At 37.8% G+C, this 56,547-nt stretch carries 63 protein-coding genes (1 of these 63 only partly in view); 29 read left to right on the plus strand and 34 right to left on the minus strand.

The features are described from left to right. Positions 1-171: 171 nt before the first annotated feature. The 3 genes from BM143_RS23255 to BM143_RS23265 all read right to left on the minus strand — a co-directional run bounded on the left by BM143_RS23255 (position 172) and on the right by BM143_RS23265 (position 2,258). The gene (locus tag BM143_RS23255) at positions 172-612 is read right to left on the minus strand and encodes a carboxymuconolactone decarboxylase family protein (RefSeq protein WP_090027718.1); all 441 of its coding nucleotides are present in this window, start codon (positions 610-612) and stop codon (positions 172-174) included. Positions 613-657: 45 nt separating this feature from the next. Further along, the gene (locus BM143_RS23260) at positions 658-1,104 is read right to left on the minus strand and encodes a DoxX family protein (protein WP_167375339.1); all 447 of its coding nucleotides are present in this window, start codon (positions 1,102-1,104) and stop codon (positions 658-660) included. A gap of 191 nt (positions 1,105-1,295) precedes the next feature. Then, positions 1,296-2,258, minus strand: a complete 963-nt coding sequence (locus BM143_RS23265; RefSeq protein WP_090027721.1) for a beta-1,6-N-acetylglucosaminyltransferase — start codon at positions 2,256-2,258, stop codon at positions 1,296-1,298. Positions 2,259-2,725: 467 nt separating this feature from the next. On the opposite strand from BM143_RS23265, the gene BM143_RS24110 reads away from it, so the two are divergent. The 3 genes from BM143_RS24110 to BM143_RS24315 all read left to right on the plus strand — a co-directional run bounded on the left by BM143_RS24110 (position 2,726) and on the right by BM143_RS24315 (position 6,137). Continuing rightward, positions 2,726-3,010: a bacteriocin-like protein gene (locus tag BM143_RS24110; protein WP_167375340.1), complete on the plus strand. Its 285-nt coding sequence runs from the start codon at positions 2,726-2,728 to the stop codon at positions 3,008-3,010. Positions 3,011-3,524: 514 nt separating this feature from the next. After that, on the plus strand, positions 3,525-5,756 hold the full coding sequence (locus BM143_RS23275) for a TonB-dependent receptor plug domain-containing protein (RefSeq protein WP_090027725.1): 2,232 nt from the start codon (positions 3,525-3,527) through the stop codon (positions 5,754-5,756). Positions 5,757-5,972: 216 nt separating this feature from the next. Next, positions 5,973-6,137 (plus strand): T9SS type A sorting domain-containing protein, encoded by a 165-nt coding sequence (locus tag BM143_RS24315; protein ID WP_394332585.1) that lies wholly within the window; start codon positions 5,973-5,975, stop codon positions 6,135-6,137. 85 nt (positions 6,138-6,222) lie between these two features. Here the strand turns inward: BM143_RS24315 and BM143_RS23290 are convergent, their stop codons facing one another. After that, complete coding sequence (locus BM143_RS23290; protein ID WP_139222107.1) at positions 6,223-6,636, minus strand: hypothetical protein; 414 nt, start codon at positions 6,634-6,636, stop codon at positions 6,223-6,225. A gap of 120 nt (positions 6,637-6,756) precedes the next feature. Then, positions 6,757-7,134, minus strand: coding sequence for a hypothetical protein (locus BM143_RS23295; RefSeq protein WP_139222108.1), 378 nt, complete (start codon positions 7,132-7,134; stop codon positions 6,757-6,759). 292 nt (positions 7,135-7,426) lie between these two features. On the opposite strand from BM143_RS23295, the gene BM143_RS23300 reads away from it, so the two are divergent. After that, complete coding sequence (locus tag BM143_RS23300; protein WP_090027733.1) at positions 7,427-7,852, plus strand: VOC family protein; 426 nt, start codon at positions 7,427-7,429, stop codon at positions 7,850-7,852. A 354-nt stretch (positions 7,853-8,206) separates the two neighbouring features. On the opposite strand, the gene BM143_RS23305 is transcribed toward BM143_RS23300, so the two are convergent. Together BM143_RS23305 and BM143_RS23310 are read right to left on the minus strand one after the other, a co-directional pair. After that, positions 8,207-8,800: a hypothetical protein gene (locus BM143_RS23305; protein ID WP_090027734.1), complete on the minus strand. Its 594-nt coding sequence runs from the start codon at positions 8,798-8,800 to the stop codon at positions 8,207-8,209. 4 nt (positions 8,801-8,804) lie between these two features. Next, the gene (locus BM143_RS23310) at positions 8,805-9,356 is read right to left on the minus strand and encodes a hypothetical protein (protein WP_090027736.1); all 552 of its coding nucleotides are present in this window, start codon (positions 9,354-9,356) and stop codon (positions 8,805-8,807) included. Positions 9,357-9,615: 259 nt separating this feature from the next. Here BM143_RS23310 and BM143_RS23315 point away from each other — a divergent pair, with 259 nt between their 5' ends. From BM143_RS23315 to BM143_RS23350, 8 genes are all read left to right on the plus strand, one after another. Continuing rightward, entirely contained in the window at positions 9,616-10,485 is an 870-nt protein-coding gene (locus BM143_RS23315) for a DMT family transporter (RefSeq protein WP_090027832.1), read from the plus strand. Positions 10,486-10,645: 160 nt separating this feature from the next. After that, complete coding sequence (locus tag BM143_RS23320; RefSeq protein ID WP_090027738.1) at positions 10,646-11,458, plus strand: helix-turn-helix domain-containing protein; 813 nt, start codon at positions 10,646-10,648, stop codon at positions 11,456-11,458. Positions 11,459-11,530: 72 nt separating this feature from the next. Further along, complete coding sequence (locus BM143_RS23325; protein ID WP_090027739.1) at positions 11,531-12,004, plus strand: DUF6265 family protein; 474 nt, start codon at positions 11,531-11,533, stop codon at positions 12,002-12,004. Positions 12,005-12,441: 437 nt separating this feature from the next. Then, positions 12,442-12,774, plus strand: coding sequence for a metalloregulator ArsR/SmtB family transcription factor (locus BM143_RS23330; protein WP_090027740.1), 333 nt, complete (start codon positions 12,442-12,444; stop codon positions 12,772-12,774). 84 nt (positions 12,775-12,858) lie between these two features. After that, positions 12,859-13,320 carry an SRPBCC family protein gene (locus BM143_RS23335; protein ID WP_090027742.1) on the plus strand — a complete coding sequence of 154 codons (462 nt, stop codon included), beginning with the start codon at positions 12,859-12,861 and terminating at the stop codon, positions 13,318-13,320. Between the two features lie 153 nt (positions 13,321-13,473). Beyond that, positions 13,474-14,052, plus strand: a complete 579-nt coding sequence (locus BM143_RS23340; RefSeq protein WP_090027744.1) for a YdeI/OmpD-associated family protein — start codon at positions 13,474-13,476, stop codon at positions 14,050-14,052. Positions 14,053-14,274: 222 nt separating this feature from the next. Then, complete coding sequence (locus BM143_RS23345; protein WP_090027745.1) at positions 14,275-14,673, plus strand: DoxX family protein; 399 nt, start codon at positions 14,275-14,277, stop codon at positions 14,671-14,673. A 45-nt stretch (positions 14,674-14,718) separates the two neighbouring features. Next, positions 14,719-15,276, plus strand: a complete 558-nt coding sequence (locus BM143_RS23350; RefSeq protein WP_090027747.1) for a DUF4256 domain-containing protein — start codon at positions 14,719-14,721, stop codon at positions 15,274-15,276. Positions 15,277-15,782: 506 nt separating this feature from the next. Here the strand turns inward: BM143_RS23350 and BM143_RS23355 are convergent. Next, entirely contained in the window at positions 15,783-16,742 is a 960-nt protein-coding gene (locus BM143_RS23355; protein WP_228430951.1) for a hypothetical protein, read from the minus strand. Between the two features lie 221 nt (positions 16,743-16,963). On the opposite strand from BM143_RS23355, the gene BM143_RS23360 reads away from it, so the two are divergent. Together BM143_RS23360 and BM143_RS23365 are read left to right on the plus strand one after the other, a co-directional pair. Then, positions 16,964-17,464 carry a hypothetical protein gene (locus BM143_RS23360; protein WP_090027750.1) on the plus strand — a complete coding sequence of 167 codons (501 nt, stop codon included), beginning with the start codon at positions 16,964-16,966 and terminating at the stop codon, positions 17,462-17,464. 91 nt (positions 17,465-17,555) lie between these two features. Continuing rightward, on the plus strand, positions 17,556-17,879 hold the full coding sequence (locus BM143_RS23365) for a hypothetical protein (RefSeq protein WP_090027751.1): 324 nt from the start codon (positions 17,556-17,558) through the stop codon (positions 17,877-17,879). Between the two features lie 127 nt (positions 17,880-18,006). Here BM143_RS23365 and BM143_RS23370 read toward each other — a convergent pair whose 3' ends face one another. Together BM143_RS23370 and BM143_RS23375 are read right to left on the minus strand one after the other, a co-directional pair. Further along, positions 18,007-20,769: a polysaccharide lyase family 8 super-sandwich domain-containing protein gene (locus BM143_RS23370; protein ID WP_090027753.1), complete on the minus strand. Its 2,763-nt coding sequence runs from the start codon at positions 20,767-20,769 to the stop codon at positions 18,007-18,009. 67 nt (positions 20,770-20,836) lie between these two features. Continuing rightward, complete coding sequence (locus BM143_RS23375) at positions 20,837-21,868, minus strand: threonine aldolase family protein (RefSeq protein WP_090027754.1); 1,032 nt, start codon at positions 21,866-21,868, stop codon at positions 20,837-20,839. Between the two features lie 85 nt (positions 21,869-21,953). Here BM143_RS23375 and BM143_RS23380 point away from each other — a divergent pair, with 85 nt between their 5' ends. After that, positions 21,954-22,607, plus strand: a complete 654-nt coding sequence (locus BM143_RS23380; protein WP_034725539.1) for a metal-dependent transcriptional regulator — start codon at positions 21,954-21,956, stop codon at positions 22,605-22,607. 126 nt (positions 22,608-22,733) lie between these two features. Here the strand turns inward: BM143_RS23380 and BM143_RS23385 are convergent, their stop codons facing one another. The 4 genes from BM143_RS23385 to BM143_RS23400 form a co-directional block, all read right to left on the minus strand. Then, positions 22,734-23,900 (minus strand): aminotransferase class V-fold PLP-dependent enzyme, encoded by a 1,167-nt coding sequence (locus BM143_RS23385; protein WP_090027756.1) that lies wholly within the window; start codon positions 23,898-23,900, stop codon positions 22,734-22,736. A 115-nt stretch (positions 23,901-24,015) separates the two neighbouring features. Then, positions 24,016-25,155 (minus strand): hypothetical protein, encoded by a 1,140-nt coding sequence (locus BM143_RS23390; protein WP_034725537.1) that lies wholly within the window; start codon positions 25,153-25,155, stop codon positions 24,016-24,018. 27 nt (positions 25,156-25,182) lie between these two features. Continuing rightward, positions 25,183-26,085 (minus strand): TssN family type VI secretion system protein, encoded by a 903-nt coding sequence (locus BM143_RS23395; protein WP_090027758.1) that lies wholly within the window; start codon positions 26,083-26,085, stop codon positions 25,183-25,185. A 57-nt stretch (positions 26,086-26,142) separates the two neighbouring features. Next, complete coding sequence (locus BM143_RS23400) at positions 26,143-27,060, minus strand: type VI secretion system baseplate subunit TssG (RefSeq protein ID WP_228430953.1); 918 nt, start codon at positions 27,058-27,060, stop codon at positions 26,143-26,145. 400 nt (positions 27,061-27,460) lie between these two features. Between BM143_RS23400 and BM143_RS23405 the strand changes: the two genes are divergently transcribed. Then, the gene (locus BM143_RS23405; RefSeq protein WP_047455284.1) at positions 27,461-28,252 is read left to right on the plus strand and encodes a S1/P1 nuclease; all 792 of its coding nucleotides are present in this window, start codon (positions 27,461-27,463) and stop codon (positions 28,250-28,252) included. Positions 28,253-28,686: 434 nt separating this feature from the next. Here BM143_RS23405 and BM143_RS23410 read toward each other — a convergent pair whose 3' ends face one another. From BM143_RS23410 to BM143_RS23425, 4 genes are all read right to left on the minus strand, one after another. Beyond that, positions 28,687-29,631, minus strand: a complete 945-nt coding sequence (locus BM143_RS23410) for an aldo/keto reductase (RefSeq protein WP_090027762.1) — start codon at positions 29,629-29,631, stop codon at positions 28,687-28,689. A gap of 225 nt (positions 29,632-29,856) precedes the next feature. Continuing rightward, positions 29,857-31,662 (minus strand): hypothetical protein, encoded by a 1,806-nt coding sequence (locus BM143_RS23415; RefSeq protein WP_090027764.1) that lies wholly within the window; start codon positions 31,660-31,662, stop codon positions 29,857-29,859. A gap of 552 nt (positions 31,663-32,214) precedes the next feature. After that, positions 32,215-32,964, minus strand: coding sequence for a DeoR/GlpR family DNA-binding transcription regulator (locus tag BM143_RS23420; protein ID WP_090027766.1), 750 nt, complete (start codon positions 32,962-32,964; stop codon positions 32,215-32,217). Positions 32,965-32,970: 6 nt separating this feature from the next. Then, positions 32,971-34,143: an MFS transporter gene (locus tag BM143_RS23425; protein ID WP_090027767.1), complete on the minus strand. Its 1,173-nt coding sequence runs from the start codon at positions 34,141-34,143 to the stop codon at positions 32,971-32,973. 76 nt (positions 34,144-34,219) lie between these two features. Here BM143_RS23425 and BM143_RS23430 point away from each other — a divergent pair, with 76 nt between their 5' ends. The 3 genes from BM143_RS23430 (at position 34,220) to BM143_RS23440 (ending at position 36,426) form a co-directional block, all read left to right on the plus strand. Continuing rightward, positions 34,220-34,618, plus strand: a complete 399-nt coding sequence (locus BM143_RS23430; RefSeq protein WP_228430955.1) for a VOC family protein — start codon at positions 34,220-34,222, stop codon at positions 34,616-34,618. A gap of 388 nt (positions 34,619-35,006) precedes the next feature. Further along, positions 35,007-35,792 (plus strand): XRE family transcriptional regulator, encoded by a 786-nt coding sequence (locus tag BM143_RS23435; protein WP_034725529.1) that lies wholly within the window; start codon positions 35,007-35,009, stop codon positions 35,790-35,792. 19 nt (positions 35,793-35,811) lie between these two features. Beyond that, positions 35,812-36,426 (plus strand): alpha-ketoglutarate-dependent dioxygenase AlkB family protein, encoded by a 615-nt coding sequence (locus BM143_RS23440; protein WP_090027768.1) that lies wholly within the window; start codon positions 35,812-35,814, stop codon positions 36,424-36,426. A 24-nt stretch (positions 36,427-36,450) separates the two neighbouring features. On the opposite strand, the gene xth is transcribed toward BM143_RS23440, so the two are convergent. Further along, positions 36,451-37,224, minus strand: coding sequence for an exodeoxyribonuclease III (gene xth / locus BM143_RS23445; protein ID WP_090027770.1), 774 nt, complete (start codon positions 37,222-37,224; stop codon positions 36,451-36,453). Positions 37,225-37,397: 173 nt separating this feature from the next. On the opposite strand from xth, the gene BM143_RS23450 reads away from it, so the two are divergent. The 3 genes from BM143_RS23450 to BM143_RS23460 all read left to right on the plus strand — a co-directional run bounded on the left by BM143_RS23450 (position 37,398) and on the right by BM143_RS23460 (position 38,580). Then, a complete protein-coding gene (locus BM143_RS23450) occupies positions 37,398-37,625 on the plus strand; it encodes a glutathione synthase (RefSeq protein ID WP_090027772.1) in 228 nt (75 codons plus the stop codon). A 10-nt stretch (positions 37,626-37,635) separates the two neighbouring features. Further along, positions 37,636-37,869 (plus strand): hypothetical protein, encoded by a 234-nt coding sequence (locus BM143_RS23455; protein ID WP_090027774.1) that lies wholly within the window; start codon positions 37,636-37,638, stop codon positions 37,867-37,869. A 144-nt stretch (positions 37,870-38,013) separates the two neighbouring features. After that, on the plus strand, positions 38,014-38,580 hold the full coding sequence (locus BM143_RS23460; protein ID WP_090027775.1) for a YciE/YciF ferroxidase family protein: 567 nt from the start codon (positions 38,014-38,016) through the stop codon (positions 38,578-38,580). A gap of 127 nt (positions 38,581-38,707) precedes the next feature. On the opposite strand, the gene BM143_RS23465 is transcribed toward BM143_RS23460, so the two are convergent. Then, complete coding sequence (locus tag BM143_RS23465; RefSeq protein WP_090027777.1) at positions 38,708-39,163, minus strand: hypothetical protein; 456 nt, start codon at positions 39,161-39,163, stop codon at positions 38,708-38,710. Positions 39,164-39,193: 30 nt separating this feature from the next. Continuing rightward, entirely contained in the window at positions 39,194-39,541 is a 348-nt protein-coding gene (locus BM143_RS23470) for a hypothetical protein (RefSeq protein ID WP_090027779.1), read from the minus strand. Positions 39,542-39,754: 213 nt separating this feature from the next. Between BM143_RS23470 and BM143_RS23475 the strand changes: the two genes are divergently transcribed. Continuing rightward, positions 39,755-40,363, plus strand: a complete 609-nt coding sequence (locus BM143_RS23475; RefSeq protein WP_228430957.1) for a DNA-3-methyladenine glycosylase — start codon at positions 39,755-39,757, stop codon at positions 40,361-40,363. A gap of 33 nt (positions 40,364-40,396) precedes the next feature. Here the strand turns inward: BM143_RS23475 and BM143_RS23480 are convergent, their stop codons facing one another. After that, entirely contained in the window at positions 40,397-41,794 is a 1,398-nt protein-coding gene (locus BM143_RS23480; RefSeq protein ID WP_090027780.1) for an alkaline phosphatase, read from the minus strand. A 218-nt stretch (positions 41,795-42,012) separates the two neighbouring features. After that, positions 42,013-42,351 (minus strand): MerC domain-containing protein, encoded by a 339-nt coding sequence (locus tag BM143_RS23485; protein WP_090027782.1) that lies wholly within the window; start codon positions 42,349-42,351, stop codon positions 42,013-42,015. A gap of 162 nt (positions 42,352-42,513) precedes the next feature. On the opposite strand from BM143_RS23485, the gene BM143_RS23490 reads away from it, so the two are divergent. Continuing rightward, positions 42,514-43,041 carry a hypothetical protein gene (locus BM143_RS23490; RefSeq protein WP_139222109.1) on the plus strand — a complete coding sequence of 176 codons (528 nt, stop codon included), beginning with the start codon at positions 42,514-42,516 and terminating at the stop codon, positions 43,039-43,041. A gap of 4 nt (positions 43,042-43,045) precedes the next feature. On the opposite strand, the gene BM143_RS23495 is transcribed toward BM143_RS23490, so the two are convergent. Further along, positions 43,046-43,525, minus strand: a complete 480-nt coding sequence (locus tag BM143_RS23495) for an NUDIX hydrolase (protein WP_228430959.1) — start codon at positions 43,523-43,525, stop codon at positions 43,046-43,048. Between the two features lie 23 nt (positions 43,526-43,548). Continuing rightward, positions 43,549-44,400: an AraC family transcriptional regulator gene (locus BM143_RS23500; protein ID WP_090027786.1), complete on the minus strand. Its 852-nt coding sequence runs from the start codon at positions 44,398-44,400 to the stop codon at positions 43,549-43,551. A gap of 89 nt (positions 44,401-44,489) precedes the next feature. On the opposite strand from BM143_RS23500, the gene BM143_RS23505 reads away from it, so the two are divergent. From BM143_RS23505 to BM143_RS23830, 3 genes are all read left to right on the plus strand, one after another. Continuing rightward, positions 44,490-45,467: a polysaccharide deacetylase family protein gene (locus BM143_RS23505; protein WP_090027787.1), complete on the plus strand. Its 978-nt coding sequence runs from the start codon at positions 44,490-44,492 to the stop codon at positions 45,465-45,467. Between the two features lie 196 nt (positions 45,468-45,663). Next, entirely contained in the window at positions 45,664-46,053 is a 390-nt protein-coding gene (locus BM143_RS23510) for a DoxX family protein (RefSeq protein ID WP_167375341.1), read from the plus strand. A 207-nt stretch (positions 46,054-46,260) separates the two neighbouring features. After that, entirely contained in the window at positions 46,261-46,428 is a 168-nt protein-coding gene (locus tag BM143_RS23830) for a lmo0937 family membrane protein (protein WP_139222110.1), read from the plus strand. Positions 46,429-46,506: 78 nt separating this feature from the next. Here the strand turns inward: BM143_RS23830 and BM143_RS23515 are convergent, their stop codons facing one another. The 4 genes from BM143_RS23515 to BM143_RS23530 form a co-directional block, all read right to left on the minus strand. Further along, on the minus strand, positions 46,507-47,046 hold the full coding sequence (locus BM143_RS23515) for a GNAT family N-acetyltransferase (RefSeq protein WP_090027790.1): 540 nt from the start codon (positions 47,044-47,046) through the stop codon (positions 46,507-46,509). 496 nt (positions 47,047-47,542) lie between these two features. Beyond that, on the minus strand, positions 47,543-49,018 hold the full coding sequence (locus BM143_RS23520; RefSeq protein WP_090027793.1) for an aminotransferase-like domain-containing protein: 1,476 nt from the start codon (positions 49,016-49,018) through the stop codon (positions 47,543-47,545). 144 nt (positions 49,019-49,162) lie between these two features. Further along, positions 49,163-49,672, minus strand: coding sequence for a TlpA family protein disulfide reductase (locus BM143_RS23525; RefSeq protein WP_228430961.1), 510 nt, complete (start codon positions 49,670-49,672; stop codon positions 49,163-49,165). 1 nt (position 49,673) lies between these two features. Continuing rightward, positions 49,674-50,108, minus strand: a complete 435-nt coding sequence (locus BM143_RS23530; protein ID WP_090027796.1) for a rhodanese-like domain-containing protein — start codon at positions 50,106-50,108, stop codon at positions 49,674-49,676. A gap of 151 nt (positions 50,109-50,259) precedes the next feature. Here BM143_RS23530 and BM143_RS23535 point away from each other — a divergent pair, with 151 nt between their 5' ends. After that, positions 50,260-51,918: an FAD-binding dehydrogenase gene (locus BM143_RS23535; RefSeq protein ID WP_090027804.1), complete on the plus strand. Its 1,659-nt coding sequence runs from the start codon at positions 50,260-50,262 to the stop codon at positions 51,916-51,918. A 98-nt stretch (positions 51,919-52,016) separates the two neighbouring features. Then, positions 52,017-52,820, plus strand: a complete 804-nt coding sequence (locus tag BM143_RS23540; RefSeq protein ID WP_090027809.1) for an SDR family oxidoreductase — start codon at positions 52,017-52,019, stop codon at positions 52,818-52,820. 185 nt (positions 52,821-53,005) lie between these two features. Here BM143_RS23540 and BM143_RS23545 read toward each other — a convergent pair whose 3' ends face one another. The 5 genes from BM143_RS23545 to BM143_RS23565 form a co-directional block, all read right to left on the minus strand. Beyond that, complete coding sequence (locus tag BM143_RS23545; protein ID WP_139222111.1) at positions 53,006-53,542, minus strand: hypothetical protein; 537 nt, start codon at positions 53,540-53,542, stop codon at positions 53,006-53,008. Positions 53,543-53,589: 47 nt separating this feature from the next. Beyond that, positions 53,590-54,582, minus strand: a complete 993-nt coding sequence (locus BM143_RS23550; protein ID WP_090027813.1) for an aldo/keto reductase — start codon at positions 54,580-54,582, stop codon at positions 53,590-53,592. A gap of 184 nt (positions 54,583-54,766) precedes the next feature. Next, positions 54,767-55,666, minus strand: coding sequence for a hypothetical protein (locus BM143_RS23555; RefSeq protein ID WP_228430963.1), 900 nt, complete (start codon positions 55,664-55,666; stop codon positions 54,767-54,769). 7 nt (positions 55,667-55,673) lie between these two features. Beyond that, the gene (locus tag BM143_RS23560) at positions 55,674-56,504 is read right to left on the minus strand and encodes a complement C1q domain-containing protein (RefSeq protein WP_228430965.1); all 831 of its coding nucleotides are present in this window, start codon (positions 56,502-56,504) and stop codon (positions 55,674-55,676) included. Between the two features lie 11 nt (positions 56,505-56,515). After that, on the minus strand, positions 56,516-56,547 hold the final stretch of the coding sequence (locus BM143_RS23565) for a complement C1q domain-containing protein (protein ID WP_090027814.1). 796 nt of this gene lie beyond the right edge of the window; only the last 32 of its 828 coding nucleotides appear in the window; its start codon lies off the right edge, out of view — the gene reads right to left on this strand; the stop codon is at positions 56,516-56,518.

A 56,547-nucleotide genomic window follows, 5' to 3' on the forward strand; every position in this document is an offset into this window, starting at 1 on the left:
AGTACCAACAAGGTTTCTATCTTTTTCCTATTGCTTTTTCCAATGATTAATATTCCAAAGATATTTTAACTTTTTTAAGAGCGTTATCCTAATAACAAACTTATCACATGGATATATTTACAGAAATTGTTGAAAATTATGATGCGGAATCCCGCTCTAATCATCAATTTATTAATCCTGAGCAGGAACCAGCATCGTTGTAATTCCGATCCTGTTCCATGCATTGATGGTGATGACAGCCATAATTACCTGTGCCAGGTAGGCTTCACCAAGCAGCTTTTCTGCTGTAAGATAGGTTTCATCCTTTACGTGGTTGCTGATCAAGGTCACTTCTTCCGTGAGAGCCAAAACAGCACGTTCTTCTTCTGTAAAAAAAGGAGTGTCTCTCCATGCATTCAGTGCGTAAATCCGCTGTTCCGTTTCACCTGCTTTTCTGGCTTCTTTGGTGTGCATATCGATACAGAATGCACAACCGTTGATCTGAGAGGCTCTGATTTTGATCAGATCTTTATGTGTTCTTGAAACGGATGTACTTTCAATGAATTTTTCAAGGCCAAGGATCGCTTTATAACCATTAGGTTCTACCTGATCCATTTTAATTCTTGTTGTCATTGTAGGATGGGTTTGTTTAATTTTTAGTAATTGTTTTAGATGTATTTACTTCGCTTTATTATTCAAGAGATGATCAATACTCCATTTATATTGAGGGATAAAGGAGAGCAGAAAGCCTGCTGCCGAAGCTGTAAACACCCCGTAATTGATGGGTTTTTGAATTCCTACCGAAAAGGTCATAAACAGAATAAAGGTCAGGGTAATAAGGGAGGCGCCGATCGCGGCATATTTGGTTTTAAACCCTATAATAAGACAAATGCCTACCAATAATTCAGCAGCTGTAGCAATACTTCCCATGACATTCACCATGGGTCTTTCAAATATCGGCATTAAAGTAGCCGTGTAATCTATAAAGTGGCTCCAGTTTCCCCATTCAATGTTTCCGGTTCCGGGAGCTCCGAGTATTCCAAGTCGGTCTGCAACAGGCGTTAAGAATGTGATCCCTAATGCAAATCGTAAAAGTAATTGCGGGATGTTAAAAGAATCTTGCATAAATCTTGTTTTTCTGAGGACAAAATTAGCAAGACTCTGAGCCATTTTAATCACCCAGTTTTACAAAACAAGATGGCCCAGATGACCGGAAAGACCTTCCCAAATTTTCCGCAAATAAAAAAAACCTGACCGATTAAGCCAGGGTACCTATAGATATTGAACACTCTTTCAAGGGTTCGAGTCAATAATTTTTAATTGAGATGATTTAAATTAGAGGTGATACTTTTTATATCATTTATTTTTATTAATGTTTTAAAAGGCTCGTTATATTGAATTTGAATCCCTTCGATGATTTGTTTATCAATATTGTCGTCAAATTTCCTGGCAAAAAGGTGATTCCCTGTTTGTAGGAAATCCAGATCTGTTCCCGTAAAAGTTTTTGGACGCAGTTTAATATCACCGTCAGGAATCCAGATGATTGCTCTTTTGTCATCATCTACCAGAATACCATCGAAAGAAGTATTCATTAACACAGTCTGGAAGAAAGACTCATCCGCAATTAAGGTATTCAGATAGTAATCTTCAAACTTTTTCACCTCAGTACTGTTGCATATAAATTCACAACAGCTTCTGGTGAGGATCATCCATTGTCCGCCTATATAAGGAATGACATCTTTCATAAAACCTCTTGTATGAGTTTTCTCTGAAATTTTATCTTCAGTTTCTTCAAAGTAGTTTTCGATTCTGTTCATGGTTTCAGGTCTGCTTTTTTCCTGATCAGCAATTTTTATGTAGCTCTTTCCATTATTCTTTGACAGAAAGTCTTTGATGATCTCCTGCGATTTTAGTGGATAATCCTGACCGCTTAAATTGATGAAATAATCCCACTTCATATTCATCTCCAAAAGATATTTCATTCCGTCCAGTTCCGCCTGCACCATGCTGTAGCCTCCCCATACGACGTTTTTACTTTTAAGGATATGGACATTCGGATATTTTTGCAAAAAGACATTAATATCTTCACCTATTTCTAGATTGGCTTTTTTATCGATATGAATAAGATAAAAGTTGGCAGGATCGTAGATGGCTTTGAAAAGACGTTTGAATTGATCCGGTAAACGATGTACTAAGATTAAGTACGCAATAGTGATAGATTTCGCCGGTATGTTGCCGATGCTATGCCCATTACTTTCGTTTTGGTAAACATTTCTCATTTTATTTTATTTAAAAATTATGAATGTTTACAACTTATTTTATAAAGTATTAATAGACATTTTTGTAAATATACAATAATTAAATAACTTTTTTTATTGAAAACGCAATGTAAAATGAATAACTGAGCGCTCATTGTTTTTTTCAAAAATCTCAATTTAAAAGAAAACGGATTGAGATTCGGGGGTCTGATTTCGTGTTTATTTTTAAAAGAAATTAGAGATAATTGTATGGGTCAATAAGAATTTAAAATTCAGGGGAAAAATTCAATTTAATAAATATACCCTGTAAATTGTTCATTTTCATGAAAATAAGAAAGATAATTCAAATAATGATATATTCATTAAATATCATTTATATTAATCAAATATTAAGTTATAAATAAATTTGATTATTTTTTTCGAAACAATATAAACATATTGTAATTATTCTTATCTTAGTGATGTAATAACAACATAAAATTATACTCATGAAAAATTTTAAAAAATTGAACAGAAACGAATTGAAAACTATTTCAGGTGACGGAATCTTTGATAACATCGGAGGTGTTATCGGAGGACTAGGTGGAGTAGTTGGTGGAGTAGTAGGTGGTGTAGGTACTATCGTAGGTGGCGTTGTAGGTGGCGTTACCAATACAGTAGGTGGTGCTGTAAACGGTGTAGGTGTTCTTGTAGGGAATACATTATGCCAGGTACAGTGCGTTGTAAACGGTGTTGTACACATCCAGATCCTTTCATGTGGATCTACTTGCTAATCCAAGCCAGTAAAATTAAAAAAGTATACCGCTCTGAAAAGAGCGGTTTTTTTTTGCCAACCGATGAGTAAAGCTCAAAGCAAAATATTGTTCTTATAATTTCTTTATTTTTGTCAAGCCCAAATTGCCGATTAGGACAGTTCTTTGTCTTCTTTTTACACAAAAAACAAAGTTGGATTTTAAAAAATGATGAAATAAATTATTCACAGCATTCTTTTATAAAAATTCTTTTAAAATCTTAGGCGGGAATACATATCCATAGATTCGTGGGCCGTAACGACCTTGATACCTGTCACCATTCACTGTGTTGAAGATAACAGTATAGATATACTTTATATGGAGAAAGCAGATAGCAAGAAGACCTAATTTCAGGATTCCCGTTAAAAAATACAATTTCAGAAATCATATATCATCCAGTTATTACTTTTATTGATATCCAGTAATCTTAAACTGATTTTATTCTTATTTTCGCCAAAAGTAGCTCTATCGCCAAATTCTACTAAAAGTATTTATCTTGAAAAAACTAGGTTTATCACTGAGCCTTATTGCTCCTATGCTGGCATTTTCTCAATCCAAAAAAAAAGATACTGTAAAAACCACCCACATAGAGGAAGTTATGTTTCGGGGAAAATCGGCAGAACATATGAGTGATCTTGGAGCTGTAAAAATTTCAACGAAAGACACTAAAAACGTTACAAGTATTTCCGGAGGAATAGAAGGTATTCTCAAAACCCTTCCTTCGGTAAATTCCAATACAGAGCTCTCTTCGCAATATATGGTGCGTGGGGGAAACTATGATGAAAATCTTATTTATATTAATGGCATTGAAATTTACAGGCCATTTCTGATCCGGAATTCTCAGCAGGAGGGATTGAGCATCATCAATCCGGATATGGTCTCTACGATTAATTTCTCAGCAGGAGGTTTTGAACCAAAATATGGAGATAAAATGTCTTCTGCTTTACATATTGATTACCGGGAACCTAAAAAGGCTGAACTTTCAGGAGAAGCGAGCTTAATGGGTGGAAGACTGACTGCCGGTTTCGCATCAAAAAATAAGAAATTAACTGCATTGTTTTCTGGAAGATACAGGAATTTAAACCTGCTCTTCAATACTTTGAAAGAAGACACCAATTTCAATCCCGTATATTTGGATTTTCAATCCTATATCAATTACCATATCAATTCAAAGCTAAGCCTTTCATTCATGGGCTATTATTCTAAGAATTATTATGAAATGATTCCCAAAGAAAGGAGTCTAGATTTTGGAACCCGTAATCAACCACTTAACCTGACTGTTAATTATAAAGGAAAGGAAAATGATCAGTATAAGAACATGATGGGAACACTTTCAATGAACTTTAAACCATCGGATCAATGGAAATTCACCTTAGACGCTTTTGCTTATAAAAACCGTGAAAAAGAATATTATTCTATAGAGTCTAAGTATACATTACAAACCATAAATTTTTTAACAGGAGTACCCACAGAGGCACTTGACAGCGGAAAACAGCTGGATTACGCAAGGAATGACCTCTTTGTAAGAACTTACGGGATGCAGTTCAGAGGCCGTTTTTCGCCCGGCGATGATGCAGATATTGAAATTGGTTTAAAATATGAAAAAGAAAATCTAAAAGACCTTACCAACGAATGGAAACTGATAGATTCTGCAGGATACAGCTTACCAAGACCCATTGATGATCCAAGATTGGGAACTCAGGGAGAGCTCAGATTATTATATAGAATAGCAGGAGAAAATGCAATTCAACCTACAAGATTGTCTGCCTATGCACAATATTCACAGAAATTGGATTGGGGCATGAATAAAGTTTCCTTCAATGCCGGCGCCCGGGTCTCTCACTGGAGTTTCAATCAAGAAACTATTTTCTCCCCACGGATGCAATTTAGCATTATGCCTTACTGGAACGCAGAGATGACGTTCAGGCTTTCCGGCGGAGTATATTATCAGGCTCCTTTTTACAAAGAAATTAAAGATCTGAGCGGAAACTTCAACAGCAGCATAAAATCTCAACGTTCCTTGCAATTGATTTTAGCAAATGATTATCAATTTCAGATGTACGACCGTCCTTTTAAATTGACAACAGAAGCCTATTATAAAAAGATGGATAACCTGATTCCCTATTATATGGATAATGTAAGAATCCGTTATTCCGGAAAGAATAATACTTCGGGCTATGCTTATGGGATTGAAACAAGATTATCCGGAGAATTTGTACCGGGATTAGAATCCTGGATATCTGCCAGCTATGCAAGAGCTTATGAAAATATTGGTGGGAAAGGAGATATTCCAAGACCTACCGATCAGAGATTCAGGTTTGCCATGTTTTATCAGGACTATATGCCTAAATTCCCTTCCATAAAGATGAATCTTACACTTACTTATGCCATGGGAATACCAACAGGTACCCCAATTATCTTAAAACAAAATGGTGAGCCTAACCTTAACGCTGCTTATCAGTATCAAAAGACATTACCCTCTTATAAACGAATAGACATGGGAGTTTCAAAAGCTTTCATAGATTATAAAGACCGGAAAAAAAGACATGGTTTTTGGAGTAATTTTGAAGAACTAACTTTAGGTCTACAGGTTTTCAATGTATTCGTTCTTAAAAATGCAGTAGCCACGCAATGGATTACCGATTCGAATACCAATTTAATGTATTCTGTGCCGGTTCGTACCACAGGACGATTCTTTAATTTAAAGCTTGAATTCAGGATAAAGTAGAATAGGACAGGGTATAAAAAACAGTTACCGGAGTGTTGTTTCCTAAACGATATTTACCCGTTCTTACGGTTGTGATCCCTTGATGCATTTCGAAAGCAGGGCTAAAAAAACACCCAGTCCAGATCATTTTCTTCTTTTAGTACATTAAAATAATCTCTCGCAGCAGAAGCTCCCGTATAAAATTCTTTTGGAAAATCAGGAGTGTCGACGGCTTGAATACCTGCTGAAAACGAAAATGCTTATCTATATGACAGTACCGGTAAAATGATTAAAAATATAGCTTTAAGTAAAGGGAAAAACCAGATCGACCTTACCGGATATCCATCAGGAAATTATCTGTTAAAAGGCCATACAACTTTTACTAAAATAGTTAAGAAATAGACTTCAGAGTCTTCGTTTAAACCCTAAAAAAAGCCCTACAACAAAAAATTGTAGGGCTTTTTTTGATATGCAGAATAAAAAACTCTTAGAATATCGTAAGGATTTGTTGGGCAGGTGCAGCTAAAGTATTGGTCGCAGCGGTTCTGCCTGATGGAGTGGCTCCCGAATTGTAGGTAGGAGTACCCGGCTGTGTACAACCTCTTCCTACATCTATTGTCTCACCATTTACAAATACTATGGTAATACTCTGCCAATTAATAATAGATGTTATAGCAGCTGGTATCGTTGCCCCGGCATTTACATTATATATGGCATCAGGAATCCCTATATAGTGCGACATAATATCCCATTGATTTATAGGTGGCGTTTTTGATGCACTGTTGTTCATAAGATCATAGGTAACCGTTGTCCCGGGCTGAATGAGTCCTGCCGTCTCTCCATAAGCAATCGGATGGCAGTCATATTGCCATGTTGTGGGATCTGTGACTCTAATTTTCAATTTAGCAACAGCAACCGGGCTAAAATTATAAACGACTAACGGGTATTGCTGAGCTTTAATAATGACAGCTAAAAGAACTAAAAGTAGTGGAAGAATTTTTCTCATATTATAGGTGATGTATTATGGTTTTTGTTCATTTGACATTGAAATAAAGGCTTGTGAAATAATGGCATCATCCTCTAAACCATTGACTATATTTGTAGTCATTCCTGTTGACAGTAAAACCATTTTTGCCGGTTCCAATAAGATTTTTTTTCTTGAAGGGCCAAATCCCTGGCTTCCTGAATTGTTTGCAATTTCTTCTTTAACGAGTGTTGGGTTATTGGCATCGGCTAATGCTTTTTTAAAGTCATCAATGGCTTGACTTTTAGAAAGAATAGATTTCGTAGTAATCCCTTCTGATGGGTTACTCGCCAGATTGTTTTCTTCAGAACCATCTAATGAACATGAAATCATCGATAGGGAAGATAAAAGAGACAAAAAAAATACTTTTTTCATAGTTTAATATTAATTTGATAGTGCTCAAAAATACTAAAAAATATAATACACCATGTATTGAAATAATATTTTTGATTAATTTTTTTAATTATTATTGAATATTAAGCAAATAGAATTAATTATGAATCACTAAATAAAGAATTTAAAATAGTAACAGAGTGCTCAAAAGAATTGCTTGAAAAGTGGATCTCATAATCTATAAAGCTAAATATAGAGGAGAATTATTATCTTTAATCAATCTGCATATGCTTGCAAACACTATTTAAATTTATAGCAATTATAAAAGACGCAAATGAAACAATCGATCATTCACATTGCATTGGTTGTAAGAGATTACGATGAAGCCATCGAATTTTTTACAAATAAATTGAATTTCAATTTGATTGAGGACACCTATCAACCTGAACAGGATAAAAGATGGGTGGTCATATCACCACCAAATTCAACTGGAACCACTATTTTATTGGCTAGAGCTTCCCAATCTGAACAAGAACATTTTATCGGAAATCAAGCTGGAGGAAGGGTGTTTCTCTTTTTAAGTACTGATGATTTTTGGAGAGACTACAACGAAATGACCTCAAAAGGAATTGAATTTGTGAGGGAGCCTAAAAAAGCCGATTATGGTACAGTTGCCGTCTTTAAAGATTTATATGGCAATTTATGGGATTTATTAGAATTAAATCCTCAACATCTAATGGCAAAGGGACGCAATAAATAAAACACCCTGTAACATTACGTTTTGCAATACTAGACCTGATCAGTAAAACTCAGCATTATTAATCTCTGTTTATAGTGGTGATGATATGAGCAATTATTCGATGAAACTTAATGTTCCATATCGTTCAGAATATTTTTGCTGATTGTTTATATTCTAGGATTTAAAGAAAATTATTGCTCGTTCTATAACAGTATAGATCTATGACAATCTTTGACTTAAGGTCAACTAATTAATTTGAACGGCGTAGTTAATTTCAAGTATAAACAAATCAAGGAATATATACAATTTAACATAATATAAATTATAGGCAAAATATAATTACAGAATCTTACCTCAAAAAGTACTCAATATCTGCTACTTTCCGAATTTTTCTTCCAGATACTCTTTGACAACGTTCACAAACTCTTCCTTAGTCATATACCTGTCCAGAAAGTCTTCCAGGCTTCCTTCATTCTCAATCTCCTCGAAATAAACTTCATGATCAGTACTGTAAACTGTCGGGTTCATTGGATTAGGATCCGTTAAGCAAACAAAATAATGATCCGGATATCCGTACGAATATATAATACAGATAAAATCCATTTCTGTTCCCTGTACAGTTTCTCTGACTTCAGCTTCTTCAACAAATCCTTCAAGTTCACCATCATCTTTTGAATCTTTTTTAAATGGTGTAAAAAGCCAGTCTTTATAAAAATCCTGTCCATACGTTTGCTGATGCTCTGAAAAGTAATGCTCAACCAAATCTTCGTAAAATTTCTCATTATGATCGCTGTACTTCTCTTTATTCTTTTCGTAAAATGCATCAATCCCATACACATCCCATTCTTTATCATACAGATAACAGCTGAATTGGATGCTTTGCCAGTTTTCAGCAAAAGCTTTTTCTGCACGTACATGTTCTGTATTGGCGCCTAAAACATTTAATTTTTCTAATATTTTCGTGTACATTATGTTAAATTGACGTTATAAGAGATTTAAAATCAGACTGATATTTTCCGCCATTCCACAACTTTTCCGTTGTTTCTTCGTGGCTGTATTCAAAATAATTCCCGTTTTTATCCTTATTTCTTTGGAACAGTTTTACATGATACGTTCTGAAATTCAGCTTCAAAAACTGATGAAAATAACCATTTCCAAAGCATACATGGCTGTAAAACAGTGATTTAAAACCTTCTTTATCAGGTATTTTAAAAGTTTTCAGCCGTCTTACGATCTCCGAAAGTTCAGTTTTTGTGATGCCTTCCACGATGATAGGTTCCGGTAAAGCTATATCAAAGGCCAGATTCTCCGCTCCATCCTCTTCCCACCATTCCCAGAGATTAAACCCGGACATCTCCTTCCCTGTCATTTCATGCAGCGTATTCTCAAGTTTTTGGTAAGCTGAATGATCTTCATCTCCATGCTCATCACAGTAATCCGTATATTCTAAAATAAGCCGTAATACCTCAGGATAAAGCTTTTCAGCAGTCGTAAAATCAGGTTCAATTTCCTTTCGTAATTCCATATCATCTAAAACAAAATTCTTTGCTGTACTAAATTACATAATTTTTAGTAGCTCAACCATTTCGTTTTAGTCTGTTTTACCTATATTTGAAGTCAATACAATAGATATGAACCACGCGAGCTGTTTGCCTCCTCCAGGATTCTAATATTTTCAAATTCATTTGAAGTATGTTCATGCCGTTAAATTTTTATCGGCCTAAATACAAATGCTTCAAATTCTGATAAAAAATAATATTACAAATCTTTACAGTTCATTCTCAATGAAAAAATCATATTTATTATTGCATCTGGCCGTGATCCTGGCTGGCTTTACAGGCATTTTCGGAAAACTCATCTCTTTAAATGAAGGACTACTTGTCTGGTACAGACTTTTCTTTTCATCCATCATTTTATTTGTTATTTTAAAACTGCTGAGAATCCCCTACAGCATTTCTGCACAAAAAAAAGTACGTATAATGAAAGCTGGGCTACTCATTACACTTCACTGGCTTTTTTTCTACGCCAGCATAAAATACTCCAATATTTCAATTGGTGTGGTTTGTTATTGTCTGACCAGTTTTTTCACCGCCGTATTCAAACCTTTGATAGATCAGGAGAAATTCAAAATTTCAGAATTGCTTCTCAGTACATTGACTTTATTTGGGATCAGCCTGATTTTTCACTTTGATACTTCTTACCAGCTTGGAATTATTTTAGGCGTTATTTCCTCTGCTTTTGGCGCACTTTACACCATTTATAATAATCGGCTGGTAAGGCACTTTGATACCAAAGTCATCAACTTTTATCAGATGATGGGCGGAACTTTAGGCCTCGGAGCATTTTTGCCCATATATCTCCTCATTTTCCCGGCAGATAGCATAGTCCCTGACTTAAAAAACACGGCTTATTTGAGCATTTTAGCACTTTTTTGTACAGTTGGGTTATATGTGGCATTTGCTGAAGTTTTAAAGAAAATTCCAGCTTTCACTGTGAATTTAACGTTCAATCTGGAACCGGTGTATGCGATCATTATGGCATTTTTATTTTTCGGGGAAAGCAAAGAAGTCGGACCGGCATTCTATGTAGGTATTTCACTGATAATTACTTCGGTGGTTTTGCAGACATTGATTTCAATTAGAAAGAAAGTCTAGCTGATCTATTTAAACGAAACGCAGAAGTTTATATCTTCTGCGTTTTTTAATTTTACAAACAATTATAAATCACAAATTAGTGACATTTAGTATAATTTACCGTCTCGATTTTATTTAGTAGTTTTAAAAGTCAGACTGATGAAAAATAAAAGATTAAATAATGAACTATCAAACCTTCCAACCTCGTCCGGAACTCTCCGCTCTTATCAAGTGCTACTGGACCCTGGAAAGCCCTAAGGAAGACGTTCCTCAGCAGCAAACTATTGTTCCGGACGGTTGTATGGAAATGATTTTTCATTATGGTGAACTTTACAAACAATATATGGATGACGGCCAGGCTGTAGTTCAGCCCAGAAGCTGTGTTTTTGGCCAACTTACCAAACCATTGGTTATAGAATCTACAGGGATCACAGGAATGTTCTCCGTTCGTTTTCAGTATGAAGGTTTTATTCCGTTTGCCACAATTCCCATTAAAGAAATGGATGATAAGGCAGTTCCACTCTATAAACTTTTCGGAGAAGATGGAATTGAACTGGAGAAAAACATGTTGAAAACCAAAACACCTGAAGAAAAGATACAGATTGTGGAAGACTTTTTGCTCAAAAGACTGGATGCCGATGCCATTGACAAAATTGTACGATCTACGATAGATACTATTATTACTGCTAATGGTCAGATTTCAATCGGTGAACTTTCCAAACAGACTAACATCAACCGCAGACAGCTGGAACGAAAGTTTTCTTCTGCCATAGGTTTAAGCCCTAAACAGCTCTCCAAAACAATAAGACTGCAAACAACGCTGAAACTCTTACTCAATAAAGAATTTACAACCCTTACCGCTTTAGCGCACGAATCCGAATATTATGACCAAGCCCATTTTATCAAGGATTTTAAAGAATTTACAGGATTAACTCCTAAAGAATTTTACGGAGAAAACCTGAAAATGTCTTTCCTTTTTTTCGGAACAGATTAATCTTGTCGCATTTTTACAATTTTAACCTCAATCATATGCTGAACTTTGTCTTCATAAAAAAATATTTAGACAATGAAAACAAAACTGATTCTCTCCGCCATCATTCTGGCAATTCTCTCTGCCTGGACTCTACAACACAATGAAATTCAAAAACTGGAATGGCTCATCGGTACATGGGAAACCAAAACGCCCAAAGGAAGTCTTTATGAAACCTGGACCAGAAAAAGCGATACCGAATTCCAGGCAAAAAGCTACTACCTGAACAAAAAAGACACCATCATGTTTGAATTTGTAAGGCTGATTGAAAAGGACAAAAAGCTGCATTATATGGTCACAGTAAAAGGCCAACATGATGAAATCCCCGTTGATTTTGTCTCAACATCCGGCTCAAAACCTACTTCTCTTATCTTTGAAAACCAACAAAATGACTTTCCGCAAATCATCACCTATAAAAAAATCAGTAAGAATTCTCTAATTGCCGAGATTTCAGGCACCCTCAAAGGCAAAAAAGAGAATGAAATATTCGCGATGAAAAAGATAAAGTAATAAAGCTGAACTTTAACAGACTATTCTTCACGAGGGAAAGAGATTATTCAAATTTAAAAGGAAAAGGCTCGGCCGCCGAAGGCGGCGAGCTTAAAGTTCGCTTCATCAGACAGGTTCACCTGTCTCTTCTTTGCACCCCTAAAATAAGCAGGATCAATTTAAACTTTGCTTTTCCAATAGAATGCATATTTAATCTCACGCAGATTAAACGAATTACACAGATTGTATTTTAATTGAGATCTATATTAAAAATTAAACGTAAGCATCCGCTTAATCTGCAAGATCTGCGGGAGATAAGAATAACAGCTCAATCCTTTATACAACAAGCTCTCGGATTATTTATTCTAGAGCTTCTTTGTTTAAAATCAACAATTTATCAAAAAAAAACTTGCGTAGTCAAATAACTTCATTTAAATTTGTAGTCAAATAACTACACAATGAATTTAAGAAGAGATGTATTCCAGGCGATCGCAGACCCTACCAGAAGATCAATCCTGATGCTGGTGGCCGCACAATCTATGACGGCAGGAGCCATCGCTTCCAATTTCGATACCGCCAGACCTACCGTTTCCAAACATCTTCAGATCCTCACAGAATGCGAACTGCTAAGGTCTGAACAGAACGGCCGTGAAATTATCTATCACCTAAATCTCAATAAAATGAAAGAAATAGCCGATTTTATAGAACCTTTCCGCCAGATGTGGGACGACCGGTTCAACAAGCTGGAAAGTGTAATGAAAGCCTATCAGAAAAAGATAAGTAATGAGTAATGGGCAATAAGTAATATTTTACCATCTATCCTCAAACTCTCCCACGCTACTACTCTCAAACACACAAACCCTCAAACTCAAAACATGGAACTTAAAACAAAAATCCACGCCGAAGACGGCAAACAGGAAATATTCATCACAAGAGAATTTGATCTTCCCGTAGAATTGCTTTTCAAAGCTTATACAGAAGCTGAGCTTTTCGAGCAATGGATGGGAACAAAAGTGACAAAATTTGAAAATAAAACACACGGAAGCTATCGTTTTGAAACATTAAATCCGCAAGGAGACGTCGTTTTCAGTGCCAATGGAACGATTCACGAGTTTGTTCCTGAGCAGAAAATCACAAGAACTTTCCAGATGGAAAACACCCCTTTCCCTATTCAGCTTGATTTTTTGGAATTTGAAAAACTCACAGATCACACCAGTAAACTTACTATCCAAACCATTTACAAATCCGTTGATTTCAGAGATCAAATGCTGAAACTACCTTTCGCACAGGGGCTGAATATGGCGCATAACAGATTGGAAGAAGTTTTTAGAAAATAGAGATTAGAAGTTGGAAGTTAGATGTTAGATGTTAGAAGGTCGCAGTTTTAGATCGTCCCCCAAAATCTAATGTCTTAAAACGCAAAAAACCTCAAACCCTCCCACTCTAATACTCTCAAACACACAAACACACAAACACACAAACTCAACACCATGAATCCAAAAGTTAATTTTTTCTTCGATGAAGCCACTCAATGGCAGAAAGAATTTAAAAGGCTAAGAACAATCCTTCTTGATACAGGTCTTGAAGAAGAACTGAAATGGGGCTGTCCCTGCTACACCTATCATGGCAAAAATATTGTTCTGATCCACGGATTTAAAGAATATTGTGCCCTACTCTTTTTTAAAGGAGCTTTACTCAATGACACGCATCATATTTTAATCCAGCAGTCTGAAAATGTACAGGCTGCACGACAAATCCGTTTTACAGCACTGACAGAAATCATTAATCTCGAAAAAGTGATTCCGATCTATGTGTATGAAGCGGTAGAAGCTGAAAAGTCAGGGATAAAAGTTCCGATGAAGAAAACCAAAGACTTTGAAATGCCTGAAGAATTTCAAAACAAATTAGATCAAAATCCGGAATTAAAAGAAGCTTTCGAAGCCCTTACATCTGGAAGACAGAGAGCCTACCTGCTGCATTTTTCGTCGGCAAAGCAATCCAAAACAAGAGAAGAAAGAATTCAAAAATATATTCCTCAGATTCTTACAGGAAAAGGTCTGAAAGATTAACTTAATCTAAGTTCGAAATAAGAAGTCATAATTAAAAGGCAGGAAGATGGAAGCTGGAGGATGGAAGTTACTATTGGCCGGTAAGTATTTAACAATTCCTTTTAAATGTCTTGAAATAGTTTTTCGAAGATTAATAAAAACAGATTGTATTTCTATCTTTGGACTTCAATAACGTCTCTCTTCGAACTTCTGACTTCCTTATATAATCATAAAAAAACTAGTATGGAAACACAGAATAAATCACAAAAAAGAAACAAAATCATTTACTGGATCTTCACGATATGGATGGCACTCGGAATGGTTTCTACAGCCATTGTTCAGCTCATGAAAAACAAAGATGAGCTCGCCAATTTCATCACCCTTGGCTACCCCGCTTACCTGATGACCATCATCGGAGTCTGGAAACTTTTAGGAGTTATCGCAGTATTGATCCCGAAACGTCCGTTACTGAAAGAATGGGCATACGCCGGATTTTTCTTCGTGATGTCAGGCGCTTTTATCTCTCATATCATTGTTGGTGATACTTTGGGACGAACCTTTCCCGCATTATTATTGTTAATTTTAGTCGGTATTTCATGGTATTTCAGACCTGCAGACCGAAAAACTTCTACTCTTAATTAAATTGGAATAAAAAACATCAAATACAATCACTTTAATACATAAAATATGAGCAAAAAGAAACTAACAGCCGAACAAAGCGGAGAGCTTTTAAACATCTTAAAAGTCCGTTTTGAGAAAAATATGAACCGCCATAAAGGCCTGAGTTGGGAAAAAATACAGTCAAAGCTGGAAGCAGCTCCTGAAAAGCTATGGTCATTGAATGCAATGGAAGAAACAGAAGGTGAACCGGATGTAGTAGATTACGACAAAAAAACAGATGAATACATCTTCTTCGACTGTTCCCCCGAAAGTCCGAAACGCAGAAGCCTCTGCTACGATTATCAAGCCTGGGATTCCCGGAAAGCCAATAAACCGGAAAGTAATGTCATTGATAAAACCGCTGAAATGGGAATTGAACTTCTAACGGAGGAACAATACCGCCAACTTCAGGAACTGGGAAAATTTGATTTAAAAACATCCAGCTGGGTGAAAACACCTGCCAACATCAGAGAACTGGGAGGCGCTATCTTCTGTGACCGTCGGTACAATACGGTTTTCATGTATCACAATGGCGCGGATTCTTATTATGCGGCGAGAGGGTTTAGAGGAATGTTGAAAGTATAGCTAGTTTCGTGGGATATGAGATTCGTTTTCTTGCCATTCTACAATACTTTCATTTTAAAATATAAATTTTAAGCTCTCGCAGATCAAGCTGATGATGCAGATTTTTTTAGTGCTATTAAGCGCAAACATCTGTGGAAATCTGTGTCATCAGTGGTTGATTAGTAAAAAAGTTCATTTATACGCTCGCAGATTTCTCAGATGACAAAGATTTTAATGCACGCTTTTTAAAACATTAAGATCAATGAAGGATATAAGTTTAGTTAAGAAAAAATCAGATGATTTTTTAAGTTGTATGTCTTCAAGCGAGGCTAAAACTTAATATTCTTAAAAACTTAACACAGAATCTTAATGATTTGAATTTTTTCTCTCGCTGATCAAGCTGATGATGCAGATTCTTTTCATGCTATTAAGTTGATTATTAAGCGCGAACATCTGTTTATGCGTAAAATCTGCGGGAGCTTAAAAACATATTTATATCTATACGATCTGCGAGAATCACAATCCAATTAATAGTTTCTAAGCCAAGGCGATTCCACACTCCAAAAAATAATATTCACACCCAAATAATGCTCAGCGTAATCCACGAACTCTTCTTTCGTAAAAGGCTTCTTTGTTTTTGGATTTTTATACGTTAACGTCGGTTCCTGCACCGCCATAGCTACTAAAGGCAGTTTTCCTTTGTATTGATTGAAAAACGGATAAGAATTTTTCATCTGAGCATTTTTGTTGGGAACAATGTCCGGCCCGCCCAATGCGATGTTATTTTTATGGGCAAATTCAAATAATCTCGACATGTATTGATGGTCATTCTCCCATTCGCACGGAAAAAAATTCACATATTGCAGAACGTAGGACGTTTTAAAAGCATTTCTGGCATACTTTAAATTATCAAGTTCCGCCTGAAAATATCGGTCACAGCTGAAGCCCGTTTTATCCTTTTTCATATCAATATCTATGGAAGTTTCGGGTAAATTGATTCCCTGAATTTTTCCATCAAACTTTTTCGCCAATTCTCCAATGAGCTTTTGGTATCTCTCTTGAACAGCCGGATTCCATTGTTGCGTTACCCATCCATTTCCGATAGGTTTATTTTCACCGGGATTATCGTATTGGGGAACCAAACCTCCATTATATTCCTTTTCTTTTAAAATATAATCCGGGACATATCTGGCTTCCGGTTCAAAGAAACGGTCCTGAAGCTGAATGAATAATTTTCTGTTCAGGCCTGATAAATAGTTCATATCATTTTCAATTTGTGAAAAATCATAAACATCTTTTGCGGTTTCTAATGCTCTCCAGTTATACACGATCTGTACTCCGCCAATATCTTTCCTGGTAATCATTTTTTCAATGTTTTTCAGGTCTCCGGATGAAGTGTAGATATAATTCTGAGGAGTCTGTGCTGTGAAAAGCTGTAAACTAAGAGTCAAACAGCCTAAAACTGCCATCTTAAATAATCGTGTCATACTGTGAAATTAAAAGATTAATAGTCATCATTTATCGTGCCCAAGTTGGCTTTAGACCAAGACAAAAAAATTAATAAAAATTATCAATCCTGTTTATTTGAAAGAAATTACAGTTTATTTTTATGGAAAATTATTTCTATTTGTATCTAATTTTCTTTCATATTTAAATACTATTGTTAATTTAGTAGATTGAAATTTGAATTAATATAACAACATTGGGTATGAAAAAATTAATCTTACTGGGTTCAGTATCGATTTTACTGATTAACTGTAATAAAAAAACGGAAACTCCACCTCCGACAGCTAAAGTTGACACAGCTGCTGTGGTTGAACCTGTGATAGATACACTGGGACCAAAATCATTCTGCTATATGGCCGTTACGGGAAAAGACAGTGTCTTTGCATCCATCGATGACAATCTGGGAACCATTACCGGAAAAATAGTCTATAAAAACAATGAAAAAGATAGTTCAAAAGGAGATGTAACCGGCTTTAAATCTGGAGATACCTTGAAACTGACATACGAATTCCAGTCTGAAGGAACAAAAAGCAAGAGAGATATTTTCTTTATTCAGAAAGACAATACTTTAACGGAAGGAATTGGTGATCATAAGGAAGAAGATGGGCAGTCTAAATATGCCGATGAAAAAAAGATCAGCTACAAGGACGGGCAAAAACTGGAGCCTGCAGACTGCAAAGTGGTTATAAAAGCTTTAAAATAATTTAAAAATCAATTATTCTCCGTCATTTGATATATTCTGCATAGTATTTGCTATAAAAGTGTCTCACTAGAAACAACAATAAAGTAGTATTATGCAGCATTTTCAATTTCAGCCATTTTCAAAAAGTGAATTTATAGAGCGTTTAAAGAAGACTTTTCCTCAATATAAAATTCAGACCGGTTTTGGAGCACTTCAGGTAAGAACCAGCGGATTTACTCTAACCGGAAACGTGAAAATTACAACGAATCCTGAAATAGGAAAAGTAAGCACGGAAACCTGCCTGGACTCAGCAGTTCTTTACCTTATTTTCTGTTTTCCAATCGGCATTTATATGATGATGAAAAAACAGAAGGTGAAAAAGTTTGAAAGCGAGGTGATTGCGGGAATTAAAAAAATACTGACTGAAGACCAATAATCACTGTCAATTTAAAAAATAAATGCTGTTTCAATTCCGGAATAGCATTTATTTTTGTGTCAATCAATCATTTATTCGCTTAGTAAAACACGGATTGCAGAGATTTGCACAGATGATTGTGCCTCATTTATTTTTTCAAAATTTTAAAAGACTCAGTCCCTATTTTTATGAAATATATTCCTGATGGAAGATTTTTGAGATTAACAGTTGCTTTATTTCTTACAACTTTATAAACAATTTCCTGATCCATATTTCTTTGCAAATGATCATAAACATTAATCTGAGACACTTTATCACGTGTAATAATGTGCACAATATCAGTCGTAGGATTCGGATATATCTGATATTTTGATTCTGTTTTTGCAGATGCTGCTGATAAGGTAGATGACTGTTTTAAAGACGCCTGTACCGTAAAACCATTCTTAGTTATAAAAGAAAGTTCAGTAGACCCACCGGCAATCTGTAAGCTGACATCAGGATTGGGAACAGCCAACTCCCATAAACCGGAAAGCCGGACCGTCACTGTTTCACTTTGGGGAACCCTGTGGAACCTGGAGGCTACACTGCTTATCTGAGAATACGTATAAGATTCGTTATCAGCCAGCAAACCCAAACTTGGATTGGTAAGACTGATCTTTAATGCTGTATTGTTATTGCTTTTCTGAGTCATAATAATCGCCGGTTTACTCGATTTTTCCACGACATCATAATTAAAAGTGGTGGCTGCATCCCATATCACGTAATTATAAGTAGATTGCGGATTATAAAGGGCTACGTGAGCCTGAGCATCCTGTTTTAAGACCGAGAAAAAATTGCTGAAGTTCGTAAAGAAATTTTCAGTAGAAGCTCCTCCCTGCAATTGGATCGCGTACTGATAGGTTGAAGCCTGCGGACCTGTTCCATGGTTAATAAACGCTTTTGTAAAATCCCCCGTTGTACTGGTCGTATTGGCATGGTTAGGAGAGGTCTGGCTGCTTCTGTTTATCGTAATCTGATTGCCATTATAGGTGTTATTTGGCACCACATAACCGTTCCCATAAGAGTCTGTGGCCCATAATCCACCACTGTTAGCGTTAAATGTATTGTTATTACCTGAAATTACGGCTCCATTAATGATGCTTGTATTAGTTGTGCCGGATATAGGAGTCTGAAATATAGTAGTATGAATTGGATAGTTTCCTCCCACATCTTTAATATCGGACCCCAGACATAATATTTTATCTCCAAAGAAAAAGTAACTTTTAAGCGCTGTCATTCCTGTTGATGAGTTAGCATCTTTATAGTCTATAGCAAAAACGCCATTTGTTTTATCAATGTTGGCATGCCCAAGGAAATTTTTGCCATTCATTAAGCGCATTGCATAGTTCCCCAGAATGCTGAACGGAACATGAGCTACTGTAGTCCCTGGAACGTGACTCCAATCCCAGCCGTTATATAAAAGAGCCACATCATTACTTAGGAAAGAATGTCCCTGAGTAAGAATTTCGGTAGCACCTGCTGATGTATAGGCCCCCAACCTGTTTTCGTCCCCGCCGCTTTCAAAATGCCAGATGTGTTTACTTGTTCCTTTTACACTGATTTGCCAACCGTTAAATTTATGAACACTGAGGCCTGCATACGGGAATCCGAAATGTCCGGAAGCCAGTTCTGCCGAAGGTGTCAGACCTGAACTCATTGTATTCTGCATATCCTGCATTCCTCCTAGGCTATGAATCACATTGATGCTTACCGTATTTTCTCTTATCAACCGGTTATTGGCATTTCCGGAGATATTCCATAGTCTGATGAATTCTTTCCCTGCATCTTCATTGTCCACGGGATCGGCAATATACAGATAAGCCAACGCCGGTCTTAACAGATGATATGAAGCCGTGCTGAAAGGAAAACGCCCAGCAATCCCCTGTGGTAAAGTAAAATCTTTACTGAATGTTCTGTAGTTCAAGACTGCTTTTTTTAAATTCTGTCGGGCTACAGGAGATAATTCATAGGGTGAATTTTTAAGCATTCTATTCAAAATAGATGCCTGATGAAGAGCATCCAAACCATAAGAATTAGAATAAGCGCCTCTGTGGTGGAAGGTAATGAAATCTGGTTTTATACTATCGGCCCATCCATTGGCAATTAGTAATGCATTGTTAATAAAACTTTTTAAGTGCGTCATATTATTAAGTCTGGAAGGTTCAGAATCTTCCTGAGCCAATACGTAGCAAAACCTTTGTTGTATGGAGGCTCTTATGACATCACTGTTGTATCCGGGATAGGTAAAATTGAAGTGAGGAAATTCCGGGGACAAAAAATAGGTGATCCCGTTCAGAGCACCCATATGATGATTGAATTTTCCGGCAGCTTTCAGCTCATTCTTCATCAGCAATATAGATGTTGCGTAGGCAGAAGACCTTAAAGCTATCCCATGACTGCTTGTAATAACTTCTTCATTTCCGATAATGATATCGTACTCAAAATTGGAAGATGCAGAAACTCCTTTGTCCTCAATATATTTGAAAATCTTTAATATATCTTCTTTTAAAGCAAAACTGTTATAATACGGATTAGGCGAAGATGCAGAGCCTTTAATCTTATACAGATAAACAAGACGGATCAAAGATTTCTCCGTGATATTAAAAAATTCATTTTTATCTGCATCCACGGAAAAATCCCAGATATTTCCGGGATTTATAAAATCATATTGAGACAGGTTCAATGCTTGTGTTCCTGCATTTTTAAAACTGTTATAGCGTTCGTTGACGGACAAATTATTATAATTCACATTCTCGCCGGTCAGCCAGGTTGTGTAGTGTTCAGTAACCAGGTTGATCGCAGGATTCTGAGCGATGATATGACTACTCATTCCTGATACAGCCATTAAAAATAGTAATGCCTTTTTTTTCATTTTGTAATTGAATAAATGTGTTTTATGCCATAAATTTAATTACTTTTTTTGAGATTCAGTGAACTCATTATATTTTAGCATGAAACATTTCGATAAAACGTTCTACCGCTTCATCACCTGTATTCCATGAGGTAATAAGGCGGATGGCAGAAGACTGTTCGTCTATCTTTTTCCAAACGTAGAATTCAAAGTGTTCCGATAGAATTTCAATCAGTTCATTGCTGATAATCGGGAAAATCTGATTGGTATAGGTATCAGAAAGAAATTGTATTCCCCTTTCTTTCATCGCATTTTTAATTTTCATGGCCTGAATATTGGCATGTTTCGCGAGATCAAAATACAAATCATCTTTCATCAGTTCCATAAACTGGATTCCCAAAAGACGTCCTTTAGCCAGCAAAGCCCCTTTCTGTTTGATATTGAAGGCAAAATCCGGCTGTAAATCTTTATGATTAATCACAATAGCTTCTCCTATCAATGCTCCGTTTTTCGTTCCACCCAAATAAAAAATATCAGTCAGCTCCGCTACTCTTTCCAGCGTCAGGTCACTGATCTCAGAAGTCAGTCCATGTCCTAATCTGGCACCATCCATAAACAGATACAGCCCATTCTGACGGCAAAATATTGAAAGCTCTTCCAGTTCCTGAGCCAAATAAACCGTTCCTAACTCTGTAGAGTTTGAAATATACACCAGCTTCGGCATAACCTGATGCGGAACATTAGTATGGCTTTCCAGAACCGGAACAATGTCCGAAGGTCTCAGTTTACCATCCTGCGTTTCAATGCTTAGAACTTTATGTCCTGTTGCTTCAATAGCTCCTGTTTCGTTATTTAAAATATGTCCCGGCGCGGCAGAAATCACACATTGATATGGCCTTAAGATTGAAGAGATCACAATCAGATTCGCCTGTGTTCCACCCGAAACCAGATAAACGTCAGAATTCTCGTTTTTAATTTTTTCTTTGATCAGTTTTTTGGCCTGAAGAGAATATTCATCTTCGCCATATCCGGCCTGCTGATTCAAATTAGATTGTATAAGTGCTTCTAGAATATTCGGGTGACACCCCTCGGAATAATCGTTTTTAAAGGAAAATTTCATAGAGTAAAATTAAAAAAAGTTAAAATAACAAGAGCAGATTTTACATAATATTTTGTTAGATTTGTACTGAAAATCATCTAACATTTTGAGAACAACATTAACAGAAGAAAATTATCTGAAGGCTTTGTTTCATTTAGTTGACAATGAAGGGAAAGTAACGATCAATGAGCTCAGCAAATTTTTAAACGTAAAAATGCCGAGTGTGAATAACATGATGAAGAAGTTTGCCGACAAAAAATGGGTCGTTTATGAAACATACAAGCCGCTGGTAGTTACAGAAAGCGGAAAACGGGAAGCCGCGCTGGTAGTTCGTAAGCACAGGCTTACCGAAATGTTCCTTGTGAAAAAAATGAACTTCGGCTGGGAAAATGTCCACGAGATTGCAGAACAGCTGGAACACGTTCATTCACAGGTCTTTTTTGACAAAATGGACGAAATCCTGGATTATCCTAAGTTTGATCCGCACGGAGAGCCTATTCCTGATAAAGACGGGAATATTATTTCACAGGATCTGCAGAAACTAAGTGCCTGTAAACTTGGAGAAACTGTCATTTTTGCTTCCGTTACCCTTTCGGACGACGGATTCCTAAGCTATCTGAATGAAAGAAAACTGCTTCTGAATACGAAAATAAAAGTTATTAAAATTGAAGATTTTGATAAATCGATGACGATAGAAATTGGGGACAAAAAGGAAATCCTTAGCAGAAAGGCTACTGAAAAAATCCTGGTGAAGAAATAGAGGTTCATTGGTGGCTTCGAGTGCCTCAGTCACCAATGTTCCGTTTAAGCTATGAAATGAGCGATTATTCTAGTTCTGCTAACTCAAAAATTGCTGGGTGGCTGAGGCTCGCGAAGCCACCTTGACTTATTTGTTCAGCATTCTCACCACTTCCTCAATTTCCTCGGAAGTATTAAAATAATGCGGCGACAGGCGAATAGCACGATCCAGATTCTTCAATGTAAAGTCAATCAGGGCATTGCTTTTATTGCTTACCGAGAAATAGACGTTATTCTCTTTCAAAGCTTTATAAATCCCGTCAATACTTCCGTCAGAAGCACAGAAGGTAACAATAGCTGCTAAATTCCGTCCTTCATCCAATACTCTAAAACCATTGTTCCGCAGACCCATTCTTAGCTGTTCTGCTAAAGTTTTAGTATAGATTTCAATATTCTGAAGGCCAATTCCATTCGCGTATTTTACAGCTTCGGTAAACCCCAGAATCGAGCTGATGGAAGTTTCCCAATGCTCAAATCTTTTTGCTGTTTTCAGGAGTTTATAATCATTGAATTCCGTCCATTCTGCGCCATTCATATCTAAAAAAACGGGAGCCATATCCTTTTCTAAAACTCGGTCTGAAACATATAAAAACCCTGTTCCTCGCGGTCCTCGCATAAATTTCCGGCCTGTAGCCGTAAGAAAATCGCAGCCTATTTTGTTGACATCTACTGCTAACTGTCCTACCGACTGACAAGCATCCACAAGATACAGCACATCATATCGACGGCAGATCTCACCCGCTCCTTCTACATTCTGAATCAATCCGGAATTGGTCGGTATGTGGGTAACCGCCACAAGTTTCGGATGATGCTTTTTAACGAGATTTTCCAGATCTTCCAATTCGAGTTCATGATCAGGAAGGTTTTTAACCCTGATTACTTTAACCCCAGATTTTTTTTGTAATGAAAAAAATGCGATCTGATTAGAGACATAATCGTCATTCGTTGTAATAATAACATCACCATTTTCAAACTGAATACTCGATAAAGCTTTAGCATAGGCATCGGTAGAACTTACTGTAAACGCCATATTCTCAGGCTTAGCATTAATCAGTTGAGCCGCTGCTTCATAAAACTGACGAATCTTTTCTCCATTCCTGTCAGCTGCTCCATAGGCTCCGTATTGCTGTTCCAGATAGATGTAATCGGTCATTGTCTTAACCACAATTTCCGGCATCAGTGAACCACCGGCACTGTTTAAAAATAGTTTATCTGTACAGCCAATAGTATCCTGTCTGATGATATTTAGGTCCATGTTTTACTTAGTTTTAAAATTGATTGATGATTTGTATTTCAGTTTCGTTCTACCTTTTTAAACATAAAAAATCCCGAAAATTAACGTCCGGGATTTATATTTTAAAATGTTTCCATTAATCTAAAACGCTCCAACCTCTTTTCGGATTGGTGTTTGAAGAAACTTCCTGTTCGTTAACGATGATGTTTTCTTTTCTCTGACCGATGTAATCAAGTTCGCTTAGTTTAGAGAAAATAATTTCTAAGCTGCGAAGCATCTGCTGAATGTACAATAACGGCTCTCCACAGTTGTGGTGATCATAATTGGTTTCTGCTACGATAGAAAGCTGATTCAGTAAAGTATGAGGTGCAATTTCACTCCACTCTAAGCTATAGTTCAGCATTTCTTCCAGTTCAGCAGGTACCAGAAGCTGGGTAGAATTGTACAGATGAAGGGCTAGTTTTGCAAAAGCCTCGATCAAAAATACAGGTGGTTGCCATGGAATAATATTTCTGAACTGGAAATACATATCCCCAAAAGTATTCACCATAGTGGTACACAGGAACTTTACATTCTGTGCCAGAGCTGTATTCTGGTTTTTATGGGATGCTTTCTGAATGATCTTAAAAGCGTACTGCTGAAGGTTTCCTATAGATTTTGCATAGCTACCGTAATAATCCAGCAAAACAGGATGACTCTGAATAGAAGTACACGGCGGGATAAAATTGGAATCTACCTGTGCGATATTGGCTTTCAGGTCTACTTTTCCGATGATCAGATAATTTCCTCCCGAATAGCTGCTGTTCAGTGAAGTGACAGGAAGCAGTTCGATGTGGTGATTCGGCTGTGCGCTTGGATGACGGGGTGGAATCTCTTCAGGATCAATATCTCCAAAAGGTACCTTATCGAAAGGATTCACAGAGATCAGAATGTAATAATCCCCATCTGCCTGCTCTTCGCTCATCGATCTGGCCAGAGATTTAACACTGACTCTTCTATCCGTTAAATCAATACGGTAGCCGGCCATTGTGATAGCGCTGCATCTTTTGATAACAAGCTGTACATCGTTGGTAGCCGTATTATGGACATCAAAAATAGTTTTGTCCGTAAATTCGTTAGAAATAGGCAGAAGCCCGTAATTATATGTGTTGATCCCAAGCGAGCTGGAATCTCTGATCGTATCGATTAAAAAATTATCCTGATCATTAAGGTGTCTCTGGGAAACTTTCATCCCATCTACCCAATTGATCGCAAAATGTTTAATAGGCTGTATCATATGTAATACTTTTTGAATTTTCTGTGATTATGATTTTTTCAATAGTCCTTCTTCCTCATGCTGGATAACTCTTTTGCAGATCACGACTTCATTTTCTGAAATGCCGTTCGTAGAGATATCCTGGTCGAAATCAATATATTTTCTAAAACTGAAAAATGATTTTTTGGTGTAAAAAATCCAGTAATAAGGTTCTTTTTCTATATCCGAAAGATGAATGATGGAATTCGGATTTTTATGATTGTAATCGTCTACTACTCTATAAAACCAGTCTCCGAAAGTCACTCCCGTCGGTAAGGTCTTAGCTTTGATCCTGAATCGGTTTGTATCTTCCAGGTTTTTACTCAATTCAACATTCAATACCATAAGTCGGTCGAAATCAGCACCTTCAAAGTCCGGAAGTTTCTGATCCGGAGAATATCTCCACGTTTTATAGATATCAAAAGGAATACTGATAAACTGAACATAGCAGTAATAAAATACCATAGGCACAACAAAAATCACCATACTTGTTGCCGCCATTACAGCATATCCTGTTTCTTTGCTGATCCAGTTAAAGATTAAGGTAAACAAAAATCCTCCGAAGGCAATACACGTCAAAGAAAGTATCGATTCAAAAAGGATACTCATCCCTACGGAATCAATGTGCTTCCTGAAATATCTGTGCAGTAAATTGACATGAATAATCCCGAAAATAAGGTAAAAAACCTGTGCGATTAGGTACCAGTACGGGTTAAAAAGATTCCCTGCAAAACCGAAAATTCCCGGCAGCGCGAGGCATAAACTGCAAAGAAGAACGTATATAATAATTACCTTAATTTTGATAGCAGGCTTGTTTCTTCTGATAATACCCAGAATAAACATCATGATCACAGCGATTAAAGGCATTAAAATATACCTTAAAAAAATACCTTTTACTGAAGAAATTTCCATTAGTTTCTTTTCAAATTTATACTTGGTTGGTAGTTGTTGTAAATATAATAAATTATTTTAGAGGAATGTAGAGTATCCGAGACGGCTGGCATTTCTTTCGTCATCTTCCAGACTGAATGAATATTCCAGTTTCTCTGTGATGAAATTTTCCTCCACGTCCACCGTTACGGGAAGAAAATAATCATATAGAGCCTGAAGCACATTTCTGAACGGACTTCCGGGAATATACTTTTTCATATCCTCATAAGGAATCGGGCCTATGTTGACTACCCAGTTCCGCTGTCCGTCCATATGTTTTCCGCTTGGAATATAGGTAACCCCTAATTTTGAATTCCCCAATAACATAGAATCGTCATTTCTTTCTATCCTGTCGATGATATTCGGTGCAAAGGTTACTTCTACCGGTACCTGCAGAAAAGCGGTCATGCATCTTTCAAACCACCTTTTATCCCCTCTGATCTGGTGGAAAAACGGCAGGATATAGATGAAAATATAAGCGCTCTGCTCATCAAGCATTTTAATAAGCGGCCAGAGCTCGCTCACGGTATCCAAAAGCGTATCTGTGCTGCTTGAAATATCAAATTCCGATTCCTTAAGCAGGGAACTGATCTCTGTAAAAAAGATCTCCAGCTCAAAAGGGCGGAAAAATTTCCGGGCATCCTCTTCTACTTTCTTCTGCTTTCGGATTTCGCGGACTACGGTATCTACGTTTTTTCTGGAAGCTCCCAAAGACGGCGGATGGAATAGTCCTTCCGGGAGATAGTCATAAATGCCTTCTCTATAAGTTTCTATGGTGAAGACTTCTTCATCAAATCCCAAATAACTGCTCGAAATACTTTTGATATCCTTCAGGTAAGCACGGTCGTTGATCCCGATCCGTTCTATAAATATATTACTTACCGCCCGCTGATACTTCAAAAGATTCACCGCTACAGCTTCCGCTTTGAAGTCGGTCTGCAGTTTATTGTAATACATGTCTACAATATTATTCTCATACATAGTGTTTCCTGTGATTATGACTTGTAAAGATAATATATCTCATAAGTTTGAAAAAATAATTTGGCCATAATTTTATTTTAAAAATACTAATTTATCTGCATTAAAAGGAATTATCTGTGACAAATTCCGTGAAAATACGGTAATACTGCACTACAGAGGCTGTAAGGCTGAATATTTAAAAATTAAAGGTTATCATTGAGAGATAAGCATTTACAATACAAAACATACATTTATTCTGGAATTTATAGAAATTTATACGTAACTTTTATTATTTAGATTAATTTTTATTAACATCCCTTTGACAAGAAATTGGTCATAATTGATACAGGTTCGGAAACCGGAACGTATCTTTGCACCTTGTAAAATGTTATTTATAATGAAAAGTATTTATTCTAAAATTCTGATTTTAGCATTCATTTCATCTTCACTTTATTCTTATGCATGGGGATTAACGGGACACCGTGTGATCGCGGAGATCGCTGAAAACCATCTGTCGGGCAAAGCAAGAAGAGAGATCAAAAAAATAATGGGTAAAGAACGCCTTGCGTACTGGGCTAACTGGCCGGATTTTATCAAATCTGATACCACTGGTGCATGGAAGCAGGCTTCATCATGGCATTATGTAAACGTAGATCCAATGGCTGATTTTAAAACGTTTGACCAAACCCTTAAAATGCAGGCAGGTCCAAGTCTTTATACGCAGGTGAACACGTTATCAAGCCAGATCAAGGACGAAAAAACGTCTGCAAAAGACAGAAAAATCGCTCTGATTTTCCTTATTCACATTATGGGAGACCTTGCACAGCCCCTTCACGTAGGAAGAGCAGAAGATCTTGGAGGAAACAAAATCAATGTAACGTATTTCGGAGACAAAACCAATCTTCACTCTGTATGGGACGGGAAACTGGTAGATTCACAGAAATACAGCTATACGGAATATGCTAACCTTTTAGACATCAAATCTAAAGAAGAAGTAGCACAGATTCAGACCGGAACACTGGAAGACTGGTTGTACGATTCTCATAAAATCGCCAACAAGATCTACGCACAGACTCCAAATGATTCGAAATTATCATACGATTATCAGTACAAATTCAATGATACACTTGAAAGACAGCTTCTTTACGGAGGACTGAGACTGGCAAAAGTATTGAATGAATTATTTTAATCATTGATATTTAAAGCATAAAACACAAAAGCGGCCTTTTCAGGCCGCTTTTTTTATTCTGTTATATTATGAGTGACTTTAGATTCTGATAGGACTGCATCCTATCTTGAGTTAAATCGCCACGTTGTGGCTGGTTATTCTCAGCAGTTTTTAATTTAGGATTTCTTAAACGTTAGGATAAAAAAGCATGGCTTAAAAAATCATTTGATTTTTCTTAACTAAACTTACTCCCTTCATTGATCTTAATGGTTTAAAAATAATCTCCCGCAGATCTCTCGGATTTTCCAGATGTTTATGTTTATCAGAATGTTTATCTGGATACTTGGAAGTACATCATGATTATCAACCTTTTTATCTTTACTAACAAAAAACCCGCTCAGTATGTACCGAACGGATCTTTCTATTGAGTTAAAATAAAGTTTCTGAGAAAAAAATCACTTACCAGCCTGATTAAGAAGTTCTATATCTTCCTGGTCAAGAATTAGTTTCGGAGCCTTAAATAAAGTATCCAGCTGGGAGGCACTGGTTGCGCTAACGATCGGTGCTGTGATCAGAGGATTAGCCAAAAGCCAAGCCAATGCAGCTGTTCCCTGTGTCGTCTGATGCTTTTCACTCACCTGATCCAAAGCTTTTAATACTTCAAGCCCTTTATCATTCAGGTATTTTCTTACGCCTTCACCTCTCTGACTTTTACCCAGATCAGCTTCTGTACGGTATTTTCCGGTAAGAAAACCTGCAGCTAATGACCAATAGGGAAAGACGCTCAGATCAAATTCTTCTACCAGCGGAGCATAGTTTTTTTCAAAACCTTCTCTTTCCATTAAATTATAATGAGGCTGCAATGCCACATATTTGGGAAGATTATTCTTTTCCGCCGCTTCAAAGGATGCTTTGAGACGCTCGGGAGAAAGATTGGAAGCCGCAATATACCGTACTTTTCCGGCTTTAATGATCTCGTCATAAGCAGAAAGTGTTTCCTCTACCGGAGTCGTATGATCATCAAAATGCGTATAATAAAGGTCAATATGATCGGTCTGAAGCCTCTGTAACGACTCATCAACCGATTTCAGGATATGTTTTTTGCTGATATCAAAACTATGCTCCTTTGTTTCTGATCCTACTTTTGTCGCTAAGACGATATTTTGACGGTTCCCACGGCTTTTCATCCACTTTCCGATGATTTCCTCAGACTGACCTCCTCTTCCGTTCACCCACCATGAGTAAGTATCTGCGGTGTCTATAAAATTGAACCCGGCCTCTGTGAACTGATCCAATATATCAAAAGACTGTTTTTCATCAAGGGTCCATCCAAAAACATTCCCGCCAAAATTAACAGGTGCTACAGACAGATCGGTATTTTTTATATTCCTTTTTTCCATAAAAATGAATTCTAATTAAAAATTTAAGAAGGATCTAAGGTAAGGAATATATGAGAGGATTTCAGATTCAAAATAAGCATACTGCCTATAGTTATTATAAATGGAAAAGCCGATTATTCCTGCTTCTTTATCATTATTAAAGAGGTTTTACATCATTAGAATTAAATAAAAAAAAACAGCTTCCACGATGAAAGCTGTTTGATCTATCAATTAAAAAAAATACTGTCACTTTTCAACCTGAGGAACCTCAAGGGCTGTCAGCATCAGTTTGTATTCCTGCAGTTGCAGGTCTATGGTTTTCAACCCGCTTTTAAAGAAAGTTGATGTATTAAACAGATTGTGGTAATATTCAATACCTTCCAGTACATTTTTCTTGAACGCATTCCATTTTTTTGTTTGGGAATGGGTGATTTGTGCTGAAGAACTGGCTATTTCTTTTTTAAGATAATCCACATACATTTTCAGTTCATTGATGAACATATTTGGGCGCTGATTATCCGGAAGAATATTGGCGTTTCCATAAATATGCTGTACCATTTCAGAAAGCGAAACCTCCTTGTCAAAAAAGGCAAGATTGGGTCCCGGACATATCACTACGCCTTGCTTCTCCCCTTTTATTTCAAGATCCTGCTCCATATAGGCGGCATTCACCAAACCTACACACAGACAGGCTTTATCCGTAATTTCTGTTTTTCTTTTATTAAATTCTTCAGCAGTTATTTCGAGATCAGCCTGAAGTTCTTTTAATTTAATGTCCTGATACTTTTTAGAAGCAGTGCATGTTCCCTGTAGTGAAAATTCTTTGCTCAGCGCCAGCAGTTTTTTCGGACACGAGCTTCCGTATTTTCCGGCGGCTTCCTTTTGTTCTTTCAATAACTCATTGGAGGTTCCTCTTACTGTATTGAACGGAACGCCCAAAGGTGAAATATTGCTGAGATAAAAATCCTTTTCTCCTGATTTTAAAAGCAGGTTTCTGGTTTCCGTATCTACAGAAGTTGCTTCAGGAACCAATAAAAACGGAGATCCCCATCCTACGCTGTCAACTTGGTAATTATCAAGCAGAAACTCATGTTCTTCAGAAGTTCCTACCCCGCCCTGAACCGTAATTTTCATTTCCAGAGGCTCAGAAACAGAATGTTTCCCCTTTTGTTCCAGTGCGGCGATCATTAATGAATGGGCAGATTGAATCAGATCATTTTTTTTCTGCTTAAATTCTTCCATGATGGGTCCAAGCAGCATCCCTTCAGTAGCAAATGCATGGCCTCCGCAGTTCAGTCCGGATTCTATCCTGTATTCTGAGATCCACAGTCCTTTTTTAGCCAGAAAATTTCCCTGGATCATGGCTGAACGGAAATCACTTACCTTAAGAATAATTTTCTTCTTCAGCATCCCATTCTCATCCGGGAAAAAATCATCAAACTCTTCAATATAGCTGTATAAACGGGGATTCATCCCTGCAGAAAGCACCATGGAAGAAGATAATTTACTTTGAGCAAAACCACGAAGCGAAGCATGCGCATCATTGAACATCACCGGAAGCTGCTCATTTTTTTTGTAGTTGTCTTTATCCACTTTCGTCATGATGTTGACATCGATACTTCCCGGCTTTAAATTGGTTTCAATGAAATTTTTAATGCTTGAGCCTAAATTGTCTTTTTGGCTGACCAAATTCTGAAGCCCAGTTTTCAAATCCGAAGTATTGGGCAGTATGGCCATAAAGTTTTTTAACGCTTCCTTGTTTTTAGTGATTTCCTGTTTGAAAGATTCAAATTTTTCATTCACGATATCATCTACCATATCCAGGTAAGCCGTAATTCTTTTTGCCCTGTAATCTTCTGTTTTTGTTGAAATTCCTAAATAATCCAGATTGAATTTCTTGGTATAAAAGCCTTTCATTTTTTCCAGGATCTCATCATCGATAATAGAAATAACGGAAGAAATTCCATATTGGGCTACACGGATCGGGCTGTCTATGGTATACGCCAGACCCATTACCGGAATATGGAAATTGTGTAACGGTTTATGTGTCATTTTATTTTGATAAAAATTCTTTCGTTAAGAATGGATTAAAACCCTGAAGACTCCATTCCTGTTGAAATGAGCGCCTTAATAAGGAACTTTAATTACCTAAATTTATCATTTTAATATTAGCTATGCATTAAATAACACTTATAATATCGGAAATATGTTAAATATCATTCTTTTCAAAGCCGGCAGAGAAGAATTGTTTTATGATCTTAAGGTGAGATATAATTAGAATTCGTCTTAACATTGTTTTTCACGCAAAGTCGCAAGGAAGTATAAATCAAACTCTTTTTAAGGCGCAAAGATTTTATCTCCGATAAAATTATATTATGTCATTGCGAGGAGCTATGCGACGAAGCAATCTTTAAAATACTTTTTATGGTATAAATCTGAGATTGCTTCACCTACCGGTTCGCAATGACAAAGGTGTTTTTTTACATATACGACATGAAAGAAATAGCTTCTAACTTTAAAACCTTTCTATCCTGATAAAGGAGTTTCAGTACAAAAAACACCTCTAAAAACAATCATTTTAAAAGGCGTTTCAAATGCGAAATTTTATATAATCTGAATATTTGTATTTCTAAAAGATTCAAGCTCAGGATCCGTTGAGTCCAGATCTGTGATCAGACAATCAATCGCGTCAATCGAACAGATTTTGAAAGTTTCCGTACGTCGGAGCTTATTCTGATTGGCTAATGCAATAATTTTTTTTGATGATCTCGCCATTGCTTTTTTGGTCTCCCCATCAGGAATGGATGTGGCAGAAACTCCAAAATTTGAATCAACAGCGCAGGTTCCCATGATAAAGAGATCAGCAATATATTGAGTGGCATCATTACAGGTTGTAGCACCTGTGGTTACAGCCAGCTCATGATCATATATCCCACCCAGCATAACCAGTTCTATATTTTTGAACTTACTCATGATAGAAGGCAACGAATAATTATTGGTGATAATTCTGAGCTGTATATCCAAAGGCATATAACTCGCAACGGCACAAACAGTGGTTCCTCCGTCCATGAAAACGGTCATTCCATCTTTAAGAAACTGCTGTGCTTTCAAGGCAATAATATCTTTTTCTTTAGTGAAAAATGACTGCCTGTCGTGAAAAGAAAGCGGGTCTTTTTCTCTTGATATCGCTCCTCCCCTTGCTTTTGACAGCAATCCGTTGCGATGCAGAAGATCAATATCTCTACGGACTGTATCTTCGGAGACCTGAAGCAATGAGGCCAAATCTTCAAATTTTACCTTATTCTTTTCTTTTAACTGGCTAAGTATGATTTCGAAACGCTCTTCTTTTAACATGATCGTTTATGATTTCCTGAATTTATAAATTAAAGCAACCGCAATAAACAGCAAAGCTATGGCTTCAAAAGCGATTGTCAAAGAAAAATGATGGGCAATAAAACCCAGCAGTGCCGGACCTGCCAATTGACCCGCATAGCCCATCGTAGTAATCACGGGAATGGTAACAGCTGGGGACAATCCCTTGATTTTCCCTCCTTCTGTGAAGAAAACTGGAACTATATTGGCTGCCCCTACACCAAGCAGAATAAATCCGGCAAGAGAAAGCCCGATCCAGGGACTTAATGTTAAAATAAAGATACCCAAAGAAGCGATGATACTTCCTGCTATAACCACCGTTTTGCTGCTGAACTTGCTTACAATCGCATCTCCTGTAAGCCTCATTACCGCCATGGCTACAGAGAAAGCAGCATACCCGATTCCTGAAAATTCAGGCTGAACATTCTTATTATCCCTTAAAAATATAGCACTCCAGTCCAGCATGGCTCCTTCTGAAAGGAAAACAATAAAACACATCAGTCCTAAAAGCAATACACTGGAGTTAAACCATTGAAAACGACTGGAAACAGCTTTAGCTTCATCAACATGGGAAAACTTCATCGTAATTTCCTTTTCTGTCGGATAATTAAAAAGGTTTCTATATTGAAGAACCAATAGCAATACCAAGAGAGTAGAAATCGTAATGGCCGCATGAACAGGATTAAGACCCATTTTAATTAAAAATCCCAATCCAAGAGATCCAAAAAGACCACCCACACTGAATAATCCGTGTAGTGATGACATAATTGGTTTTCCATAGCTGTTCTGCACCTGAACCCCATGAGCATTCATCGCAACATCTATACTTCCAATACTGCATCCGAAAGCAAAAAGCGCGGCTCCCATGATATAAACGTCTGAGATAATCAGTAGACAAGGCAGTAATAAAGCCGTTGATAATACACTCCCTAAAATCACTTTCCTGGTTCCCAACTTACTGATCAGTATTCCTGATAAAGGCATCGTTACTAAAGCTCCGCATCCTAACAGCAATAAAAGTAACCCTAAATCTGCTTCATTTAATCCTAACCTGTCTTTGGCCAGTGGAACCATGGGCGCCCAGCTTGCTATTCCCAAACCACAAACGAGGAATATAAATTGGGTCGCTATTTTCGCTTTGACAATCTTTCTGTCAATCACATTTGATAAATTTATTTTGCAAATTTATGCAAAATTGCATAAATTTGCAAAATATTAATTCAAAATACTATTCTAAATGAAAATTAAAATCGAACATTTTGCGATCTGGTGTCACGATTTAGAGATGATGAGAACATTTTATATGAACACCTTCGGGATGAGCAGTAATGATAAATATGTCAATCCGGCTAAAAAATATGAATCTTACTTCCTGACCTTTGAAGATCCTTTTTCTCCCAGACTGGAACTGATGAAACGCCCTGATATTGCTGAAAATAAAAACACAAGAGGTCAGACGATGGGATATGCTCATATTGCCCTGTCTGTGGGAAGTAAGGAAGCTGTAGATCTATTAACTGAAAAATTCAGACGGGACGGCTGTACTATTGCCGGTGAAACCCGAATGACAGGAGACGGATATTATGAAAGTATTATAGAAGATCCTGAAGGAAACTGGATAGAAATTACGGAATGATAGTATTTATAAGCTTGTTCTTTTGTCTTGAAACAAAATGAACCAAAAGTTCAAGGCTGGAATCTTGCACTAAAAATTAAAACTTGTTCCTAAAATTTCCAAACTCGTGCGGATTCAATACTACCCCTTCGGTTCAATCTATTTTCCGCACTCAGACAGTGTAAATTTTTTAACGGATCAAATTTTAATTTTTTTAACGCTACAGCTTCCTAGGCCAATATAGAGTAAGCTAATCAATTTCTCTTCAAAAAATTAATTGGAATATAAAAATTGAAACTTGAAATTGTTTAATTTCCAGCATTAATCATGGATGGGTGTGATTTATTTATTCGGAATGGATGCTTATTTTGAATCAAAATTTGTACTTTTGTTGATATATTTTGTATCAATGTCAATTTTTTCAAATAATATCCGTTTTTTGAGAGGCCAAAGAAGCCTTTCCCAACAGGCTGTAGCCACTGAACTGGAGATTTCCCGTGTCCGTTATTCCAAATATGAGAACGGAATATCTGAACCTCCTATTGAGCTGCTTGTCAAAATGTCCAAATATTTTCACGTCAGTATCGATCTGCTGGTCTCTGTAGACATCCACAAATACCCTATGGAAGAAATGCTTAAACTTCCGGACAACAGAATTGTCCTGCCGGTAGCGGTAGATGACCTTGGAAATGATACCATTGAAATCATTCCGCAGAAAGCATCGATGGGATACCTTGAGGGTTACAGCGACATCGGCTATATCGAAAGTCTTCAGAGAATTGCTCTTCCCTTTCTTACGAACGGCAAATATAGGGCTTTTCCGGCAGACGGAGACTCTATGCCACCATTCAGAAACGGTTCGTATATCGTAGGAAAATATGTAGAAGGAATCAGTGAGCTGAAACCGGGGAAAACGTATGTATTTATCACGTTAAATGATGGAATTACCTATAAACGTTTTAAAGAAACAAAAGGAAACTCCGTTTGTGTAAGTGCAGATAACTCTTTTTATGAGCCTTACGACATTCCGTTTAATGAAATTGTAGAAATCTGGCAGTATGCTTCAGGAATTTTCCCGGAAGACTTTGAACCGGGTGATTACGAAAGCTATAATTTTAAAGAGATGTTCCGCGAACTGAAACAGGATATCAAAGATCTGGACCGTAAAGTTTCAGGACGACGAAAGTCTTCATAACTCTAATGCACAGCGCACTATGGATCAGTTAAGTTTATTTGATTCAGAAGAATTCTTCCGTTTTCCGGAAGAGCTGCTGGAATATACAGAACACTTTTTGCCGGACGATGAGGCTTCTCAGCTTGAGGAGCTTCTGATCCGCAATGCTCCCTGGAAACAGAGAACACAGAAAATGTATGATAAAACGGTTCTTACGCCGCGACTAACCGCCTGGTACGGAGATGAAAGCAGAACCTATAAAATGAGTGGAAATGATTTCAACGTTAATCCCTGGCTGCCTGAGCTCCTTTCTTTAAAACAGAAAATAGAGCAAACATCAGGACATAAGTTCAATTCCTTATTGCTCAATTTATACCGTGACGGAAATGATTCGGTCGCCTGGCATCGTGATAAGGACAGTGAATTGGGGAAGCGTCCCGTCATTGCTTCCATAAGTTTGGGACAGGTCCGGAATTTTGATTTCCGGAAAGCGGATGATCACCGGAATAAGTACAGTTTACCGCTTCAGCACGGTTCTCTCCTGATTATGAAAGGAGATCTTCAGCAAAATTGGGAACACCGCATTGCAAAGTCGACACACCCTATGAAGCCAAGAATTAATCTTACATTCAGGCTCGTTCATGAAGTATCGTGATTAAATTGATTCTGAAATCACTTTTTATTTTTCCAGCTGAATCCATACCGGTGCATGATCACTGCTTTTCGTCCATCCCCGGACATGACTGTCTACACCACCCGACTTCAAACCTGAATGCAGATAAGGACTCAGCAGAATATGGTCTAACCTTATTCCCGCATTCCGTTCATAGGCCTTGTACAAGTAGTCCCAGAACGTATAAACTGTTTCATCGGGATACAGCGTACGGATAGAATCCAGCCAGCCTTTATTTTTCAGCTCTCTGTAAGCTTTTTTGACTTCTGTTCTGTATAAAGCATCATTTTTCCAGCGTTCCGGTTTGTACACATCTACAGGTTCCGGTATAATGTTGAAATCACCAATGAGTATAGCGGGAAGTTCCATTTTGATCAGTTCATTCGTTCGCTTTTTTAAACGCTTGATCCAGTCTAGTTTATAGTCGAATTTGGGTCCCGGATAAGGATTTCCATTGGGAAGATACAGGCAGCATATCACCATTTGATCAATAATAACCTCAATATAACGGCTTTGCAGATCTTCAGGATCTCCAGGCAATGTATCCTGAACTTCAGTAATTTCAAGATCTTTGGTCAGGATGGCTACTCCGTTCCAGCTTTTCTGTCCCTTCCATAAAGCCTGGTATCCTGCAGCATTGATTTCCTTAAGAGGAAAACGCTCCTGAGGTGCCTTTAATTCCTGAAGACAAACGATATCCGGTTGGGCCTCTTCCAGCCACCGCAACAGTACGGGTAGCCGGGCATTGATCCCATTGACGTTATAGGTTGCTATTTTCATATTCTAAGATGATTAAATGGCGGTGTAACCTACTTTCAGATGGCAATAATTATTCCATCCCACTGAGTTACAATAAGGTATTTTTAAATTAGAACTTTATTTTTTACTTAATGAAACATCACATTCGCATTGGCATAGTTTATTCATAAGCATAAAAATAAAACCATTGTCCCATGTTAAGTAAAAATTTCACAAAAGCAGAATTCGTATTGAATAATGAAAAGCAGTATCAGCTGGAATATGGTAAAGACGAAATCGGCGAGGGATCGAATTTAACCATTGAAAGGAAAAAAGAAAATGGAGAATTTGAAACCGTACAGGCCAATATTACCAGACTTAATGACCGGATCTTTATAAAATGGAGCGAACCATTTGATGGCAGACTTATTTTTGAAAACTAAAATACAACCTATGAAATACAGCGAAGCCTTAGCTTATAAAAAAGAAGCTTTGAAAAAAGCAGATGAATCTGTACTGAAAAGCTACCACATCATTATTGTCCCTGCCGATACAGAAGAAAGTTCAAAATATATTCAAGACTTTTCTAAAAAGCCTGATGACTTTAATGACAGCAGCTGCAAAAAATACTGCTCAAATGATGAGTACGAAGTTGTAAGCTTTAATAAGGAAGAGGAAAGTCACTAACGGACATTTTACCGTAAACGAAAATGCTGTTTTTACATTTCGATTCTGAGATCACTATTTCCAGGATACCACATCAATACCCGGAACACTAGGCTGGTCTTATAATTGCAGACATTTATTATTAATCACTAAATTATAATTATTATGGCAACCAAAACAACAGCAAAAAAGACAACGTCGAAAACTGTGGCGAAAAAAGCAGGTAAAACTCCGGCAAAAAAAGATGCTGCCAAACAACTGAAAGATTTGTTTGAGGATTCTCTGAAAGATATTTACTGGGCTGAAAAAGCGCTGGTAAAGGCCCTTCCTAAAATGCATAAAAATGCCACAGACAAAAAACTGAAAACAGCTATTGAAAAACATTATAATGAAACTAAGGTTCATGTAAAAAGACTGGAAGAATGTTTTAGTGCCCTAGGAAAAAAGGCTCAGGCTAAAAAATGTGATGCCATGCAGGGATTATTGGATGAAGGTAAAGGCATTATGGAAGAAACGGAAGCGGGAGCGGTAAGAGATGCCGGTATCATTTCTGCGGCTCAAAAGGTAGAGCATTATGAAATTGCAACCTACGGATCACTGGCTGCTTATGCTAAGGTTCTTAACGAAAAAGACTGTTTAAAAAATCTGCTGGCTACATTGACTGAAGAAAAGAAATGTGACCAGTTGTTAAGTAAAATAGCGGATACAGCTATTAATACTAAAGCGAAATAATAAAGAAAGGAAAGTTTGAGGCTGGAAGAAAGAAGTTATTGAAGTTATTGAACCTATTAAAATTATTGATTAATAGGAACTTTCCTCTTCCATCCTCAAACCTTTAATTTTAGCCAAAACTCCAATATTACCGGTTTAAACTGTCTATTTCTTTATTAATTTTAATCCAGTTAATGCTGTCTGTGATCTGAAGTTCATGATCAAACTGCTGTTTCCAGTTTTTACCCAATTTATTCTCCAGGCTTTTAAAATACATCGCATTGGAACGATCGTATTGTCTCTGTAAACGGGTAATACTGTCGGTGACTTCGCATCCGGTTTCTATCCGTTCATAACATAAATTCCATTTTTTCACCAGACTGTCGATGCCATCATAGGCTCCTTGCGGGGGAAGTTCGCCGATTCTGATATCTTTCCAGCAAAGAGGCTCTGTTTTTTGTGCAGCCTTTTTTGCAACATCCGGAGTACAGGACATCATGAAAGGAATGGCTAATAATACAACGGAGATGGTTTTCAAAAAAGCAATTTTATTGTTTAATCTCTCTGTATAGCTTACTGTTGTTGAAATGTTGTATGTTCCCATGACAGAAATTTACAATGTTATATGATTTAATCAGCTTATAAAGTCGAGCAGGCGTTTTTTTGTAATCACCTGATTTCCCTGAAAAAACACATCATCATCATCCAATCGTGACATTGAGGCCGTAGACTGAGCGGAAAGCCAGGCGACAAATAAGTCCCGGGTTTCAAAAATCCGTGGAGGATCAAAATCACCGTCATATACTTCTCCGTACACAAACTTCTGATCTTCATTCACTTTCATGCCCATTCCACAATAATCACGGTGACCGTAGGCCAGAATTGCCCCTGTCTGCAATTGATCTGCAACAAGATTAGCAAGTCTTTCTCCAAAACGACTGTTGTCCGGTTCCGGAGTGTCTGAAAAATGATAATTGCCCATAAGTTCAAATTATTTTCGAATACCAATACGGTATCTAAAGTACATCATTCAGATTGGAAATTAGTGAATTTTTTAATTAATTTTATCCAAAAGAAATATATATTTTAAACTGAATCCGGAATAAAAGCTGGTAAAGACATTTGAGAAATATCAGGGACACTAAATACTTTGACAGCACGTATAAGATGTTTATTTTTGTTTAAGTTTAACAGTATGAATTTGAAGCTGCCCCTTTCCTATTACCTGAATCAGGATGTTATTTTTCTGGCCAAAGATCTTTTGGGGAAAGTACTTTTTACAGAAATAAACGGTGATATTACTGCAGGTATTATTGTAGAAACCGAAGCCTATTTTGGTGTAGTGGATAAAGCTTCCCACGCCTATGGAGGGCGCCGGACGGAGCGCACTGAAACATTATACAGCCAGGGCGGTATTTCCTATGTTTATTTATGTTACGGGATCCATCATCTGTTTAATGTAGTAACTTCAGTGGACGGTGAGCCTCACGCTGTTCTGGTACGTGCTGTAGAACCTTTCGTTGGTCAGGAAATCATGGAACTCAGAAGAAATATGCCTGCTGATAAGGCTGCTATCTCATCCGGTCCCGGTTCTGCGGCTAAAGCTTTGGGTATTGACCGTTCTTTTAACAAAAAAAATCTGACTGAAAACGAAATCTGGGTTGAAGATCACGGGATCAGATATGCACCCGAAGTAATTATCGCAGGACCACGTATTGGGGTTGCCTACGCTCAGGAAGATGCATTGCTGCCGTGGCGCTTTTATGTCAAAGGAAACAAATATGTCAGCAAGCCCAGATCTTAGCTCTAAAAGGAATAAATTGAATAATAAATCTGTCTATATCTGAGCCGCTTTCAACATCAGATAATGTAAGTCTGTATTTTTGATAAACGCCGGCAAAAGTTCTTTCCCCGGACCATAAACCGCTACTTCAACATAATCTCCTGAATGATCCATACTGATCCACCCGACAGAATTATGCTTCTTCTGAATATCTGAATACGCTTTGAATGGCAGTTTCTTATAATTGTAAATTCCGGCTTCCTGTTTTTCAAGCCCTGAATAGAAACTTAGCAAATGTTTCGCATCATCATCGGCAAGACTTATGCTATTGGTTTCGTAGATCCAGTCCTTCATTTTCTGAAGATTAAAATCCGGATGAATAGCATTCAGAATATATTCATTGGTGTATTTATAATTCGAAATGCTGTTAAAATTCTTCGTTGCATCTGCCCCGTAAATGGTTCCCGGATTCGCATTGCCATGGTCTGTAGTAATGATGACCAGGGTATTTCCATCTTTCTCTGCAAAATCAATGGCAGTTTTTACGGCTTCGTCAAAGGCAAGCTGGTCGTGAATTAAGGCAGCAATATCATTGGCATGGGCCGCCCAGTCTACTTTTCCGCCCTCGATCTGCAAAACAAAACCTTCCTTATGGTCTTTCATCTGGTCAATGGCTGTCTGCGCCATTTCAGCCAGAGTGGGCGTACTCTGAAGCGTCGGAATATGAGTTCTGTCGATGGAATATGGCAAAGCTCCGGAATTGAAGATGCCTAAGATCTTCTTCCCTTTTTCAGTCCTTTTCAGATCAGTTTTGTTTTTAAGAACCTGATATCCTTTCTGTTTGTACAGAGCGTAAACATCTTTTTTGTCTTCTCTTTTTAAAGGATTAAAAAATTCATCACCGCCGCCCATCATAACGTCAAAACCTATTTCTGCATACATTTCCGCAATTTCACTTTCTGCATTTCTGCTGTCGGAATTCACACAGAAACCTGCCGGAGTTGCATGCGTAATGGTTACCGTTGTTACACAGCCCGTCTTCTTTCCTGCTTTCTTGAATTTTTGCCAGATGGGCACATATTTTTCACCATTAGCGCCCACATTCAGGACCCCGTTTTTCACCCGGAATCCGCCTCCAAAAGAAGAACTCGCCGCTGCAGAATCCGTAACGATAGAACTCGCCGAAGCGGTATCCATCAGGGCCCGTGAAACTTTATTTTCCTGGTACAGATTCATCCAGTTGCCGTTTTTGCCCAAAATATTCTGGGAATACAAATTGGCCATGGCTAAAGTTCCGGAACTCATCCCATCACTCACCATGAAAATAATATTCTTTGCTTTTTTCTTAGGAGCCGGAATATCTTCCAAATTATTGGCAAAGAAATCAACCGGGTTTAAAGTGAGAAGGCCTGACAGTAATGCTGAACCTTTTAAAAATTTACGTCTGTCCATGATGATACAATTTCGTAGAGTAAGTTAGGGAGTAATTTTATTTATTGAAATACTGTTGCATTAATTAATTGTGAATTTTAAATTAAGAGGCTGGAAGAGGGAGGATGGAAGTTACTTTTGCTTGATAATTTTGAATAGTTTCCGCCGATTACAACCCTGTCAAGGTTTTGAATCTTGACAGGGTTATTCTGCACCTTTAACGTCCTAAAACGCACAATCTAGTGTTTATGGTTTTTAAAATTGATAATATGTCCCGCAATCAGTCCTGCTGCCCCTGCATAAATTAAAGGAATATGAACTTCAAAGATGAAATCGGCCAAAACGGAAACAGAGATCAGAACAATAGAACCCCAGAACAACAACTTCAGCCATCTGCTGGTCATATGTTTTGTAAGTCTGTAAACCACCACAGCGCCAATCACAAGGAAAGCCAGATCGATATAGGGATTGTGTGATATTCCCAGAGGAATGATCATTAACAAAGGGAATGCAATACAATGAATAAGACACAGAACTGCCGCAGAAATTCCAACTGCATCAAGAATTTTCGATTTCATAAAATAAAGGGATTTAAATTTCTTATTGTAATTCTATGGCAAAAGTAGAGATAAAAACCAAATAATGCAACTTTGTTGCAATTAATAATCAAAACAAATTAGCCCTATTCGGTTGAAACACTGCTTTAATCTGGTCCTTAGTCTTGTTTGAACCCAATAAAAATGCTAATTTTATTTTCACAAAAGAAAACACCCAATATGCCCACCGAAGCTTCCCATAAGCTGATTCCGATGACGGATTTTGTTATCGAGTATTACTCCAACGAAGGATACGCCGATCTTCAGACCTTGAGCCTGATGAAAAACTATGCCCAATTTCTGAGAAAACCTCTAACTCTTGGAATGTTTGTTCCTGTAGATCCACAGGGAAACGCACTGAAAGAACCAAAAAATTATTCCGCCTGGAAATCTCTTGCTCATAATGATGGGAAAAGAAGTGACATCACCGGATTTGAAGAGAATATCCAATACCAGAAAGCAGAACAAAACCGTATGTTTGACGGTTTTATCGTAGCTTATAACGGATATTCTGTGGTAAGGATTGAAGCTTCTTATGACCAGAGTATTGAACTGTCTTTCAATAAGAGTGATCTGATGTCGCCTGCATTTTATGATGTGGAATCACTTACTGTTTTCGATGCTATATTTTTGACGGCTAAGGCTTTAAAGACTATCGGAATCAAAAAATAAAGACCTACTCTCTTTCCTTCAATATTTTTTCCAGTTCTGTAATAAATGCTGCCTGTGCAAGATTGATCTTCTTTTGCGCCTCTTCCGACGTAAACCATTCCCATTGATCTACTTCCTGAATTTCGATCATTGCAGAGGATCTTGGAGGCCATTCTATTTCTACGGTATTGCTGTACAGGCCGGAGGTTTCCATGTCTTTTTCCAAAGCCCAGGCATACACCGTTTTTCCTCCTTTCTGCTTAACAGACTGTAATGGAATAAACTCTCCTTCCACCGATTGACCGGTTTCTTCTTTAAATTCAATAAGTGCACGTTCGAGTGGATCTTCGTCGGGTGACATTTCGCCTTTCGGGATAGACCAGGCCCCTTCATCCTTATGTTTCCAAAAAGGACCTCCGGGATGCACCAGAAAGTAATACAAATGAGTCTGATCTCTTTTAAAAAGCAAAATACCGGCACTTGTTTTCATTACGTTAAGATACATTATTTTAAAAGACTCATCAATGATCAGACCGGTTTTTCATTTTTCCGGAATGATGAAGGAGATCTTTTTTTATAGCATTTAAAAATTTTATTAAAATGGCTGGCATCATTAAATCCAAGCTGATCTGCAATTTCGTTGATGTTGTAATTACTCTGTTTCAGAAGCTTTTCAGCCGCTTTTATTTTATGCAGCATGACATGTTGCTGTACGGAAAATCCAGTCTGCTTTTTGATGTAGATACTGATATAATTGGGGGAAAGCATAAATTCCTTTGCCAGATGTTCCAGCTTCATTTTCTCCGGATTCATTGCATTCACGTTGATATAATACAGAATTCTATCCGTCTGATTCAAACCCTGTTTTATCTGTTCCAAACCGCCACTGTTCATCGTATTTCTGATGAGAATGATCATCATCGCTGAAAAGAGATCTGCACATGTTTCTTTATTGTAGAGGTTTTTATCCGTGAATTCATGCAGAAGTATTCGGGCAAGCTGCAGAAGATGTTCCCTGTCTTCCTTATTTTTTATCGCTGATTCATAGACGAAAGAACGGTCTTCCATAAGCATTTGAACGACTTTACTAAGCTCTCTTTTTTTATCGGTTTGCAGACTTTCCCAGATATGCTGTTCTGTAAATTTGATATAAATGAATCTGGTTTTACTTTTTATAGAAAATTCGTGGGCGTCACTGGGCCGAAGCAGAAAAACGTCCCCTTTTTTATAGGTAAAAGTAATGCCGTTCAGATGGTGCGTCCCTTTTCCGCTTTCAATGACAATCAGTTCGTAAAAATTATGGTTGTGGTATTCAATGTCCCAAACCTCTTTCTCAATACGGAATACATTGAAAGAACTGAAATTAACAATACGTTTCATGAAACATGGATTTTTACAAATTTAGCATAAATTATTACAACAGACATCACCCGTTTATTGAAGAATTTTGCAGAATAAAACCATTCAAAATGAAATATTTAAAACAATCTGCTTTACTGATCGCTTCTGCAGTATTCCTGATGTCCTGCTTTGATCAAAATAAAAAAAATCAGGCAGAACCATCTGTTAAACCTGAAACTAAGTCTAAAAAACACTGGCCAAATGGCGCACAGCTTGTTATTTCAGTTTCGATGCAGTTTGAAACGGGTGGACAGCCGGAAGGAGCAGAAAGCCCGTTCAGTGGAACTCCTCTTCCCAAAGGACAGCCCGATCTGCCGGCAGAAAGCTGGTACCGCTACGGAGCCAATGAAGGAATTTACCGCATGCTGGATCTCTGGAAAAAGTATGACATTAAAGTAACCTCTCACGTTGTAGGAACCGCCGCCGAAAAATATCCTGATGTGGCAAAAGCTATTGCTGCCGGAGGACATGAGATCGCAGCCCACGGAATTGCCTGGGATAATCAATGGAATAAAAATTATGCAGATGAACTGCGTTTCGTGAAAGATGGAGTGGATGTGGTGGAAAAAATTACAGGACAGAAAGCAGTAGGTTATAACTGTAACTGGCTCAGAAGAAGTCCCAATACATTAAAAGTACTGCAAGAACTTGGCTTTCTTTATCACATCGACGATCTGAGCCGTGATGAACCTTTTATCACCAAAGTAACCGGGAAAAACTTTGTAGTCATGCCTTACACGCTCCGAAATAATGATATCGTCAATATAGAAGGAAAACACTGGAGTCCGGATCAGTTTCTGAACCAGTTGAAATTTGAATTTGACCGTCTTTATGAAGAAGGCAGTTCAAAAAGAAGAATGATGAGCATCAGTTTTCACGACAGAATTGGGGGAACTCCGGCAATGGTGCATGCAATGGAAGAATTCATCAAATATACCAAAGAAAAACAGGGCGTTGTTTTCATGCGAAAAGATGATATTGCAAAAATGGTCTTGAATGATCCGGAAACTCCGGTGGACAATAGTGAAGAGAAATATAATAACTAAAGGTTTGGGAGCAAGAAGATGTAAGATGGAGGTTACTGGCTGACGATGATGAGCTGACGGGCTTTTGATGAAATCATTTGAATATAGCGGTAAAAAATTACAAAATCAATACCAGAAGATCATCATTAGATTTTTGGACCTCCTTAGACTTCCCTCTCCCATCATCCAGCTTCCATTCCAAAAAAATTCAACCATTATGAATAAAAATACAGCCTATTTCCTACTCCGCGTATCTATGGGAGTAAATCTTCTGGGTCACGGCCTGGCCAGAATCCCTAAACTTTCTGTTTTCGCAGAAGGAATGACAAAAAACTTTGAAAAAAGCTGGCTTCCACAGCCTTTTGTACACCTGTTCAGCATAACACTTCCCTTCCTTGAATTTGTGATCGGAGCAATGTTAGTTCTCGGTTTTAAGACTAAGATCGCCAATTTTGCAGGAGCAGGACTCATCATTGTGCTTCTTTTCGGAAGCAGCACCATTGAAAACTGGGAAGCGATGGGAATACAGATGATCTATGCTTTATTCTTCTACATTCTGATCAGCCGACAGGAAGAGAACTGCTATTCGCTGGATCAAAAGAAATAATTTGAAAAAAGGGGCAGATATTCACTTCTGTCCCTTTTAGTTTTTAGTTAGCAACTATAATAAGCTGTTTGCTAATGTTTTAATAATTTATAAAAAGCGGAAAATAACCTGTTCAATTTTATTATAGGTACCACATTTTGAGGTTTTAATCTATAAAGGCATAGAATGTGTATTAAATCAAGCAAATAACATTAAAAATTTAAAGTCATGAGAAATTTATTATGGTTAGTCGCTGTCATTTGTATTGTCGTTTGGCTTCTAGGAATGTTAAACATCGTGCCTGGTATCAGTACCGGATATTTAGTTCACGTTTTATTGGTTATTGCCATTATTGTAGTTCTTTACAATATCATTTCGGGTAAAAAACCACTTTAATCTATTATTGTAATCCTTAAAAATAACAGTAAACAGCAGGAAATAGCTTTTCACAGGAACATCTGGAATTATTACATTTTATAAATTCATAGATTCCCACTTGTTTTTGGTAATTTCATAAATAAAATTGATCTGGGGACTTTCTCCAAAATAGGCTATTTCCTGCTCTGCTGTTTTCTCCCCGCCAATTCGGCCTACCGCTATCTGAGAGCGTATATTATGGGCACCTACATGAAATCCCACCTTGGAAACAAACTGTAAAATATAATTCATCATCAACGATTTTACTGAAGGATTGATCCCTGTCCCCCAATACTCTCTTGTGAAAAAAGTATAACCGATGAATATAATGTCTTCCTCTTCATTATAATCATAAAAACGGGTACTTCCGATCATTTTACCGGTCTCTTTATCTATCATTTTAAAAGCTCCTTTGCTCACCATCGCCCCTTCGAAAAACTTTTCGAATTCCTCTTTCTTCCAGCGGTTTTTCTGAGGATGCTGTTCCCATATTTTGGGATCGGAAGCCAATGCGTACAGTGCTTCGAAATCTTCTTTCTCCAATGGCAGAAGACGTACTTTTTCATTTTCTAAAATGGGTTGAATATTAAAATTCATTATATAAATTTTATGGGTTTAACTGGTACAAAATTAAACCTGTAATGGATAGTACAAACAGTCCATTATGAATAAAATAGGTAGACCAATTTAAGATCAATTACAAAAATCTGTGAATAGATAAATTTTTTTCCGCAAAAAAATCTATTATCCTATTGATAAAGCGGATGAATAAAAGCTTTAAACCATTAAGATTCTGTTCAGCTTTTAAGAATATGAAGTTTTAGCTTCGCTTGAAGACATACAGCTTAAAAAATTATGTGATTTTTTCTTAACTAAACAACATTCTTCACTGATCTTAATGTTTAAAATGTGTGAAATGAGAATCTGTTCCATCAGCTAGATCTGCGAGAGTAAATCAATACAAACGTTGTTTTGTGGTAACAAAAAACTTTTTATATTTTGGATAACGAAACCTTATAGGTTTTCAAAACCTATAAGGTTTGATTGTATTTATATCACTTACCAAACTTTAAGACTAAGATCCAATTTGATTTTATAGTACTTCCTTCAAAATCGCCACACTCTTCTCCAGTTCTTCAAGACACGGTGATGCAAACCCCAGTCTTAATGCATTTTCATCAAATTGAGGATATTTGTGAGCTTTTCCGTCCGAAACATATAATCCTTTTGCCAGAGCTTTTTTAGCTAATCTTTCAAGGTCAATAGACCTGTCAAATTTTGTCCAGACAGACATTCCTCCGGCGGGTATTATAAATTCAACAACATCTTTCAGGACATCACTCAGCTGCTGGCAGAAAAAGTTTCTTCTTTCTTCATAGACCACTAAAGTTTTTCTTAGGTATCGCTGTATTGTTCCGTCATTCAGAATCTCTCCCATTGCATTATCGAGAATATGATCTCCCTGTCGGTCCAGCAAAAGACGTATTTTAGAAAGATATTCGATCACATTTTCAGAAGCTACCAGATAGCCCATCCGGAAAGCAGGAGAAAGGGTTTTGCTGAATGAACCGCAATAAATCACCATTCCGTTTTCATCTGCACTTGCTAATGGCAGTAACGGACGATGACTGTAATGAAAATCAAAATCGTAATCGTCCTCAAATATGATGAACTGATATTCCTTAGCCAGTCTCAGCAGCTCAAGCCTTCTGTCGATCCGAAGCGGAACCGTAGTCGGAAAATGATGATGAGGCGTTACATAGACCATTCTCACTTGTTGTATTTTGCAGATTTTTTCCAATTCATCTACTACAAGACCGTGTTCATCTACGGGAATCATGATGTGATTGGCTTTGGCATGGGCAAAATTGGCTTCTGCCCTTCCCCATCCCGGATAACCGGAAACAATAACGTCTCCTGGTTCTATCAGTCCGCTGCAGACGGTGTTGAGGCCCATTAATGTACCCCGTACAGAAAGAATATTGTTTAACGTCGTTTTTAGTCCTCGTGTTTCATTCAGATATTTTGAAATCGCTTCTCTGTAATACACGGAACCATCCGGATAGCTGTAGTTTCCGAATTTGTCATACAGCCCGCTTCTGGTCAGCTGATTTCTGTAGGCCCGGTATAATTCATGAAGTGGAGCCAGTGTAGGATCAGGAAATCCATCGTCCAGATGAAGTTGTGCGGTGACCGGAGAAAAGGTCACAAGATAATCCTTTTGATCAATCTTAAATCCTCCCTGTTTTTGGGAAATAGACGAATGCGAATCATAAAGAGTTTCAGGTTTGTATTCTGGAAGATAGGAGGAGATAAATGTTCCCTTTCCCACAAAGCTTTCCAGCCAGCCCTGAGTCTGTAATTCTTCATAAGCTTTAGAAACGGTAATTCTATTAATATTTAAAATATCAGCCAGCTGTCTCGAACTGGGTAACTTCTGCCCGGATTGAATCTTTCCGGTCTTTATCAAAGAAAGAATACGATCGGCAAGCTGAAGATAAACAGGCTTTTCTAAACTGCGGTCCAGTTCAAAATCACTCAGAATCTGCTTAAATATTGGACTATCCATTTTGTATATATTGAATCATAAATATAAGCCAATATTGTCTGAATATTTTTATGTAGCCCAAAAAAACAAAAAGCTTAAACACATATTCTTCTCTGAATAAAAAAGAGCGGTACAATGACCGCTCTGTAATGATATATTTACTAATTATTTCTTTTTTCTGAAGTACATACCAAGAAACTCCTCCAGCTCCTTTCCATGAAGGTTTTTAGCAAGAATCTTCCCTTCTCCATCAATAATCACATTAAAAGGGAGTTCCTCAATATTGTATGCTTTAGCTACCGGGCTTTTCCAGAATTTCAGATCACTCACCTGAATCCAGTTGATGTCAAAACGGTCAATCGCTTTTTGCCAGCTCTCTTTATTTTTATCTAAAGAAACACCCAGTATTTCAAATTGATTCTCTTTAACCTGATCCGAGAAAATGTTGTATAAAGTTTTCAGTTCCGGCTGTTCCCCAACACACGGAGCGCACCAGGTCGCCCAAAAATCGATCAGCACAACTTTTCCTTTTAATGATGAAAGAGAAAATGAGCTGCCATCCGGTTTTGATAAGGTAATTTCAGGAGCCTGTTCTCCAACCTCTATTTTAGATTGCTGTGCAGCGGCATATCCTGTAAGAATGAGCACAGAAAATAAAGTAAGAAAAACTCTCATATTAATCATTTGTAGGATAATCTTTATCCAGCCAGTCCACTTTGATGTTTTTTGGAAGGTTCAAAAGTTTGGCATTTTTGAATCCCATTTCCTGTAGCAGTTTAAATGCAGGACGGATGTTCGGGCATTTTACAAAAGGACAGCATCCACAGTAAATCACCACTTCTTTTCCTTTAGGGATATCTTTAAGGTAATTTCTTAATTTCTCAAGATTTTCAGGCTCATGCGTCGGGCCAATATCCACGGAACCTTTGATAATAGCTTCAGGACCTACAGAAATGATTACTACATCTTTTGCTTTGTTCTCTGTGATTCTTGCGGCTAAAAGTGCTGGATCCATCAGTTGACTTTCATTCCACGGGTCCTTTGTCTGCTGGGCAGAAAACTGGCTGAACATGGAACAGACCATGCAAGCCATGATAAACAAATATTTCATTCTTCTATTTTTAACAAAGATATGAAATTAGCCATCAGCTCTATGATAAGCATAGGGAAGTTTGATCTGTTTTAATCCATCTGAGCGCAAAAATTTTATATATTTATTGTAGGATATATCATCAAAATATAAATAAAACCCAATCAATCACATGGAAGAAAATTTCCAGCCTGATGTCATTATTGTAGGAACCGGATTAGCAGGACTTACAGCTGCTATGGAAATCACCAATGTTGGCAAAAAAGTGCTTCTACTGGATCAGGAAACGGAACAGAATATTGGTGGACAGGCATTCTGGTCATTCGGTGGACTGTTTCTTATCAATTCACACCAACAGCGCAGAATGGGAATTAAAGATTCCTACGAACTGGCTCTTCAGGACTGGAAAGGAACGGCTGGTTTTGACCGTGAAGAAGATTACTGGCCCCGAAAATGGGCAGAGGCTTATTTAAAATTCGCAGCCCATGAGAAGTACGAGTATATTTCTAAACTGGGGATCAAGCTGATGTTTATGGTAGGTTGGGCAGAACGTGGTGACGGATCAGCAACCGGCCATGGGAATTCCGTACCCCGCTTTCATGTCAGTTGGGGAACTGGAACAGGCGTTATAAAACCTTTTGTTGACAAAGCTTACGAGGCTAAAGAAAAAGGTCTTTTACAGATGAAATTCAGGCATAGAGTGACAGAACTGATCACAGAAAACAGTAAAATTAAAGGGCTTAAAGGTGATATTCTTGAAAATGATGACAAAGAAAGAGGTGCTGAAACCAACAGAAATGTGATCGCTCCATTTGAATACCGTGCTCCTCATGTCATTGTGGCATCCGGAGGAATAGGCGCCAACCATGAGCTCGTAAGGAAAAACTGGCCTGAAAGATTAGGAAAAGCCCCTGAAAATATGGTTTGTGGTGTCCCTGCTTATGTGGATGGTAAAATGATCGGGATTACAGAAAATTCCGGAGCGCACATTATCAATCCCGACAGAATGTGGCATTATACGGAAGGCATACAGAACTGGAACCCGATATGGCCTAAACACGGCATCAGAATATTGCCAGGCCCATCTTCATTATGGTTTGATGCTAAAGGAAACCGTCTTCCCGCTCCTTTCCTGCCCGGCTTTGATACTTTGGGAACACTGAAACATATACAGGATACGGGATTTTCCTATTCCTGGTTTATCCTGACGCAAAAGATCATTAAGAAAGAATTTGCTCTCTCCGGATCAGAACAGAATCCGGATATTACGAATAAAGATTACGGACTTTTTCTAAAAAGAATATTTGGAAAAAAAGCACCGGGTCCTGTGGAAGCTTTTAAGGAACACGGAAAAGATTTTATTGTTTCCAATGACCTGAAAGATCTGGTAGAAAGGATGAACGAGCTGTCCGGCGAGCATCTTTTAAGCTATGATAAAATTAAAGAACAGATCGAAGCCAGAGACCGTGAACTGGACAATAAGTACTCAAAAGACACCCAGGTTAATTACATCAGGAATACAAGAAATTATTTAGGGGATAAATTAGGCCGTGTAGCCGCCCTGCATAAAATATTAGCCCCTGAAAACGGTCCTTTGATCGCTGTCCGTCTCAATATTCTTACCCGGAAAACTCTGGGAGGAATTAAGACTAATCTCAACGGACAGGTTTTAAGAGAAGACGACAGTATCATTGAAGGTCTGTATGCAGCGGGAGAAGCCGCAGGCTTCGGTGGTGGCGGAATGCATGGCTACAGAGCACTGGAAGGAACATTTCTGGGCGGATGTATCTTTTCGGGAATGACAGCTGGGAAATATATCGCAGGACTTTAGAGAATTACTATTAAATGTCAATAGTGAATTTTGCTTTGCAAGTGAATGATAGATTTAAGAAACAAGAGCCAAGAAACAAGATTTTAAATACCCATACAATGAGCAGATATTTTGATCATAAAGTCGTTTGGATTACAGGCGCTTCATCAGGAATTGGAGAAGCATTGGTAAATGAACTGGCTGCCAAAAGCAGTGCGAAATTGATTCTTTCCTCAAGAAATAAAGAACAACTGTATGCCGTTGCGAAAAAAGCAGGATTGGACACATCCCGTTTTGCGGTACTGCCATTGGATCTGGAAGAATATAAGAAGATGCCGAATATCGCAGCCGAAGCGATGGAAAAATTTGGAAAAATTGATATTCTGATCAACAATGCAGGGCTTTCACAGCGATCACTCGCTATGGAAACAGATATTGAAGTAGACAAACGGCTGATGGATGTTGATTTTTTAGGAACTGTAGCGCTTACCAAAGCCGTTCTTCCTTATATGATTAGAGATGATGGTGGCCAGATTGCTGTGGTAACAAGCCTGATGGGAGTTTTCGGAGCTCCGATGAGAAGCAGTTATGCCGCTGCAAAACATGCCCTTCACGGTTTTTTTGATGCGTTGCGTGCAGAATTATATACCAAAAAAATTCTGGTGACTTTGATCTGTCCGGGTTTTATACAGACCAATATTTCCATTAATGCAGTCACTGGTGACGGCTCACTGCAGGGAACAATGGACGATGCTACAGAAAAAGGTATGCCTGCTCATATTTTTGCCGGAAAGATGCTTTCTGCAATAGAAAAAAAGAAAAACCAGGCGGCTATTGGCGGTCAGGAAGTGATGGGAACTTACCTGAAGAGATTTTTTCCAGTGCTGCTGGCGAGAATTGTGCGTAAAGCGAAAGTGGTTTGATTTGTCAATGTCAGGAAGTTAGAAGCTGGAAGAGGAAAGTTATTGAAATCTAAAACATCGCTACAGTGCAGTTTTATTAACTACCATTAAAATTGCCGCGAAAAATATGTCCTTGTCAAGGTTTGAAACCGTGACAAGGACAAAACTTACATCCTCTTTCTTCCCTCTTCCAGCTTAAAAATTCCTTATTTCAACTTATTCTCAGATTCAAATTGCCTCTTTAGGGTAAAAAGTTTTTCATCTGCTTTGAAAACTTTCTGATAGAGTTGTTGTTTTTCGCGACCCAGCTCAAGCATCTTGTCCTGTGCAGCACGGATTACTTTTTCATCCTTGCTGTAGCGCATCAGCTTTTCCTGTTCGATTTCCTTTCTTGAAAACATAAAAAGTTCTTTCAGCACAACATAATAACCGATCGCTGCCTGCTGCACTTCTTTTCCTTTCTGAATACCGTCAGTATCTACTTTTTCAATGTCTTTAATGATGTTATTGAATTCAGCTTCCTCTTTGTCAATGATATAAAGGGCTTTTGTGTAATCATGAGCGATCAGATAGTCCAGTTTCGCAGATTCAAATCCTTTTTCACCGATCAGCATGCTTGATGTTTGGGATTCTTTTTTAGCAAGAACCCCCTGAAGATCTTCAGCTTTTTTATCGTTGCAGGAATGAAAAAGCACCATTACAGAAATAATCAGTAAGACTTTGAAAGACATTTTCCGGATCATAAGCATTAGTTTAACAGATAATTAAATGTATAAAAAATAATCTAACGCTAACGGTTGGGAACCTGAGCTTTTTCGTAGATCAATCCTTCAGATTTCAGTTCATTCCAGAAGTCTGCCGGAATATTGGCATGAAGAGCATTCACATTGTCTTTAACCTGTTCTGTTGTACTTGCTCCGGGTATTATAGAAGCAAATTCATCAGAAGCCAGTACAAAATGCAGAGCGGCATGAATAATATCTGTGTTGTATTTGTGCGCAATATCTGCTATTCTGGCCCGTTTTTCAGCCATTCCCTTCGGAATTACATCTTTGTAGTTGTATCTTTCTCTTCCTGCGATATATCCTGAGTTGTATCCGGCTCCGGAAACCAGTTTGACGCCTGCTTTTTTTACAGCCGGAAGAAGTCTGTCAACCGCATCTTCATGTTCCAGGATTGAATACTGGGTAGCAGAAAGACAGATATCAGGATCCGCCGATTCAATACAGTCTAAAATGGGTTCAATTTTATTCACTCCCATTCCCCAGGCTTTAATAATTCCCTGATCACGAAGCTCGGAAAGCACTTTGAAAGCACCTTCTCTTGCCTGTTTCAGAAAATAAGGATAACGGTCTCCTACCTGATCTTCAGAAAGATCATGAATGTACACCATATCGATATAATTCAGTCCTGTCCTCTGCAAACTATCTGCAATGGATCTTTTGATGGCATCCGCGGTATAATCATGTTTAAAATCATAATTCAAAGGTTTTTTCCACATAGTAGGCGGAACTTCAGACTCCGGAACCTCATGGAAAAGCCGTCCTACTTTGGTTGAAAATAGAAAATCATCCCTGTTCTGATCTTTCAGAAAATCACCGAATCTCCTTTCACTTTTTGTAAGTCCGTACCACGGAGAAGTATCATAATAACGGATCCCCAGATCCCATGCGGCCTGTAGAATCTGATGCGACTTTTCATCACTTACATTTTCGAAGGCAGTTCCTATAGCAACTCCGCCTATTCCTAATCTGTGCTTTTCTGTTAAAACATCTGTTTTCATATGACTGTATTTAAGTGTTGGTCATAAACAGGATGCAAACATCGTGCAGGGCTTAGCTACGACAGCAAAAACGGATAAGAATCATCCTTTAAACAAATAGGATTAATCTATTATATTACAATAACTTGAACCTATTTATCGAATCTATAAATTGAAGGGTTAATATTCAATGATACTTTGATAATTACTGTTCAACAATTGTCAAAACATTATACCCACCTGTATTCAGAAGAGGACGTTTGTCCGGATCCCAGGATACATTGATCCACACAAAAGGTCTTAGTTTATCCCCTGCATTAAGATATAAACTTGCCGTACTTGCCGATCCTACAATCACTGCATTGGGCGCATTTCCCGTGTCCTGTGGGTAACCGTTGTTGGTTTTAATTCTCTGTATCACTGCATTGGAAGAATTTCTTACTTCCCAGATCGCTTCAGTTTGGTTTTGTCCGAAACTGGTATTCACCTGGCTTGGTGCAAGCGCAAAAGTAAAAGTCACAAAATAAACTCCAGCCCTTGGAGCAATAAATTCTCCTGTAGAAGGGTTAAAATTCGTTCTTGGCTGCCCGGAATCCGAATCCAGTTTTTCGGTCCATGACGTAAGATAAGCAGAAGATCTTCCGGGAATTCCGTCTGTATAATCTCCCATCGGCCAAAGCCCGGTTTCAAAAACAGTGGAATTATTATTTGTTTTTTCTGCCATCACTACAATTCTCGGCTTTCCATAAGGCAGAATAGGAACCCAGACTGTTCCGTCCGAATATTCGATGTATCCCTGCACCCCGATGGCAGGATTCGGATTGTAACGTACAGCTCCCGCGCCGGCTTCAGCAGCGGTTTGGTTGGTCATTCCTATCGCCATAGAACCATTAATTCCGTTTCTAAGATCAATAGCCATTTTGGGAGCAGCTACTCCCACACCAATTTTTCCGGTTTTGTCAATAACAACTTTTTCAGTTGCATTGATCTCAACGGCATTGGTAGAACCGGGATTGTTAACACCAATACCAATCTGTGCTGATGCAGTGCTGGAAAGGACTCCAAGACCTATGAACAGCATCATTCTTTTATTTAATTTCATCATCCTTTGTTTATAGTTCGTAAATGCTGATACTGTTATTGGTACCACTGTTGGCTGTGTTTATACTTCTGTTCCCTCCGAAATTGTGGAACACTTTAAACTGAATCGTGTTGCCTGCAGACAGATTAAAAATAGCGGTACAGTTGCCTCCTACAATATTGTTCACCGTAGAAACATCCCAGGCCGGATATGAGTTGACACTTCTGTACGTCTGGATATTATTCGTCGCGGTGTTGCTTTCAATAATGGTCTCTATCCTGGAGTTCTGTGCAATATTGGCATCCGACAGTGTAATGTTAAAAGAAACGATGTAAAATCCATTTCTTGGTGCTGTAAAAGTTCCTGAGCTCGCAGTAAAATTAGACTGAGCATCGGTAAGTACGGACCATCCATCAACCTGTGTTGTTGCATTATTGGTCAAACTAAGAGCGATGCTTTTATTGGCCAGCACCAATGCTTTTGGAGGTAAGGTCATAGGAAGGTTATGCCACGCAACACCATCGGAATACTGAATAATATTTCCTGCGTTGTACCTGATCGCTCCACCACCGGCAGCTGCAGCGGTCTGTGTACTCGTCCCCAATCCGATAATTCCTTTCTGATCAGCAGAACGGACATCTACTTTTGTTATTGGGTTTAAGAGTCCTACTCCCAATTTTCCGTCAGAAGTGACTACGACATCATTTAATATCTGAGGTGTGGCAGGTGGTACAATGGTGTTGTCTTTCGCTGCATCTACGTGAAAGGTTTGCATAGGATCTTTCGTGAATACCCCGGTTTGCGCCTGCATAAAGAAGGGAAGGAAAAAGATCAGTCCTTTATAGAAAGTCTTCATTTTCATTTTTGTGTTTTTTAATGTTCGATAATAGTCAGATTGTTGAAAC

Source organism: Chryseobacterium oleae (genome assembly GCF_900115055.1).
Classification (GTDB): domain Bacteria; phylum Bacteroidota; class Bacteroidia; order Flavobacteriales; family Weeksellaceae; genus Chryseobacterium; species Chryseobacterium oleae.

What these genes read in the sequence shown, in the direction of transcription:
- BM143_RS23415 (WP_090027764.1), bottom strand. Translation starts at nt 31,662, where the DNA reads ATGACACATAAACCGTTACACAATTTCCATATTCCGGTAATGGGTCTG.
- BM143_RS23515 (WP_090027790.1), bottom strand. Translation starts at nt 47,046, where the DNA reads ATGAATTTTAATATTCAACCCATTTTAGAAAATGAAAAAGTACGTCTT.
- BM143_RS23525 (WP_228430961.1), bottom strand. Translation starts at nt 49,672, where the DNA reads ATGAGAGTTTTTCTTACTTTATTTTCTGTGCTCATTCTTACAGGATAT.
- BM143_RS23385 (WP_090027756.1), bottom strand. Translation starts at nt 23,900, where the DNA reads ATGGACCTAAATATCATCAGACAGGATACTATTGGCTGTACAGATAAA.
- BM143_RS23560 (WP_228430965.1), bottom strand. Translation starts at nt 56,504, where the DNA reads ATGAAAATGAAGACTTTCTATAAAGGACTGATCTTTTTCCTTCCCTTC.
- BM143_RS23490 (WP_139222109.1), top strand. Translation starts at nt 42,514, where the DNA reads ATGCTAATTTTATTTTCACAAAAGAAAACACCCAATATGCCCACCGAA.
- BM143_RS23435 (WP_034725529.1), top strand. Translation starts at nt 35,007, where the DNA reads ATGTCAATTTTTTCAAATAATATCCGTTTTTTGAGAGGCCAAAGAAGC.
- BM143_RS23295 (WP_139222108.1), bottom strand. Translation starts at nt 7,134, where the DNA reads ATGAAAAAAGTATTTTTTTTGTCTCTTTTATCTTCCCTATCGATGATT.
- BM143_RS23535 (WP_090027804.1), top strand. Translation starts at nt 50,260, where the DNA reads ATGGAAGAAAATTTCCAGCCTGATGTCATTATTGTAGGAACCGGATTA.
- BM143_RS23300 (WP_090027733.1), top strand. Translation starts at nt 7,427, where the DNA reads ATGAAACAATCGATCATTCACATTGCATTGGTTGTAAGAGATTACGAT.
- BM143_RS23410 (WP_090027762.1), bottom strand. Translation starts at nt 29,631, where the DNA reads ATGGAAAAAAGGAATATAAAAAATACCGATCTGTCTGTAGCACCTGTT.
- BM143_RS23255 (WP_090027718.1), bottom strand. Translation starts at nt 612, where the DNA reads ATGACAACAAGAATTAAAATGGATCAGGTAGAACCTAATGGTTATAAA.
- BM143_RS23400 (WP_228430953.1), bottom strand. Translation starts at nt 27,060, where the DNA reads ATGTATTACAATAAACTGCAGACCGACTTCAAAGCGGAAGCTGTAGCG.
- BM143_RS23370 (WP_090027753.1), bottom strand. Translation starts at nt 20,769, where the DNA reads ATGAAAAAAAAGGCATTACTATTTTTAATGGCTGTATCAGGAATGAGT.
- BM143_RS23305 (WP_090027734.1), bottom strand. Translation starts at nt 8,800, where the DNA reads ATGTACACGAAAATATTAGAAAAATTAAATGTTTTAGGCGCCAATACA.
- BM143_RS23345 (WP_090027745.1), top strand. Translation starts at nt 14,275, where the DNA reads ATGGAAACACAGAATAAATCACAAAAAAGAAACAAAATCATTTACTGG.
- BM143_RS23360 (WP_090027750.1), top strand. Translation starts at nt 16,964, where the DNA reads ATGAAAAAATTAATCTTACTGGGTTCAGTATCGATTTTACTGATTAAC.
- BM143_RS23460 (WP_090027775.1), top strand. Translation starts at nt 38,014, where the DNA reads ATGGCAACCAAAACAACAGCAAAAAAGACAACGTCGAAAACTGTGGCG.
- BM143_RS23555 (WP_228430963.1), bottom strand. Translation starts at nt 55,666, where the DNA reads ATGATGAAATTAAATAAAAGAATGATGCTGTTCATAGGTCTTGGAGTC.
- BM143_RS23545 (WP_139222111.1), bottom strand. Translation starts at nt 53,542, where the DNA reads ATGATCCGGAAAATGTCTTTCAAAGTCTTACTGATTATTTCTGTAATG.
- BM143_RS23320 (WP_090027738.1), top strand. Translation starts at nt 10,646, where the DNA reads ATGAACTATCAAACCTTCCAACCTCGTCCGGAACTCTCCGCTCTTATC.
- BM143_RS23340 (WP_090027744.1), top strand. Translation starts at nt 13,474, where the DNA reads ATGAATCCAAAAGTTAATTTTTTCTTCGATGAAGCCACTCAATGGCAG.
- BM143_RS23265 (WP_090027721.1), bottom strand. Translation starts at nt 2,258, where the DNA reads ATGAGAAATGTTTACCAAAACGAAAGTAATGGGCATAGCATCGGCAAC.
- BM143_RS23550 (WP_090027813.1), bottom strand. Translation starts at nt 54,582, where the DNA reads ATGAAAACAGATGTTTTAACAGAAAAGCACAGATTAGGAATAGGCGGA.
- BM143_RS23335 (WP_090027742.1), top strand. Translation starts at nt 12,859, where the DNA reads ATGGAACTTAAAACAAAAATCCACGCCGAAGACGGCAAACAGGAAATA.
- BM143_RS23495 (WP_228430959.1), bottom strand. Translation starts at nt 43,525, where the DNA reads ATGTATCTTAACGTAATGAAAACAAGTGCCGGTATTTTGCTTTTTAAA.
- BM143_RS23315 (WP_090027832.1), top strand. Translation starts at nt 9,616, where the DNA reads ATGAAAAAATCATATTTATTATTGCATCTGGCCGTGATCCTGGCTGGC.
- xth (WP_090027770.1), bottom strand. Translation starts at nt 37,224, where the DNA reads ATGAAAATAGCAACCTATAACGTCAATGGGATCAATGCCCGGCTACCC.
- BM143_RS23830 (WP_139222110.1), top strand. Translation starts at nt 46,261, where the DNA reads ATGAGAAATTTATTATGGTTAGTCGCTGTCATTTGTATTGTCGTTTGG.
- BM143_RS23405 (WP_047455284.1), top strand. Translation starts at nt 27,461, where the DNA reads ATGAAAAGTATTTATTCTAAAATTCTGATTTTAGCATTCATTTCATCT.
- BM143_RS23260 (WP_167375339.1), bottom strand. Translation starts at nt 1,104, where the DNA reads ATGCAAGATTCTTTTAACATCCCGCAATTACTTTTACGATTTGCATTA.
- BM143_RS23510 (WP_167375341.1), top strand. Translation starts at nt 45,664, where the DNA reads ATGAATAAAAATACAGCCTATTTCCTACTCCGCGTATCTATGGGAGTA.
- BM143_RS23465 (WP_090027777.1), bottom strand. Translation starts at nt 39,163, where the DNA reads ATGGGAACATACAACATTTCAACAACAGTAAGCTATACAGAGAGATTA.
- BM143_RS23310 (WP_090027736.1), bottom strand. Translation starts at nt 9,356, where the DNA reads ATGGAATTACGAAAGGAAATTGAACCTGATTTTACGACTGCTGAAAAG.
- BM143_RS23485 (WP_090027782.1), bottom strand. Translation starts at nt 42,351, where the DNA reads ATGAAATCGAAAATTCTTGATGCAGTTGGAATTTCTGCGGCAGTTCTG.
- BM143_RS23450 (WP_090027772.1), top strand. Translation starts at nt 37,398, where the DNA reads ATGTTAAGTAAAAATTTCACAAAAGCAGAATTCGTATTGAATAATGAA.
- BM143_RS23420 (WP_090027766.1), bottom strand. Translation starts at nt 32,964, where the DNA reads ATGTTAAAAGAAGAGCGTTTCGAAATCATACTTAGCCAGTTAAAAGAA.
- BM143_RS23365 (WP_090027751.1), top strand. Translation starts at nt 17,556, where the DNA reads ATGCAGCATTTTCAATTTCAGCCATTTTCAAAAAGTGAATTTATAGAG.
- BM143_RS23500 (WP_090027786.1), bottom strand. Translation starts at nt 44,400, where the DNA reads ATGAAACGTATTGTTAATTTCAGTTCTTTCAATGTATTCCGTATTGAG.
- BM143_RS23470 (WP_090027779.1), bottom strand. Translation starts at nt 39,541, where the DNA reads ATGGGCAATTATCATTTTTCAGACACTCCGGAACCGGACAACAGTCGT.
- BM143_RS23330 (WP_090027740.1), top strand. Translation starts at nt 12,442, where the DNA reads ATGAATTTAAGAAGAGATGTATTCCAGGCGATCGCAGACCCTACCAGA.
- BM143_RS23480 (WP_090027780.1), bottom strand. Translation starts at nt 41,794, where the DNA reads ATGGACAGACGTAAATTTTTAAAAGGTTCAGCATTACTGTCAGGCCTT.
- BM143_RS23355 (WP_228430951.1), bottom strand. Translation starts at nt 16,742, where the DNA reads ATGACACGATTATTTAAGATGGCAGTTTTAGGCTGTTTGACTCTTAGT.
- BM143_RS23350 (WP_090027747.1), top strand. Translation starts at nt 14,719, where the DNA reads ATGAGCAAAAAGAAACTAACAGCCGAACAAAGCGGAGAGCTTTTAAAC.
- BM143_RS23390 (WP_034725537.1), bottom strand. Translation starts at nt 25,155, where the DNA reads ATGATACAGCCTATTAAACATTTTGCGATCAATTGGGTAGATGGGATG.
- BM143_RS23395 (WP_090027758.1), bottom strand. Translation starts at nt 26,085, where the DNA reads ATGGAAATTTCTTCAGTAAAAGGTATTTTTTTAAGGTATATTTTAATG.
- BM143_RS23520 (WP_090027793.1), bottom strand. Translation starts at nt 49,018, where the DNA reads ATGGATAGTCCAATATTTAAGCAGATTCTGAGTGATTTTGAACTGGAC.
- BM143_RS23325 (WP_090027739.1), top strand. Translation starts at nt 11,531, where the DNA reads ATGAAAACAAAACTGATTCTCTCCGCCATCATTCTGGCAATTCTCTCT.
- BM143_RS24110 (WP_167375340.1), top strand. Translation starts at nt 2,726, where the DNA reads ATGAAAAATTTTAAAAAATTGAACAGAAACGAATTGAAAACTATTTCA.
- BM143_RS23455 (WP_090027774.1), top strand. Translation starts at nt 37,636, where the DNA reads ATGAAATACAGCGAAGCCTTAGCTTATAAAAAAGAAGCTTTGAAAAAA.
- BM143_RS23440 (WP_090027768.1), top strand. Translation starts at nt 35,812, where the DNA reads ATGGATCAGTTAAGTTTATTTGATTCAGAAGAATTCTTCCGTTTTCCG.
- BM143_RS23475 (WP_228430957.1), top strand. Translation starts at nt 39,755, where the DNA reads ATGAATTTGAAGCTGCCCCTTTCCTATTACCTGAATCAGGATGTTATT.
- BM143_RS23505 (WP_090027787.1), top strand. Translation starts at nt 44,490, where the DNA reads ATGAAATATTTAAAACAATCTGCTTTACTGATCGCTTCTGCAGTATTC.
- BM143_RS23540 (WP_090027809.1), top strand. Translation starts at nt 52,017, where the DNA reads ATGAGCAGATATTTTGATCATAAAGTCGTTTGGATTACAGGCGCTTCA.
- BM143_RS23530 (WP_090027796.1), bottom strand. Translation starts at nt 50,108, where the DNA reads ATGAAATATTTGTTTATCATGGCTTGCATGGTCTGTTCCATGTTCAGC.
- BM143_RS23375 (WP_090027754.1), bottom strand. Translation starts at nt 21,868, where the DNA reads ATGAAATTTTCCTTTAAAAACGATTATTCCGAGGGGTGTCACCCGAAT.
- BM143_RS23430 (WP_228430955.1), top strand. Translation starts at nt 34,220, where the DNA reads ATGAAAATTAAAATCGAACATTTTGCGATCTGGTGTCACGATTTAGAG.